At 71.1% G+C, this 55,467-nt stretch carries 57 protein-coding genes and 1 pseudogene (2 of these 58 cut by a window edge); 26 read left to right on the top strand and 32 right to left on the bottom strand.

Translation table 11 applies throughout. The features are described 5' to 3' along the window. Positions 1-26, bottom strand: partial view of an Rv3235 family protein gene (locus H4696_RS41030; protein WP_086858435.1) — the start only. 433 nt of this gene lie to the left of the window's left edge; 26 of the gene's 459 nt are visible here — the first part of the coding sequence; its start codon is at positions 24-26; its stop codon lies off the left edge, out of view. 187 nt (positions 27-213) lie between these two features. Between H4696_RS41030 and H4696_RS41035 the strand changes: the two genes are divergently transcribed. Next, complete coding sequence (locus tag H4696_RS41035) at positions 214-588, top strand: HAD-IA family hydrolase (RefSeq protein ID WP_086858436.1); 375 nt, start codon at positions 214-216, stop codon at positions 586-588. Between the two features lie 4 nt (positions 589-592). Here the strand turns inward: H4696_RS41035 and H4696_RS41040 are convergent, their stop codons facing one another. After that, complete coding sequence (locus H4696_RS41040) at positions 593-1,354, bottom strand: TrmH family RNA methyltransferase (protein ID WP_086858437.1); 762 nt, start codon at positions 1,352-1,354, stop codon at positions 593-595. A 34-nt stretch (positions 1,355-1,388) separates the two neighbouring features. On the opposite strand from H4696_RS41040, the gene H4696_RS41045 reads away from it, so the two are divergent. Both H4696_RS41045 and H4696_RS41050 read left to right on the top strand, forming a co-directional pair. Continuing rightward, positions 1,389-2,795 carry a WS/DGAT/MGAT family O-acyltransferase gene (locus tag H4696_RS41045; protein WP_086858438.1) on the top strand — a complete coding sequence of 469 codons (1,407 nt, stop codon included), beginning with the start codon at positions 1,389-1,391 and terminating at the stop codon, positions 2,793-2,795. Next, the gene (locus H4696_RS41050) at positions 2,792-3,283 is read left to right on the top strand and encodes a DUF6912 family protein (protein WP_086858439.1); all 492 of its coding nucleotides are present in this window, start codon (positions 2,792-2,794) and stop codon (positions 3,281-3,283) included. The genes H4696_RS41045 and H4696_RS41050 overlap by 4 nt, the downstream gene beginning before the upstream one ends. 88 nt (positions 3,284-3,371) lie before the next feature. Here H4696_RS41050 and H4696_RS41055 read toward each other — a convergent pair whose 3' ends face one another. The 3 genes from H4696_RS41055 to rsgA all read right to left on the bottom strand — a co-directional run bounded on the left by H4696_RS41055 (position 3,372) and on the right by rsgA (position 6,197). Then, the gene (locus tag H4696_RS41055; RefSeq protein ID WP_086858440.1) at positions 3,372-4,118 is read right to left on the bottom strand and encodes an SCO4651 family lipoprotein; all 747 of its coding nucleotides are present in this window, start codon (positions 4,116-4,118) and stop codon (positions 3,372-3,374) included. Between the two features lie 70 nt (positions 4,119-4,188). Next, complete coding sequence (locus H4696_RS41060; protein WP_086858441.1) at positions 4,189-5,073, bottom strand: SCO4651 family lipoprotein; 885 nt, start codon at positions 5,071-5,073, stop codon at positions 4,189-4,191. A gap of 101 nt (positions 5,074-5,174) precedes the next feature. Next, positions 5,175-6,197 (bottom strand): ribosome small subunit-dependent GTPase A, encoded by a 1,023-nt coding sequence (gene rsgA / locus H4696_RS41065; protein ID WP_086858442.1) that lies wholly within the window; start codon positions 6,195-6,197, stop codon positions 5,175-5,177. 118 nt (positions 6,198-6,315) lie between these two features. Here rsgA and H4696_RS41070 point away from each other — a divergent pair, with 118 nt between their 5' ends. Beyond that, a complete protein-coding gene (locus tag H4696_RS41070; protein WP_086858443.1) occupies positions 6,316-7,062 on the top strand; it encodes an SOS response-associated peptidase in 747 nt (248 codons plus the stop codon). Further along, on the top strand, positions 7,059-7,667 hold the full coding sequence (locus tag H4696_RS41075; protein WP_086858444.1) for an alpha/beta hydrolase family protein: 609 nt from the start codon (positions 7,059-7,061) through the stop codon (positions 7,665-7,667). Before H4696_RS41070 ends, H4696_RS41075 begins: the two co-directional genes overlap by 4 nt. 120 nt (positions 7,668-7,787) lie before the next feature. On the opposite strand, the gene ybaK is transcribed toward H4696_RS41075, so the two are convergent. Further along, positions 7,788-8,264 (bottom strand): Cys-tRNA(Pro) deacylase, encoded by a 477-nt coding sequence (gene ybaK / locus H4696_RS41080; protein ID WP_086858445.1) that lies wholly within the window; start codon positions 8,262-8,264, stop codon positions 7,788-7,790. A 194-nt stretch (positions 8,265-8,458) separates the two neighbouring features. Here ybaK and H4696_RS41085 point away from each other — a divergent pair, with 194 nt between their 5' ends. Continuing rightward, positions 8,459-9,082 (top strand): sigma-70 family RNA polymerase sigma factor, encoded by a 624-nt coding sequence (locus H4696_RS41085; RefSeq protein ID WP_086858446.1) that lies wholly within the window; start codon positions 8,459-8,461, stop codon positions 9,080-9,082. Beyond that, positions 9,079-9,399 carry a mycothiol system anti-sigma-R factor gene (rsrA, locus tag H4696_RS41090; RefSeq protein WP_043777179.1) on the top strand — a complete coding sequence of 107 codons (321 nt, stop codon included), beginning with the start codon at positions 9,079-9,081 and terminating at the stop codon, positions 9,397-9,399. The genes H4696_RS41085 and rsrA overlap by 4 nt, the downstream gene beginning before the upstream one ends. 67 nt (positions 9,400-9,466) lie before the next feature. On the opposite strand, the gene H4696_RS51575 is transcribed toward rsrA, so the two are convergent. After that, on the bottom strand, positions 9,467-9,541 hold the full coding sequence (locus tag H4696_RS51575; protein ID WP_098515123.1) for a 50S ribosomal protein bL37: 75 nt from the start codon (positions 9,539-9,541) through the stop codon (positions 9,467-9,469). 100 nt (positions 9,542-9,641) lie between these two features. Between H4696_RS51575 and H4696_RS41095 the strand changes: the two genes are divergently transcribed. Next, complete coding sequence (locus H4696_RS41095; protein WP_086858447.1) at positions 9,642-9,854, top strand: biotin/lipoyl-binding carrier protein; 213 nt, start codon at positions 9,642-9,644, stop codon at positions 9,852-9,854. A gap of 2 nt (positions 9,855-9,856) precedes the next feature. Next, positions 9,857-11,377: a histidine kinase N-terminal domain-containing protein gene (locus H4696_RS41100; protein WP_192782804.1), complete on the top strand. Its 1,521-nt coding sequence runs from the start codon at positions 9,857-9,859 to the stop codon at positions 11,375-11,377. Positions 11,378-11,679: 302 nt separating this feature from the next. Here H4696_RS41100 and H4696_RS41105 read toward each other — a convergent pair whose 3' ends face one another. Next, positions 11,680-11,934 (bottom strand): WhiB family transcriptional regulator, encoded by a 255-nt coding sequence (locus H4696_RS41105; RefSeq protein WP_043777259.1) that lies wholly within the window; start codon positions 11,932-11,934, stop codon positions 11,680-11,682. Between the two features lie 274 nt (positions 11,935-12,208). After that, on the bottom strand, positions 12,209-13,135 hold the full coding sequence (locus tag H4696_RS41110) for a diacylglycerol kinase family protein (protein WP_192783120.1): 927 nt from the start codon (positions 13,133-13,135) through the stop codon (positions 12,209-12,211). A 311-nt stretch (positions 13,136-13,446) separates the two neighbouring features. On the opposite strand from H4696_RS41110, the gene H4696_RS41115 reads away from it, so the two are divergent. After that, positions 13,447-13,917: a hypothetical protein gene (locus H4696_RS41115; RefSeq protein ID WP_086865066.1), complete on the top strand. Its 471-nt coding sequence runs from the start codon at positions 13,447-13,449 to the stop codon at positions 13,915-13,917. On the opposite strand, the gene H4696_RS41120 is transcribed toward H4696_RS41115, so the two are convergent. Both H4696_RS41120 and H4696_RS41125 read right to left on the bottom strand, forming a co-directional pair. Beyond that, positions 13,914-14,396 (bottom strand): GNAT family N-acetyltransferase, encoded by a 483-nt coding sequence (locus tag H4696_RS41120; RefSeq protein ID WP_086865065.1) that lies wholly within the window; start codon positions 14,394-14,396, stop codon positions 13,914-13,916. The genes H4696_RS41115 and H4696_RS41120 overlap by 4 nt on opposite strands. A 1-nt stretch (position 14,397) precedes the next feature. After that, positions 14,398-14,988 (bottom strand): acid phosphatase, encoded by a 591-nt coding sequence (locus tag H4696_RS41125; RefSeq protein ID WP_086865068.1) that lies wholly within the window; start codon positions 14,986-14,988, stop codon positions 14,398-14,400. A gap of 82 nt (positions 14,989-15,070) precedes the next feature. On the opposite strand from H4696_RS41125, the gene H4696_RS41130 reads away from it, so the two are divergent. Further along, complete coding sequence (locus tag H4696_RS41130; protein ID WP_086865064.1) at positions 15,071-15,544, top strand: hotdog fold domain-containing protein; 474 nt, start codon at positions 15,071-15,073, stop codon at positions 15,542-15,544. On the opposite strand, the gene H4696_RS41135 is transcribed toward H4696_RS41130, so the two are convergent. After that, positions 15,541-16,197 (bottom strand): hypothetical protein, encoded by a 657-nt coding sequence (locus H4696_RS41135; protein WP_086865067.1) that lies wholly within the window; start codon positions 16,195-16,197, stop codon positions 15,541-15,543. The genes H4696_RS41130 and H4696_RS41135 overlap by 4 nt on opposite strands. Before the next feature lie 136 nt (positions 16,198-16,333). Between H4696_RS41135 and H4696_RS41140 the strand changes: the two genes are divergently transcribed. Beyond that, positions 16,334-17,944, top strand: a complete 1,611-nt coding sequence (locus tag H4696_RS41140; protein WP_086865063.1) for a GMC oxidoreductase — start codon at positions 16,334-16,336, stop codon at positions 17,942-17,944. On the opposite strand, the gene H4696_RS41145 is transcribed toward H4696_RS41140, so the two are convergent. From H4696_RS41145 to H4696_RS41155, 3 genes are all read right to left on the bottom strand, one after another. Beyond that, on the bottom strand, positions 17,934-18,368 hold the full coding sequence (locus H4696_RS41145) for a MarR family winged helix-turn-helix transcriptional regulator (RefSeq protein ID WP_086865062.1): 435 nt from the start codon (positions 18,366-18,368) through the stop codon (positions 17,934-17,936). The genes H4696_RS41140 and H4696_RS41145 overlap by 11 nt on opposite strands. After that, positions 18,365-18,778, bottom strand: coding sequence for an SRPBCC family protein (locus tag H4696_RS41150; protein WP_086865061.1), 414 nt, complete (start codon positions 18,776-18,778; stop codon positions 18,365-18,367). The genes H4696_RS41145 and H4696_RS41150 overlap by 4 nt, the downstream gene beginning before the upstream one ends. Positions 18,779-18,843: 65 nt before the next feature. Further along, positions 18,844-19,449 carry a dTDP-4-dehydrorhamnose 3,5-epimerase family protein gene (locus H4696_RS41155; RefSeq protein WP_086865060.1) on the bottom strand — a complete coding sequence of 202 codons (606 nt, stop codon included), beginning with the start codon at positions 19,447-19,449 and terminating at the stop codon, positions 18,844-18,846. A gap of 357 nt (positions 19,450-19,806) precedes the next feature. Here H4696_RS41155 and H4696_RS41160 point away from each other — a divergent pair, with 357 nt between their 5' ends. After that, complete coding sequence (locus tag H4696_RS41160; RefSeq protein WP_192782805.1) at positions 19,807-20,988, top strand: NAD(P)-dependent malic enzyme; 1,182 nt, start codon at positions 19,807-19,809, stop codon at positions 20,986-20,988. A 51-nt stretch (positions 20,989-21,039) separates the two neighbouring features. Here H4696_RS41160 and H4696_RS41165 read toward each other — a convergent pair whose 3' ends face one another. Beyond that, positions 21,040-22,446: a bis-aminopropyl spermidine synthase family protein gene (locus H4696_RS41165; protein WP_086862726.1), complete on the bottom strand. Its 1,407-nt coding sequence runs from the start codon at positions 22,444-22,446 to the stop codon at positions 21,040-21,042. Positions 22,447-22,538: 92 nt separating this feature from the next. Between H4696_RS41165 and H4696_RS41170 the strand changes: the two genes are divergently transcribed. The 4 genes from H4696_RS41170 to H4696_RS41185 are packed head-to-tail and all read left to right on the top strand — an operon-like array spanning position 22,539 to position 25,847. Beyond that, on the top strand, positions 22,539-23,624 hold the full coding sequence (locus tag H4696_RS41170) for an ABC transporter ATP-binding protein (protein WP_086862727.1): 1,086 nt from the start codon (positions 22,539-22,541) through the stop codon (positions 23,622-23,624). Beyond that, positions 23,621-24,286, top strand: a complete 666-nt coding sequence (locus H4696_RS41175) for an ABC transporter permease (protein ID WP_086862728.1) — start codon at positions 23,621-23,623, stop codon at positions 24,284-24,286. The genes H4696_RS41170 and H4696_RS41175 overlap by 4 nt, the downstream gene beginning before the upstream one ends. Further along, positions 24,283-24,966 carry an ABC transporter permease gene (locus tag H4696_RS41180; protein ID WP_086862729.1) on the top strand — a complete coding sequence of 228 codons (684 nt, stop codon included), beginning with the start codon at positions 24,283-24,285 and terminating at the stop codon, positions 24,964-24,966. The genes H4696_RS41175 and H4696_RS41180 overlap by 4 nt, the downstream gene beginning before the upstream one ends. Positions 24,967-24,980: 14 nt before the next feature. After that, a complete protein-coding gene (locus H4696_RS41185; protein ID WP_192783121.1) occupies positions 24,981-25,847 on the top strand; it encodes an ABC transporter substrate-binding protein in 867 nt (288 codons plus the stop codon). Here the strand turns inward: H4696_RS41185 and H4696_RS51580 are convergent. The 4 genes and pseudogenes from H4696_RS51580 to H4696_RS41205 all read right to left on the bottom strand — a co-directional run. Beyond that, positions 25,846-27,343, bottom strand: a pseudogene (locus H4696_RS51580) (GTP-binding protein); the annotation flags it as partial. The gene H4696_RS41185 and the pseudogene H4696_RS51580 sit on opposite strands and share 2 nt — an antisense overlap. Before the next feature lie 127 nt (positions 27,344-27,470). Then, on the bottom strand, positions 27,471-28,088 hold the full coding sequence (locus tag H4696_RS41195) for a LysE family translocator (RefSeq protein WP_086862731.1): 618 nt from the start codon (positions 28,086-28,088) through the stop codon (positions 27,471-27,473). Between the two features lie 321 nt (positions 28,089-28,409). Beyond that, complete coding sequence (locus tag H4696_RS41200; protein ID WP_086862732.1) at positions 28,410-29,369, bottom strand: LLM class flavin-dependent oxidoreductase; 960 nt, start codon at positions 29,367-29,369, stop codon at positions 28,410-28,412. A 14-nt stretch (positions 29,370-29,383) separates the two neighbouring features. Continuing rightward, positions 29,384-29,902, bottom strand: coding sequence for a GNAT family N-acetyltransferase (locus tag H4696_RS41205; protein WP_086862733.1), 519 nt, complete (start codon positions 29,900-29,902; stop codon positions 29,384-29,386). Between the two features lie 231 nt (positions 29,903-30,133). On the opposite strand from H4696_RS41205, the gene H4696_RS41210 reads away from it, so the two are divergent. Both H4696_RS41210 and H4696_RS41215 read left to right on the top strand, forming a co-directional pair. Further along, positions 30,134-31,675: a S8 family peptidase gene (locus H4696_RS41210; RefSeq protein ID WP_192782806.1), complete on the top strand. Its 1,542-nt coding sequence runs from the start codon at positions 30,134-30,136 to the stop codon at positions 31,673-31,675. A gap of 71 nt (positions 31,676-31,746) precedes the next feature. Continuing rightward, positions 31,747-32,451: a hypothetical protein gene (locus tag H4696_RS41215; protein WP_086856906.1), complete on the top strand. Its 705-nt coding sequence runs from the start codon at positions 31,747-31,749 to the stop codon at positions 32,449-32,451. Positions 32,452-32,505: 54 nt separating this feature from the next. On the opposite strand, the gene H4696_RS41220 is transcribed toward H4696_RS41215, so the two are convergent. Beyond that, positions 32,506-36,207, bottom strand: a complete 3,702-nt coding sequence (locus H4696_RS41220) for a multifunctional oxoglutarate decarboxylase/oxoglutarate dehydrogenase thiamine pyrophosphate-binding subunit/dihydrolipoyllysine-residue succinyltransferase subunit (protein WP_192782807.1) — start codon at positions 36,205-36,207, stop codon at positions 32,506-32,508. Positions 36,208-36,465: 258 nt separating this feature from the next. On the opposite strand from H4696_RS41220, the gene H4696_RS41225 reads away from it, so the two are divergent. After that, positions 36,466-36,738 (top strand): hypothetical protein, encoded by a 273-nt coding sequence (locus H4696_RS41225; RefSeq protein ID WP_086856909.1) that lies wholly within the window; start codon positions 36,466-36,468, stop codon positions 36,736-36,738. Here the strand turns inward: H4696_RS41225 and H4696_RS41230 are convergent. The 4 genes from H4696_RS41230 to H4696_RS41245 all read right to left on the bottom strand — a co-directional run bounded on the left by H4696_RS41230 (position 36,735) and on the right by H4696_RS41245 (position 43,087). Next, complete coding sequence (locus H4696_RS41230) at positions 36,735-37,274, bottom strand: DUF4291 family protein (protein WP_086856910.1); 540 nt, start codon at positions 37,272-37,274, stop codon at positions 36,735-36,737. The two genes, H4696_RS41225 and H4696_RS41230, sit on opposite strands and share 4 nt — an antisense overlap. A 50-nt stretch (positions 37,275-37,324) precedes the next feature. Next, positions 37,325-41,074: an ABC transporter transmembrane domain-containing protein gene (locus H4696_RS41235; RefSeq protein ID WP_086856911.1), complete on the bottom strand. Its 3,750-nt coding sequence runs from the start codon at positions 41,072-41,074 to the stop codon at positions 37,325-37,327. 97 nt (positions 41,075-41,171) lie between these two features. Continuing rightward, positions 41,172-42,053: an ABC transporter permease subunit gene (locus H4696_RS41240; protein ID WP_086856912.1), complete on the bottom strand. Its 882-nt coding sequence runs from the start codon at positions 42,051-42,053 to the stop codon at positions 41,172-41,174. Continuing rightward, positions 42,053-43,087 carry an ABC transporter ATP-binding protein gene (locus H4696_RS41245; protein ID WP_086856913.1) on the bottom strand — a complete coding sequence of 345 codons (1,035 nt, stop codon included), beginning with the start codon at positions 43,085-43,087 and terminating at the stop codon, positions 42,053-42,055. Before H4696_RS41245 ends, H4696_RS41240 begins: the two co-directional genes overlap by 1 nt. A 308-nt stretch (positions 43,088-43,395) precedes the next feature. On the opposite strand from H4696_RS41245, the gene H4696_RS41250 reads away from it, so the two are divergent. Genes H4696_RS41250 through H4696_RS41260 form a run of 3 tightly spaced genes read left to right on the top strand, consistent with a single transcriptional unit; the run spans position 43,396 to position 46,564 of the window. Continuing rightward, positions 43,396-44,061, top strand: coding sequence for a response regulator transcription factor (locus H4696_RS41250; RefSeq protein WP_086856914.1), 666 nt, complete (start codon positions 43,396-43,398; stop codon positions 44,059-44,061). Next, a complete protein-coding gene (locus tag H4696_RS41255) occupies positions 44,054-45,406 on the top strand; it encodes a sensor histidine kinase (protein WP_086856915.1) in 1,353 nt (450 codons plus the stop codon). Before H4696_RS41250 ends, H4696_RS41255 begins: the two co-directional genes overlap by 8 nt. Positions 45,407-45,451: 45 nt before the next feature. Further along, positions 45,452-46,564 (top strand): acyltransferase family protein, encoded by a 1,113-nt coding sequence (locus H4696_RS41260; protein WP_086856916.1) that lies wholly within the window; start codon positions 45,452-45,454, stop codon positions 46,562-46,564. Position 46,565: 1 nt separating this feature from the next. Here H4696_RS41260 and ald read toward each other — a convergent pair whose 3' ends face one another. Further along, positions 46,566-47,681, bottom strand: a complete 1,116-nt coding sequence (gene ald, locus H4696_RS41265; protein WP_086856917.1) for an alanine dehydrogenase — start codon at positions 47,679-47,681, stop codon at positions 46,566-46,568. 171 nt (positions 47,682-47,852) lie between these two features. Here ald and H4696_RS41270 point away from each other — a divergent pair, with 171 nt between their 5' ends. Continuing rightward, complete coding sequence (locus H4696_RS41270; RefSeq protein WP_086856918.1) at positions 47,853-48,788, top strand: zinc-binding dehydrogenase; 936 nt, start codon at positions 47,853-47,855, stop codon at positions 48,786-48,788. A gap of 304 nt (positions 48,789-49,092) precedes the next feature. Here H4696_RS41270 and H4696_RS41275 read toward each other — a convergent pair whose 3' ends face one another. Further along, complete coding sequence (locus tag H4696_RS41275) at positions 49,093-50,007, bottom strand: zinc metalloprotease (protein WP_086856919.1); 915 nt, start codon at positions 50,005-50,007, stop codon at positions 49,093-49,095. A gap of 162 nt (positions 50,008-50,169) precedes the next feature. Further along, the gene (locus H4696_RS41280) at positions 50,170-51,726 is read right to left on the bottom strand and encodes a helix-turn-helix domain-containing protein (protein WP_086856920.1); all 1,557 of its coding nucleotides are present in this window, start codon (positions 51,724-51,726) and stop codon (positions 50,170-50,172) included. 50 nt (positions 51,727-51,776) lie between these two features. Here H4696_RS41280 and H4696_RS41285 point away from each other — a divergent pair, with 50 nt between their 5' ends. Next, positions 51,777-52,397, top strand: coding sequence for a class I SAM-dependent methyltransferase (locus tag H4696_RS41285; protein WP_086856921.1), 621 nt, complete (start codon positions 51,777-51,779; stop codon positions 52,395-52,397). A gap of 59 nt (positions 52,398-52,456) precedes the next feature. Here H4696_RS41285 and H4696_RS41290 read toward each other — a convergent pair whose 3' ends face one another. From H4696_RS41290 to H4696_RS41300, 3 genes are read right to left on the bottom strand one after another with little or no spacing between them, the layout of a single operon-like run. Beyond that, on the bottom strand, positions 52,457-52,879 hold the full coding sequence (locus H4696_RS41290) for a hypothetical protein (protein ID WP_086856922.1): 423 nt from the start codon (positions 52,877-52,879) through the stop codon (positions 52,457-52,459). Positions 52,880-52,909: 30 nt separating this feature from the next. Beyond that, complete coding sequence (locus tag H4696_RS41295) at positions 52,910-53,281, bottom strand: roadblock/LC7 domain-containing protein (RefSeq protein WP_086856923.1); 372 nt, start codon at positions 53,279-53,281, stop codon at positions 52,910-52,912. Further along, a complete protein-coding gene (locus tag H4696_RS41300) occupies positions 53,271-54,206 on the bottom strand; it encodes a hypothetical protein (protein ID WP_086856924.1) in 936 nt (311 codons plus the stop codon). Before H4696_RS41300 ends, H4696_RS41295 begins: the two co-directional genes overlap by 11 nt. Positions 54,207-54,508: 302 nt before the next feature. On the opposite strand from H4696_RS41300, the gene H4696_RS41305 reads away from it, so the two are divergent. Then, positions 54,509-54,910, top strand: a complete 402-nt coding sequence (locus tag H4696_RS41305; RefSeq protein WP_249026864.1) for a hypothetical protein — start codon at positions 54,509-54,511, stop codon at positions 54,908-54,910. Between the two features lie 7 nt (positions 54,911-54,917). Here the strand turns inward: H4696_RS41305 and rdmE are convergent, their stop codons facing one another. Continuing rightward, positions 54,918-55,467, bottom strand: the 3' portion of a protein-coding gene (gene rdmE / locus H4696_RS41310; RefSeq protein WP_086856926.1) for an aklavinone 12-hydroxylase RdmE. It continues 983 nt past the right edge of the window; only the last 550 of its 1,533 coding nucleotides appear in the window; its start codon lies off the right edge, out of view; its stop codon occupies positions 54,918-54,920.

The raw sequence follows: 55,467 nt of genomic DNA on the forward strand, positions 1-55,467 counted from the left end.
GTTCGCAGCCGGTGTTCCTCGATCATTTCGTCCCCTCCTGGACTCGGCATTTCCCCACCTCCGCCGCTTAGAGGCAGGAACGGGCCGGAAAGGCGACGGGAATCGCACAATCCGGGCGAGATCCGCCGAAGCGTGGGAATCTTCGGCAGTGTTGCGCTATGCGAGACAGCGCGTTGCCGCCCGGCTATGGTGTGCCGGGTGCTGAAAGGGCTATTGGTCGATTTCGCCGGAGTTCTCACCGACCCCGACGCCGGCCGGTTCTACGACTACCTGGCGGCCGCGCGCGAGCGCGGCGTCCGCACCGCGCTCCTCTCGAACGCCCCCGGGGCGTCGGCCGAGGTCAAGAACACGATGTTCGACTATTTCGACGCTCTGGTGTTTTCCGGTGAGGTCGGCGTGGCCAAGCCGGATCCGGCGGTCTACCTGATCGCGGCGGACCGTCTCGGGCTGCCCGCCGTGCGGTGCGCGTTCGTCGACGACTCCGCGACGAACATCCGCGGCGCCGTCCAGGCGGGCATGGTCGGCGTGCACCACCGGTCGGTCGAAGAGACTCTCGCGGAACTGAACGTGTTGTTCCCGGACGGCTGAGTAGTCAGCGGGCGCGGCGCACCAATTCGAACGACAAGACCGCCGCGGCGGCCGAGACGTTCAGCGACTCGACGTCACCGGGCATGGGAATCGACACCCATTCCGTGACGAGCTCGCCGACTTCTTCGCCGACGCCGGCCGTCTCGCCGCCGAGGACGAACGCCGCGCGCTGCGGCAGGTCGACGTCGAACACCGTGGTGCGCGCCGAAGCGCCCAGCGCGTAGAGCGCGTAGCCCGCTTCGGTGAGCATCTCCGCCGCTTCGCGCGCCGAGCCGCAGCGCAGCACCGGGGCGCGGAAGGCGACCCCGGCCGAAGCCTTGACCACCAGCGGGTCCAGCGCCGCGACGCCGCGGCGCGGCACGATCACGCCCTCGAGCCCGGCGGCGGTCGCCGTCCGCAGGATCATGCCGACGTTCGCGGGGGTGGTGATGCCGTCCAGCAGCAGCACCCGTGACGGCGGCCGCCGGTCGGCCAGCGCCGCGGAAAGCGCGCGCATCCGCGGCGCGACGACGTCGGCGAGCACGCCCTGGTCCTGCTTGCCGTTGCCGGCGAGCACCTTGACCCGGTGTGCGCTGGCGCGCTGCACCGCCACGCCGGCCTCCTTGGCCGCGCGCTGGATCTCCGCCGCGCCGGGGCCGCGAGCGGTGTCGGCGAGGATCACCTTGTCCACGCGCAGGCCGTCGTCCGCGAGCGCCTCGAGCACCGGCTTGCGGCCGTACACGGTCAGGAAGCGGTCTTTCGGCGAGACAGTCGACTCATCACCCACACCCGGCAGTCTCGCACTGTGCGACGATCGGCTCATGCCCGACCGCCTTTCCGCGCTGGACGCCTCGTTCCTCTACGTCGAGGACCACGCGACGCCGATGCACGTCGGCGGGGTGGCGATCTTCGAGCGGCCCCGGTCCGGCTTCAGCTACGCGCAGCTGCTGGACCTCGTCGGCGCTCGGCTGGCGTACCTGCCGCGGTACCGGCAGCGGGTGGCGGAGGTGCCCGGCCACCTCGCCCGTCCGGTGTGGGTGGACGACGTCGACTTCGACCTGAACTACCACGTCCGGCGCTCGGCGCTGCCCCAGCCGGGCAGCGACGAGCAGCTGTTCGACCTGGTCGCCCGCCTGATGTCGCGGCGGCTGGCGCCGGAGCGGCCGCTCTGGGAGGCGTACTTCATCGAGGGACTGGCCGGGGACCGCGTCGCGCTGGTGACGAAGACCCACCAGTCCGTTGTGGACGGTGTCGGCACGATCGAGCTCGGCCAGCTCATCCTGGACCCGACGCCGGCCGAGCCGGAACCGTTCGAGGACATCTGGACGCCGCGGCGCGAGCCGAGCCGGACGCAACTGGTGCTGGACGCGGTCAGCGAGGGCGTCCAGCGGCCGGGTGAGGTCGTCGAGAACGTCCGCTCGGCGGCGAACGACGCGTTCGCGGCGGCGGGCAAGTTCGCCGAGACTGTCGGCGGGGTGGCGTCGACGCTGCGCACGCTGGTGCGGCCGGCGCCGACCGGCCCGCTGAACGTCCGCGTGTCCGGCGGCCGCGTGTTCTCCGTGGTCCGGACGCGGCTGGAGGACTTCCGCAAGATCCGCGCGGCGCACGGCGGCACGGTCAACGACGTCGTCCTCGCGGCCGTCACCGGCGCGTTGCGCGAATGGCTGCTTTCGCGCGAGGAGCCGCTGACCCCGGACACGACGGTCCGCGCGCTGGTGCCGCTGGCGGTCCGCGACAAGGAGACGGCGGAGTTCTCGACGCCGGCGCTGGTCGGCAACCAGGTGGCCGCGTACCTGGTGGACCTGCCGGTCGGCGAGCCGAACCCGGTGCTGCGCCTGCAGCACATCGGCCACGCGATGGCCGAGCACCTGGATTCGGGCCGGTCGGTGGCGGCGCGCGGCCTGCTCAAGGTCGGCGGCTTCGCCCCGGCTACGCTCCATTCGCTCGGCGCGCGAGCGGCGGGGTCGCTGTCGGGGCGCATCTTCAACGTCATGGTGACCAATTCGCCGGGCCCGCAGGTGCCGATGTACGCGGGAGAGGCCAGACTGGTCGAGATGTTCCCGGTGATGCCGCTGATGCGCACCCAGGCGCTGGCGATCGGGGTGACGTCCTACCACGGCGGCGTCTACTTCGGACTGAACGGCGACCGCAAGGCCGCCTTCGACGTCGACCTGCTGGCCGGGATGATCGAAGAATCCTTGGAAGAGCTGAAGGGTGCGCACTGGTGAGGGTTTATCTGCCTGCGACCATCGCGATGCTTCGCGACCTCGAGTCCTCGGGGGAGTTCCGCGCCCGCAGCGGAACGGCGTTCGCGCTGACGCCGGCCTTGCGCGAGGCGTACGTGAGCGGGTCCGACGAGGAACTGGAGTACGCGGCCCTGCTGGACGCGGCCCGCGCCTCGCTGCGGCTGATCGCGGCGGAGGAGAAGGGCGAACCGCGGCGCGTGGTGGTGTCGGCCGACGTCGAGGGCGTGACGCTGCGGCCGGACCTGGACGCCCCGGTCGTCCGCATCGGCGGCCCCATCCCGATGAAGTTGGTGGCGGCGATCCACGTGGACGCGCCCGAGGCGGCCGAAGCGGTCTCGGCGGCCGCGGCGGTGATCGACGCGGCGGATCTGGGGGATCCGGACGCCGAGTTCACTTTGGGCGATGCCGAGGACCACGAACTGGCTTGGTACGCGCCGCAGGAACTGCCGTTCCTGCTGGAGCTGCTCTGAGTTGTCCACAGGTGGGTTCACCTGTGGACTACCCGGGGATCAGTCCTCGGTGAACCAGTCCGGACCCCGGCAGCGGGCGCGAACGTGACTAGCCCACCTCACCCGGGGGCGGCGGCTGGACGTCGACCGGGCCGCCCCAGTCCGAATAACGCGTGGTGATGCGTGCTTCGGAGCCCTGCAGGATCGGGGTCAGGTCCAGCACGATCCGCAGCGGCCGGTGCGCGTCGTCGAGCCACAGCTCCACCGGGAACTTGCCGAGCCGCCCCGCGGACTCCGGGGGCAGGCCCGCGGGGAGGTCCGTGCCCAGGCGGGCGAGGTCCAGCTCGACGCGGTAGTGCTCCGCCGCCACGCCGTCCAGCTGCGCGCGCTCGGACGAGACGATCGTGCCCGCCGTCCGGATCTCGCCCAGCGTGTGCGCCGGGTCGTTCTGCGCCGCCAGCTGCGTCAGGCTGCCGCCGAGCACCTGGGAGAACGGGTCGCCGCCGTCCGCGGTGACCAGTACCCACGGCTTGCCCGTGCCGACCTCGTCGCGCGAACCCTCCGGCACCTTCGCGTACAGCTTGCCCGCCACCAGGCGCAGCTCCATCGGCTCGCCGATGAAGTCGGTCGTCATCACCTGGGACGTCCCGCCGGCGCCGAAGCGCGCCTGGCCGTTGCCCTTCGACCGGACCTCGCCCACCGCGACGTCCGTGGCGAACTTCGCCGAGCCGCTGCCAGTGGCGGCCGCCGTCGCGGCGTCGGCCAGCGCCCGCGCGTCGGTGAAGGCGGGCGGGGACGGCGGGCCGGAGCAGCCGGTGAGCAGGACGAACAGCAGCACGACGGCGGCTTTGCGCATGGCGCCAACAAAAACACAGCGGCTCCCCCGAACCCGTTCGGGGGAGCCGCCGCTACTCAGAGTTTTCCGGTCAGCGACCGGCCTTCTTCATCAGCTCGCCGAGGTCGACGACCTGCTCGGCCGGCGGGGCCGTCACGTCGACCTGGGTGCCCCAGTCGCTGTACTTCATCGTGAACTTCGCGTCGCCGGCCGGCGCGCCCATCGCCTGCATCATCGGGCCCTGGTCCATGGTGACCTGCACCGGCAGGTTGTCCTTGTTCAGCCACAGCTCGGCCGGGATCTTGAGGTCCTTGCCCTTGAGCTTCTCGTTGATCTGGTCGCGCGCGGCGGCCGGGACCTGGCCGGTGAACTGGTCGATGGCCTTGGCCACGTCGAGCTCGACCTTGTAGTGGTTGACCTGCTCGCCGTTCAGCTCGGTCTGGTCGGACGAGATGATCCGGCCGGCCTTGGAGACCTGCTCCAGGATCTTGCTCGGGTCGCTCTGCTCCGCCGACTGCGACAGCGCGCTCCCCATCGCCTGCGAGATCGGGTCGGTGCCGTCGGCCGAGATCTTGGCCCACGACTTGTCGGTGCCCATCTGCTTCTGCTGGTCGGCGGGCAGCTTGATGTACATGACCTTGTCGACCATGCGCATCTCGGTGGTCTGGCCGGCCGCGGTGCTGGTCATCGAGAACTTCGTGTCCGCGCCGTCGAAGGCCATCGCGCCGGTGGCGCTGATGGTCTGACCGGCGGCGGAGCCCTCCATGGTGAACTTCGCCGACTTGGACTTCTCGGTGCCCTGCTTCGACGCCGACGCCAGCTGGAACGCGTCGGTGAACGGCGAAGCGAGGCCGCTGCTGCTGCCGCCGGCCTGCTGGCCGGCCGGGGCGGCGGTGCCCGTGGTGGAGTTGCCGCTGCACGCCGTCAGCGTCAGAACCAGCGCGGCGCCTGCCGCGACCAGGGTGGTCTTGCGCATCGAATTCCCCTCAGAATCGGATCTTCCACTGGGCATATCGCCCGAACGGGCGAATGGTTACCGATGTGACGGTGACGATCCGCGGTCGGTTCCCGGTTGCCTCAGGACTCTGTGGGCCGGGTCACGTCGTGGCCGCCGCGGGAAGCCAGCAGGCGCCGCAGCGACGCGAGCCGTTCGGGGCTCGCCGTGCCTTCGGCGACGACGTCGTCGAGCGCGCAGTCCGGGTCCTCGGGCGGGCCGAGGTGCCCGCAGCCCGACGGGCACTCCTCGGCGGCCGCGGCGAACTCCTCGAAGGCGTCGACGATGTGGTCCGCGGTGACGTGGGCCAGCCCGAACGAGCGCACGCCGGGCGTGTCGATCACCCAGCCGCCGTCCGGGAGCGGCAGCGCCACCGCCGCCACGGACGTGTGCCGCCCCTTGCCGACCGCGCTCACCACGCCGACGGCCAGCTCGGCGGCCGGGACCAGCCGGTTGACCAATGTCGACTTGCCGACACCGGAGTGCCCGACGAGCGCCGTCACGCGGTCTTTCAGCAGCTCGTCGAGGCCTTCGGGCTGTTCGTCGAACCGGCTGACGATCACCGGGATGTCGAGGCCCGCGTACCCGGCCAGCAGCTCGTCCGGGCTGGCCAGGTCGGCCTTGGTCAGGCACAGCACAGGCTGGACGCCGCCCGCGTAGCAGGCGACCAGGCAGCGGTCGATGAAGCCGGTGCGCGGCGGCGGGTCGGCCAGCGCGGTGACGATCAGCAGGCGCTCGGCGTTGGCGACGACCAGCCGCTCGTACGGGTCGGTGTCGTCGGCCGTGCGCAGCAGGGAGCTGGTGCGCTCGTCGACGCGGATGATGCGCGCGAGCGTGTCCGGCTTGCCGGAGACGTCGCCGACGATCCCCACCCGGTCGCCGACGACCACCGGCGTCCGGCCCATTTCCCGGGCCCGCATCGCGGTGATCACCCGTTCGGGGTCGGCATCGATCGCGCAGGTCCAGCGCCCGCGGTCCTTGCCGATGACCATGGCGGTGACGGCGTCGGCGTGCTCGGGACGGCGCTTGCTGCGGGGCCGGGTGCCCTTGCCCGGACGCACGCGGACGTCGGACTCGTCCAGCTTGCTCCAGTCGTTGCGCGCCAAACCCGCCGTCCTCTCCTGCACCGGTGCCCACCCGAATGATCCCACGCCGCTCGCCACGGCCCTGGCCTGCGTGTAACGATGGCGTCCCCGGACGTTTCCGGCACGAGGAGGTTGGCGCATGTGCGGCCGTTACGCCGCCACGAAGGACCCGGCGAAGCTGATCGAGGAGTTCGAGGCGGTCGATCTCACCGAGGGGCACGCGCGCGCCGATCACAACGTCGCGCCGACGAAGAACGTCGTCACGGTCGTGCAGCGGCACCCGCGTGACGAAGACGGCCAGGTCCTCGAGGACGAGCCCGCCGAGCGCTCGCTGCGGATCATGAAGTGGGGCCTGGTGCCGTTCTGGGCCAAGGACCCCTCGGTCGGCTCGCGGATGATCAACACCCGCGCCGAGACGGCCGCCGAGAAGCCCGCCTTCCGCCGCGCGCTGGTGTCCCGCCGCTGCCTGGTGCCCGCCGACGGCTGGTTCGAGTGGCGCCGCACCGGCAAGGAAAAAGAGCCGTTCTACATGACGGAGCCGGACGGCTCGTCGCTCGCGTTCGGCGGGATCTGGGAGAGCTGGCACCCGAAGGACGACAAGGACGCGCCGCCGCTGATCACGTTCTCGATCATCACGACCGACGCCGCCGGGCAGCTGACCGACATCCACCACCGGATGCCGCTGATCGTGCCGAAGTCGCATTGGGACGGCTGGCTGGACCCGGACCGCGAGGACGTCAAGGACCTGCTGGTCCCGACGCCGGACGACATCGTCGCGTCGCTGGAGCTGCGGCCGATCTCGACCCTGGTCAACAACGTCCGCAACAACGGGCCCGAGCTGCTGGAGCGCGTCGAACCGGCGCACGAGGGCACCCTCTTCTCATGACCGCGCTCGAGATCGACACCGCCTACGGCCCCGCGCGGGCCTACCTGCACTGCGCCGAGGAGGGCGCGGCGGTGCTGATGCTCGGCCACGGCGCGGGCGGCGGCCTCGACGCGAAGGACCTGGTGGCGGTCACGCGCGCGGCCCAGGCGGCCGGCGTGCACGTCGCGCTGGTCGAGCAGCCGTACCGGGTGGCGGGCCGTCGCGCCCCGGCCCCGGCGAACCAGCTGGACACGGCGTGGCTGACGATCGTGGACGACCTGTCGGCGCGCTTCGACGACCTGCCGTTCGTGTTCGGCGGCCGGTCCTCGGGCGCCCGGGTGGCCTGCCGGACGGCCGCGCAGGGCCAGGCGGTCGCGGTGCTGTGCCTGGCGTTCCCGGAGCACCCGCCGGGCAAGCCGGAGAAGACGCGCCAGCCGGAACTCGACGCGGTCGAGGTGCCGGTGCTGGTGGTGCAGGGGGAGAACGACCCGTTCGGGCGACCGAAGGCGGGCCCGCACCACGAGATCGTGGTGGTCGAGGGCGACCACAGCCTGTCGAAGGACCTCGAGGGCGTTTCGCGGGCCGCTACGGAGTGGCTCTCGCGCGTACTGCGCCCGCTCGCCTGACCCTGGTCCCAAGCACCCCAATGTGGCGTTGGTTGCGTCAGACGCACCGAACGCCACATTGGGTGCGCTGGACGCACCGAACGCCACATTGGGGCGCTGGCGACCGGTCAACACGCTCGGTCAGGCCGCGATCGGCGCCACCACCGCGCCGGTCAGCCGGATCAGCTCGGCCGGGGCCAGCTCCACCTCGAGACCCCGGCGGCCCGCCGAACAGAAGACCGTTTCGAACGTCGAAGCCGACGCGTCGATCACCACCGGCAGCCGGCTCCGGTGGCCCAGCGGTGAGATCCCGCCCAGCACGTACCCCGTCGCCCGCTGGGCCGCCGCCGGGTCGGCCATCTTCGCCTTCTTGCCGCCCGCCGCCGCGGCCAAGGCCTTGAGGTCCAGCTGGCCCGTGACCGGGACCACGCCGACCGTCAACTTGCCGTCGACCTCGGCGACCAGCGTCTTGAAGACCCGCGCGCGGTCCAGGCCGAGGGCCTCCACCGCCTCCAGCCCGTACGACTCCGCGCGGGGGTCGTGGTCGTACGCGTGCAGCGTGTGCGCCACCTTCTGCTTGCCCAACAACGCCGTCGCCGGGGTGCCCTTGCCAGCCATGGGCCGGAAGTCTAGGGAATGCCCGCTTGCCCCGATCGGTTGTACGGGACGTGACACCAACGCTCGCCACCACACGCTCTCGCAGCCGTCGTCGTCCCGATGCACCGGCGAACCGCGGCGTGCCCGGCCCCCGCGTAAACTCGGGTCTGCCGTATGCGCGCACGCGCATCGACGCCGAGCGGGAAGGGAACGGTTTGCCGAGCACGCAGAACTCAGCGCCGGAGGAAGCGACCGAGGCCGAGCGCGCCGAGCGCTTCGAGCGGGACGCCATGCCGCTGCTCGACCAGCTGTACTCGGCCGCGATGCGGATGACGCGCAACCCCGCTGACGCCGAAGACCTGGTCCAGGAGACCTACCTGAAGGCGTACGCCGCCTTCGCGTCCTTCAAGGCGGGCACGAACCTCAAGGCCTGGATGTACCGCATCCTGACCAACACCTACATCAACGGCTACCGCAAGCGGCAGCGGCAGCCGGTGCAGCAGCCCACCGAGGAGATCACCGACTGGCAGATCGCCAAGGCGGAGAGCCACACCTCCAGCGGGCTGCGTTCGGCCGAGGTCGAGGCGATGGACAACCTGCCCGACACCGACGTCAAGGCCGCACTGCAGAAGCTGCCCGAGGAGTTCCGGCTGGCCGTCTACCTGGCCGACGTCGAGGGCTTCGCGTACAAGGAGATCGCCGAGATCATGGACACCCCCATCGGCACCGTGATGTCCCGCCTCCACCGCGGTCGCGCCCAGCTGCGCGACCTGCTCGCCGACGTCGCGAGGGAACGCGGCTTCATCCGGGGTGCCCAGGAGGAGGTGGCCGGGCGATGAACGACATGTGCGAAGGCGCGTCCGACAAGGTCCGCTGCGAAGAAGCGCTCGCCGACATCTACCTGCTCCTCGACCGCGAGTGCAGCCCCGAGCGGGACGCCGCACTGCGCGCCCACATCGACGACTGCCCGCCGTGCCTCGAGGAATACGGCATCGACGAGCACATCAAGCAGCTCCTGGCCCGCAAGTGCGGGGGCGACCACGCCCCCGCCGAGCTGAAGAGCCGGTTGCGCGCGTCGATCCGCCAGACCGTCGCCTCCCGCGGCGGGGTGACGGTCGAACGCACCGAGATCACCCTCGAGCAGCGTTCCGAATAACGCGCCTGAGCACGACGAAGGCCCCTACGCAGCTGCGTGGGGGCCTTCGTCATGCCGACGCCGGGAATCAGGCGTTGGGCTTCTTGCCGTGGTTCGCGCCGTTCTTCTTCCGGTCGCGACGCTTGCGGGCGCGCTTCGACATGTTCACTCCTCGTCGTCAAAGCTGGTCAACCTCTCAAGTGTGTCATGACGTCCCGTTCTGGTTGGATGGGGTGGTCGGGCGAGCACGAGGAGGGGTGGCGATGGCCGAGATCCGGGCGGAGATGGTCGGCACCGTGCTCGAGGTCGTCGCGGCGCCCGGCGCCGCGCTGAACGCCGGCGACACCGTGCTGATCCTGGAGTCGATGAAGATGGAGCTGCCCGCCGTGAGCGAAAAGGCAGGCACCCTGACCAGCCTCACCGTGGCGAAGGGCGACCGCGTCCAGCAGGGTGACGTGCTCGGGACGGTCGAGTAACCGTGTCGACGCTCGCCGAACTGCTCGCCGACAACACCGGCCTCCCCGGGGAGGCGGCGGACCACCTCCAGACCGTCGTCGCCGAGTGGCAGCTGCTGGCCGACCTGTCCTTCGCCGACTTCCTGCTCTGGGTCCCGGTGACCGAGGAGCTGCAGCCGGACGGCGGCGACTTCGTCTGCGTCGCGCACGCGCGGCCGACGACGGCGCCCACCGCGCACCCCGAGGACGTCGTCGGCACCCGGTTCACGGTGGAGGAGCACCCGCAGCTGGCGAAGGCCATGCGCGAGGTGCGGATCTGCCGCGAGGAAGACCCGCACTGGTACCGCGACCTGCCGATGCGGCGCGAGGCCATCCCGGTGCGCTTCCACGACGAGGTCATCGCCGTGATGAGCCGCGAGACCAACCTGGCCGCGCCGCGCGTGCCGTCGCCGCTGGAGATCGCCTACCTCGGCAGCGCCGGCGACCTGTGCCAGATGATCGTCGACGGCACGTTCCCGCCGAACGGCACCAACGCGACCGACACGCACACCTCGCCGCGGGTCGGGGACGGGCTGATCCGGCTCGATTCGAGCGGCACGGTCGTCTTCGCCAGCCCGAACGGCCTGTCCGCCTACCACCGGATGGGGCACGAATCCGACCTGGTCGGCACCCGCCTGGCGCCGCTGACGCGCTCGCTGATCCGCGACCCGTTCGACGCGACCGAGGTGTCCCACCGGATCATCGAAGCGCTCGACGGGAAGCCGTCGAGCCGCACGGAAGCCGATTCGCGGCGCGGCGCCGTGGTGCTGTTCCGCGCGCTGCCGCTGCGGCCGGCCGGGCAGGCGGCGGGCGCGCTGGTCCTGGTCCGCGACGTCACCGAGGTGAAGCGGCGCGACCGCGCGCTGCTGTCGAAGGACGCGACGATCCGCGAGATCCACCACCGGGTGAAGAACAACCTGCAGACGGTGGCCGCGCTGCTGCGCCTGCAGTCCCGCCGGACGTCGTCGGAGGAGGCGCGGCTCGCGCTGGCCGAGTCGGTGCGCCGGGTGACGTCGATCGCGCTGGTGCACGAAGCGCTGTCGATCTCGGTGGACGAGCGCGTCGACCTCGACAAGCTGCTCGACAACGTGCTGCCGATGGTCGGCGAGGTCGCCACGGCGGAGTCGCAGGTCGGGCTGAAGCGCACGGGCTCGTTCGGCGTGGTCGTCGCGGAGATCGCGACGCCGCTGGTGATGGTGCTGGCCGAGCTGGTGCAGAACGCCATCGAGCACGCGTTCCCGGCGGGCCGCTCCGGCAAGGTCGAGCTGATCGTGGAGCGCTCGGCGCGCTGGCTGGACGTCGTGATCCGCGACAACGGGCGCGGCCTGCCGGCGGGGTTCTCGCTGGAGCGGTCGGACGGCCTCGGCCTGCAGATCGTGCGGACGCTGGTGGAGTCCGAGCTGCGCGGCTCCCTTTCCCTGCGGAAGGTGCGCGCCGAGGCGTCGTCGACCCGGGTGACCGGAACCGAAGCGGCGCTGCGCATCCCGCTTTCGCGTCGGCTTTAGACAGTCGCGTTTGGACTCGATCACCGCCGGGCATTCCCCGCTGCGGCGACGTGATCGGGTGCGGATCGCGGGAGGGAACACGCTGAAGGCCCGGCACCAGGTGCACAGGTGCCGGGCCGTTCAACGTTTTCGCGGGAGGTCTTGAAGTCCCGGTGAGGTTTCAGCGCACCCGTCTCCAGGTGGTTTCGCCTCGGTTGTTAAGCTTGAACTGGGTAGGTATCGCCCCAGACGGCGTGGGCACAAGAAATGCCCGCCGGGTGAAATTCCTACTCGGCTCGGGTGGATCCGTGGATCTCGGTGAATCAGGCGTTGGTACGCGTGCCGATGTGCGTACGGCGGCGCTTGAGCGCGCGTCGCTCGTCCTCGCTCATGCCGCCCCACACGCCGGCGTCCTGGCCGCTGGCCAAAGCCCAGGCCAAGCAGTCGGAAGCGGAGGGGCAGCGGTGGCACACGGCCTTCGCCTGAGCTACCTGCGACAGAGCCGGACCGCTGGTTCCCACCGGGAAGAACAGCTCGGGGTCCTCGTCTCGGCAGGCCGCGTCGTGGCGCCAGTCCATGTTCGTGAGCTCCTTCACATGGCGCGGGAGAGCCGCGCCACAGTCGTCAATGGCGGTCGTGTTCTTGGGTGCTTGTGAATGCTTTCACGAAGCACCGCTTTCGACAAGGGTTTCCGGAAGATCGGTGAGTCAGCTCACCCGGCCGAGCGACGCTTCTGACCTGCGGTTTCTCTCCGAAACAGCCCGCCCGGGGGAAGGCTGATGCGCTGAGTGGAGCTTCTGGGTCGACGAACGGCAGATTGCACTTTGCCGCAGGCGATCAGCGGGCCCGTCGTCACACGATTACGGTGAGTGCATCCGGGACGCTGAAAAACTCCACGTGTTTCCGCTGGCCGACGAGGTCGCCGTCCACCTGGAAGTTTACCGGTTCAGCTGCGTCGATGCGGATCATCGGCAGGTCATCGTGACGCACGAGACGCCGTCCTTTTTGGTTGCTCTTCGTAGCCAAAGCACGCCGTACATGCTTGAACACGGTCGGCAACCCCAGACCGCTCAGCGCGAACAAGCCCAATCCCGTCTCGAACGAGCAACCCGGGTTGAGGTGGATCGGCCGCTCGCCCAGGTAGCTCCACGGATCGGTGTTCGACACGAAAGCGGTCAGCGCTTCGGTGGGTTCGTGACCGGGGACGCGGATCGTGAGCGCCGGCCGGCCCAGCGGCGGCCGGAAGTAGGAGCGGACGGCGGCCCTCAGGTAGAGCGCGGCCGTCGTCTGCTTGCCGCGGCGCTTCGCCACGCGGCCGACGACGTCGGCGTCCCAGCCGAGGCCGGCGTTGAAGGTGAACCAGTGCCGGTCGGCCAGGCCGAGGCCGACCCGGCGCGAGCGGTCGTGTTCCAGCGCGTACAGCAGCTGGTGGGTGGCTTCGACCGGGTCCGAGGAGATGCCGAGGGCGCGCGCGAACACGTTGGCCGAGCCGCCGGGCACGACGCCCAGGGCGGGCACCCGCCCGATCTGCGTGGGGTCGCCGTCCGCGTCGGCCAGCAGGCCGTTGACGACCTCGTTGACCGTGCCGTCCCCGCCGTGCGCCACGACCAGGTCGATCCCGTCCCGCGCGGCCGAGCGCGCGACGGCCATCGCGTGGCCGCGGTAGTCCGTCTCGACCACGTCGAGCTTGACCTGGCTGGCGAGCGCGTGCGCCAGCACGTCCCGGCCACCGGCGGTGGTCGAGGTGGCCTGGGGGTTCACGACGAGGATTGCGCGCACTACCGCAGGGTAGGTGACTTCCGGCGGCCCGAGAACCTTCCGGACCCGCATGGTGACCGGCGCAACCCCGGCGAACAGCACCTTCGCGTCCCTGTGGCGGGCGGCCCTCCTTCACGTGCGGCGTCCGCTCGTCGTGACAAGTGCACCCGGGCCGACCGCCCGCTCATCGACGACTCTTGAATTCTCAGCGCCCGGGCGGTCCCGGGAAAACGGCCGACCGGGTGGCATACGATCGAATCAGCTCACGCACGGTGACCCGCCCTGGTCGAGTCCACTGTGCTCCCGCGAAAAGATCTTCCGGAAGGCCCCCTGTGAAGCTCTCGCCCGCTCCCCGCGAGGTCCGGCTGGCCGGCGCGGTCACCGCGGTGCCGTCGCTCGCCCTACTGGTGTTCGGGGTGGTCGTGCTGGTGAACGGCCTGGGGTCGCCGACCCGGCCGGGGAACAACGTCTTCGTCGAGTCGGGCACGTTCATCGTGGTGGCGCTGGCGTTCCTGGCCGCGTCGGCCGGGCTGGTCCTCGGCCAGACGTGGGCCCGCTCGCCCGGCGTGGTGATCGCGCTGATCGTGATCGGGCTCGGCTGGTACCTGCTCGGCCCGTCCGGCGAGCCGGCGTGGGGCGTGCCGGTCGCGCTGTTCGGCATCGCCGCGCTGGCGCTGCTGTTCCGCCGCCCGGCCCGCGAGTGGGCGCTGGGGCTGCGCGAGGGCGAGACCGAAACGGAAGCCGCCGAGCGCGGCGGGCTGGCCGGGCGGCGTGCCGAGCGCGAAGGCCGCGAAGAGGACTAAGCCTGCGCCGCGAGGGCCCGCAGGGGTTCGTCGGTGAGGCGGTTGACGGTCCACTCGTCCATCGGGACCGCGCCGAGCGCCTTGTAGAACTCCGTGGCCGGGTTCCAGTCCAGGACCGACCACTCGAGCCGCGCGTAGCCGTTCGCGACGCACTCGGCCGCCAGCGCCGCCAGCAGGGCCTTGCCCAGGCCGGAGCCGCGGTGCGCGGGCAGGACGAACAGATCCTCCAGGTAGATGCCGTGCACCCCGCGCCAGGTGGAGAAGTTGAGGAACCACACCGTGAAGCCGACGATCTCGCCGTCCACTTCGGCCACGTGCCCGAACAGCTTCGGCGCTTCACCGAACAACGCGGAATGCAGCTGCGAAGCCGTCAGGTGGCACTCGTCGGGCGCGCGCTCGTAGTCCGCCAGCGCGTACGCGAGGGCGACGGCGGCCTCGACGTCGTCGGGTCTGATCCGGCGGATGCGGTCGTCGGGCACGTCAGTCCTCCAGGGCGGGCAGCAGGTTGAGGTGTTCGATCTGCGGCTCGCCGCGCTCGTCGCCGAGCACCGCGATGCCGGCCGCGTCGAGTCCGAAGTGGACGCCCGCGGTGGCGGGGAGTGCGACCCAGCGGGCCACCAGCACGCGGCTGAAGTGGCCGTGCCCGACCAGGATCACGTCGCCGGTTTCGCTGTCGCGGCGGGCGCGCGCGAGGACGCGGTCCGCGCGTGCGGAGACTTCTTCGGCGCTTTCGCCGCCGGGGATCGGGTGGGTCCACACCGTCCAGCCCGGCACTGTCTCGCGGATCTCCGGTGTGGTGATGCCCTCGTAGTCGCCGTAGTCCCACTCGGCCAGGTCTTCGGTGACTTCGTCGACGCGCAGCCCGGCCAGCGCGGCCGTCCGCAGCGCGCGGGCGCGGGGGCTCGACAGCACCAGCGACGGGCCGCCCACCAGGCTCCGGAGCGTGCCGCCCGCGGCGAGCGCCTGGCCTTCTCCGGCCGGGGTCAGCGGGATGTCGGTGCGGCCGGTGTGCCGTCCGTTCACCGACCATTCGGTCTGGCCGTGCCGGAGGAGGAAGAGACGGTTCGCCACGCGGCCGAACATACCCGGCCGTTTGCGCGCCAGCAGGTCGTCTGCTTTGCTACTGAGCAGTAGCTTAGTGCGAGGAGACCCCATGTCCGAGACGCCGACGTTCGCGCTGTGGCACAAGCTGGCCGCGAAGCCGGGCGGGAAACAGCTGTTCAGCGCCGCGATGTGCGTGCGCGTCCCGTACTTCCGCACGGTGCTGCCCTCGGTGCGCGAGCTGCGGCCCGGCCACTGCGAGGTGACCGCGCCGAAGTGGTGGGGTGTTTACAACCACATCCGCACGTTCCACGCGATCGCCGCCTGCAATCTCGCCGAGATCGCGATGGGCATGCTCGCCGAGGCGACCGTCCCGCCGACGCACCGCTGGCTGCCGAAGGGCATGAACGTCCAGTACGTCGCCAAGGCCGAGACGGGCCTGCGCGCGGTGGCGTCACTGCCCGAGCTGCCGGACTTCGGGGACGAGGGCTTCGAGCTGCCCGTCCCGGTGACCATTTCGGACACGAACGGCAAGGCCGTGGTCACCGGGACGATCACCATCTGGGTGACGCCGAAGAAGCGTTAGAGTTGCTTGTACTGCACGTACGTCGTCTGGTGGAACGTGTTCTCGCCCGACGGCGAGGGCAGGCCGAGCCGCCGGTCGACGAGCTTGCCCAGCGGTCCGCAGCCGGTGGTCGCGGGCACGGCGAGATTCGGGTCCACGACGCCGAAGTGCATGGTCGGCGGGGTTTTCGAGATCACTGTCGGCGGCACGGCCGGGTCGTCGTGGACGACGGTGTGCATGACGCCGATCCGGCAGTCCTCGCGCAGCAACGGGTGCCGCAGCACGGCGTAGACGTCCAGTTCGCCGCGCCGCTCGTCGTTGCCCTGGAAGTCCGAATAGCCGCCGTAGCGCAGCTGGAGCGTCGTGCCGGCGAGGCCGGGAACGCGTACCGGCTCGTGCCGCAGCGCGCCGAACGCCTGCGCGTACTCGCCGTTCACGCGGCCTTCGCTGAACGTCAGGCGCATTTCCCCGAGCGGGATCTCCTGGCCGTCGATGGTCAGTTTTCCTTGCGAGACAAAGGCTTCGCAGCGCCACGTGCCCGGGTCGGCGTTCGCGGGCGGCGCCGGGCAGTCCGAGAAGTCGAACGTCGGCAGTGCGTCCGCGGACGCCGTCCCGGGCGCGACCCCCAGTGCGGCGACGGCGGCCGCGGCCGCCCCCAGTGCGAGAAGTTTCATGCCGGTGAGCTTGCTCGCCCCGCGCGGCCGCGACATCCGGGATCGCCCCCAGGGGAGACCCGAGGATTCCCTCGACTGGGTGAAACGTGTTTCAAATAGTTAACACTGTTCACTCAATTGGGTCATGATCGGGCGCATGTCTGCCTTCTCCCGCCGCCGCTTCCTCGGCCTCGCCGCACTGAACTCCGCCGCCGCACTGGGGCTCACCACGGTGTCGACGCGGCCCGCCGCCGCGGCGACGCTCCCCGAACACGTCCCGGCGGTGGTGATCGGCACCGGCTACGGCGCCGCCGTGACGGCGCTGCGGCTCGGCGAGGCCGGCGTCCCGACGCTGATGCTCGAGATGGGCCGGCTGTGGAACACGCCGGGCGCCGACGGCAAGGTGTTCTGCCCGATGCTCACCCCGGACGAGCGGTCGATGTGGTTCAAGGACCGCACCGAGGCGCCGCTCGCGTCCTTCCTCTGGCTCGACCTCGCCAACCGCGACATCGGGCGCTACGCCGGCGTGCTCGACCGGGTGAACTTCGGCGACATGGCGGTGTACCTCGGCCGGGGCGTCGGCGGCGGCTCGCTGGTCAACGGCGCGATGGCGGTGACGCCGAAGCGCTCCTACTTCGAGGAGATCCTGCCCGGCGTCGACGCGGACGAGATGTACGGCAAGTACTTCCCGCGCGCCCGCGCCCAGCTGGGCGTCAACGTCGTCGACCCGGCGTGGTTCGAGGCCTGCCGCTCCTACAAGTACGCCCGCGTCTCGCGGAAGGCCGCCGAAAAGGCCGGGTTCGAGACGGTGTTCGTGCCGAGCGTCTACGACATGGACTACCTGCGGCGGGAGGAGGCGGGCACGGTCCCGCGTTCAGCCGACGCGTCCGAGGTCATCTACGGCAACAACCACGGGAAGCGCTCGCTCGACAAGTCCTACCTCGCCGCCGCGCTCGGCACCGGCAACGTGACCATCCAGGCGCTGCACGAGGTCCGCGAGATCAGCCACCAGCCGGACGGGACGTACACGCTGGTCGTGCGCGAGATCGACGACCGCGGGACGGTCCTGGCCACCAAGCACGTCACGACGAAGCACCTGTTCCTCGGCGCGGGCAGCCTCGGCTCGACCGAGCTGCTGGTCCGCGCCCGCGAGACCGGCCGGCTGCCCGAGCTGAACGACGCCGTCGGGCGCGGCTGGGGCACCAACGGCAACGTCATGCTCGGCCGCGCCAACCACGTCTGGGACACCACCGGCAGCCTGCAGTCCGGCATGCCCGCGCTCGGCATCGACAACTGGGCCGACCCGGTGCACCCGGCCTTCGCCGAGATCGCGCCGGTGCCCGCCGGTATCGAGACGTGGGTCAGCCTGTACCTGGCCATCACCAAGAACCCCGAACGCGGCCACTTCACCTACGACGCGGCGACCGACTCGGCGAAGCTGCGCTGGACGGCGTCGCAGGGGCAGCCCTCGATCGACGCCGCGAAGGCGCTGTTCGACCAGGTCAACCGGGCGAACAAGACGATCTACCGCTACGACCTCTTCGGGGACACGCGCACGTTCGAGAACCGCTTCACCTACCACCCGCTGGGCGGTCTGGTGCTCGGTGAGGCGACCGACGGCTACGGCCGGGTGAAGGGCTACCGGAACCTGTACGTCACGGACGGCTCGCTGATCCCCGGCAGCACCGGCGTCAACCCGTTCGTGACGATCACGGCGCTGGCCGAGCGCAACATCGAGCGCGTCCTCGCCGAAGACGTCAGGGGCTGAGCCGGGCCAGCGACTCGGTGAAGCCGTCGCCGACGCCCTCGAAGAAGGACGCGTCGGCGGCTTCGACGTCGTTCAGGGCCTTCGCGACCAGTTCGAGGCCGGCCGGGGTGACTTCCAGGCGCTTCGCGCGGGCGTCGGCCGGGTCGTCGGCGCGGGCGAGCAGGCCGCGCTCGGCGAGCTTGCGGACGACCTGGCTGGTCATCATCGTGTCGGTGCCCGCCTGCTCGGCGAGCTGCCGCTGGGTCGGTGGCTCGCCCGAGCGGGTGAGCCACCACGTCGTGGTCAGCAGCACGAACTGGACGTGCGTGAGGTCGTGCGGGGCCAGCGCGGCTCGCATCGCCCGCTGCCAGGCCAGCGTCACGCGCCACAGCAGGAAGCCGGGGCTGCGCTCGGGGCCGGGCAAGCGGGACTCGGGGGCGGTCATACCCGCGAGGATGCCTCAGCCAGGCGCGCAAGCGCTTGCATCGCGTCTGGAGTGTCTTCGGTGACCTGGGGACCGAAGCCTTCGGGACCGTCGATGGTGACGCGGTAGGTGATCTTCGTGCCGCCGTCGACGTCGGTCAGGACGTGCTCGAACCGCAGGAACGCGTCGGGCAGCCGGGTCTCGTCGGTGAAGCTGCGGCCCTCGGTGACCTCGGTCAGCGTGAAGGGGATCGGCGGCATCCCGTCCATGGTCATGGTGCCGTCGGTGCCCACGGCGAAGGGGCCGTCGAGCACCACCGACCGGACGCCGGCGTCCCACTCCGGCCAGCGCGCGGTGTCGGCCCAGAGCGGCCAGATCGCGGCGGCGGGTGCGGTGGACGTCTCGCTGTGTTCGTACTCGTAAAGTGCCATGCGGGCAGACTATATGCGCGCTTACTAACTTGGCAAGCGGCTTCTCGGTCGAGCCGGGGGACGGCTCAGTTCATCGAGCGCAGCTTGTCGTAGTAGGCGACGCAGTCCTCGTACACCGGGAGCAGGCCGCTCTCGCGGGCTTCGGCCAGCGTCGGCGCGGCGAGGTCCTTGGGGGAGAGGACGGGCTCGAGCTCCGCCGGCCAGGGCAGGTTCAGCGCCGGGTCGAGCGGGCTGATCCCGTGCTCGCCCGTCGGCGTGTACGGCTCGGAGCAGAGGTAGGCCATCACCGTGTCGTCTTCGAGCGCGATGAAGCCGTGGCCGAGGCCCTCGGCGACGTAGACGGCGCGGTACTCGCTCGAGTCGAGCCGGACCGAGTCCCACTCGCCGAAGGTCGGCGAGCCGACGCGGAGGTCGACGACGACGTCGAGCAGCGACCCGCGCGGGCAGTAGATGTACTTGCCCTGGCCGGGTGGCGTGTCGGCGAAGTGGATCCCGCGGATGGTGCCGCGCCGGGACACGCTGTGGTTGGACTGGCCGAGGCGCAGCGGGTGGCCGACGGCGGCGCGGAAGGTCTCCTCCTGGAACGGGGCCACGAACAGGCCCCGATCGTCGGGGAACGCCCGGGGGAAGAACTCGAAGGCGTCCGGGACGCTCAGCCGGCGGAATTGCATGGCTTCATCATATCGGGTGCCAAGAAAACCGGACAGACGTCTTGGGAATTGCCGGAATTGGCCTTTGATGTGACATCAACCGCACCGAGGGGTCCACCGCGCGACCGGACCTGTCACAATGGCCGGACCGCCGCGTCCGCGGCCATCGCCAGACCCACGGCACCGATGGCCGACGTGACGCCTCGCCGACAGGCCGGCGCTACCGCGCTGGGCTGCCGTGCCGGGAATCACCACGGTGTCCCCTGCAGCCGTGGTCCCCCGCTCGCAGGCCCAGGAGAAATTCCAGTGACACACGTTCGATCCGCGAGTTCCGTCATTCCCACTGGACGAATGACGGAAACGACGACAGGAAACCCCATGAGCGACCCCACCGGCGCCGTCGCGCCGGTCACCGACGAAGAGATCTTCACCGGGCACGAGGGCGGCAAGCTCTCGGTGGCGGCCACGCGCCCCATCTCCAGCCCGCGTGACCTTTCGATCGCGTACACCCCCGGTGTGGCGAAGGTGAGCCGCGCGATCGCCGAGGACGCGGCCAAGGCCAAGCGGTACACGTGGGCGGACCGGCTGGTCGTCGTGGTCAGCGACGGGACGGCGGTGCTCGGCCTCGGCGACATCGGCGCGAGCGCGTCGCTGCCGGTCATGGAGGGCAAGTCGGTCCTCTTCAAGACGTTCGGCGGGCTCGACTCGATCCCGCTGGTCCTGGACACCACCGACGTCGACGAGATCGTCGAAACGCTGGTGCGGCTGCGGCCGTCCTACGGGGCCGTCAACCTGGAGGACGTCTCCGCGCCGCGGTGCTTCGAGCTGGAGGACAAGCTCAAGGAGGCGCTGGACTGCCCGGTCATGCACGACGACCAGCACGGCACGGCCATCGTCACGCTGGCCGCGCTGCGCGGCGCCAACCTGGTGCTCGACCGCGCGATCGCCGACCAGCGCGTCGTCGTCTCGGGAGCCGGTGCGGCGGGTGTCGCCTGCGCCAAGATCCTGCGGGAGGCCGGCATCGGCGACGTCACCGTCCTCGACTCGCGCGGCATCATCCACGACGGCCGCGATGGCCTGAACCCCGTCAAGCAGCGGCTGGCGGAGACGACGAACAAGGCCGGCCTGCGCGGTGGCCTGGCCGAGGCGCTCGAAGGCGCGGACGTGTTCCTCGGGCTCTCCGGCGCGACGATCGACGAGTCGCTGCTGGGCCGCATGGCCGGCGGCGGCATCGTGTTCGCGCTGTCGAACCCGGACCCGGAGGTCCACCCGGACGTCGCGGCGCGCTACGCGTCGATCGTGGCCACCGGCCGCAGCGACTTCCCGAACCAGATCAACAACGTGCTGGCGTTCCCGGGTGTCTTCCGCGGCGCGCTGGACTCCGGCGCGCGGGCGATCACGGAGAACATGAAGCTGGCGGCCGCCGAGGCGATCGTGTCGGTGGCGACGGACGACCTGGGCCCGGACCGCATCGTCCCCAGCCCGCTCGACCCGCGGGTGGCCCCGGAGGTCGCGGCGGCGGTGGCGAAGGCCGCGGAAGCCGACGGCGTCACGGACTGACGTCCTGCTCCGAAAGCGGCACTTTCACGTGAAAGTGCCGCTTTCGGCGTTTCAGAGGAGGTCGGCGAGGCGGTGGCGGGGGACGTCGACCAGGCGCAGGTCCACGAGGTCTTCGGGGACGTCGAGGGAGACGTTCGCCAGCCGGGCGTGGGCGCGGGTCAGCACCTCGTCCTGGTGCTCGACGGCGTCCGCGACGACCACCGCGTGCCGGTTGTCCGGGGTGCTGCGCAGGTACCGCAGCGTGTACTTCCCCCGGATGAGCTCCGACAGGGACGTCTGCGAGCGCTCGTCCGCGAGGTCCGGGTGCGCGTTCGGGACGAGCAGGGCCAGCCGGCGGGCGTTCGTGCCCAACAGGGTCCGCAGCAGCCACGGGCCCGGGTCGCCGGTGAGGTCCATCGCGACCGCGTCGCCTTCGGAACCGGAGATCGACCAGTCCACCGGCCGCGACTCCAGCGCGAGCCCGCCGGCGGCCGCGATCTCCTTCAGCTTCTCCAGCAACGCCGGTTTCGTGCCCGCCGCTTCGACCGACTGCGGGCCGTGCGTGTAGATCGCCTTGGCCCCGCGCACCTTCTTCGCCTTCGCCGTCGGCTGGCAGACGTACAGGTCCGCCGCGCTGCCGATCGCCTGCGCCCCGAAGTAGCGGTTGAAGCCCGGCAGGATCGCCTCGAACGTCAGCCCGAGCGTGGCCAGCGCGCGTTGCACCTGCGCGCCCAGCGCCGGGTGGCGCGGGCTGTAGCCGTAGGCCAGCAGCAGCCGTCCCTCGCTCGGCTCCCGCAGCGCCTGCACCCCGCGCGTGGCGAACAGCCCCATGCCTTCCGGCGTGTACGGCGGATCGCTGAACACCAGGTCGAACCGGCCGGCGAAGGCCGGGGGCAGGCCGACGCGCAGGTCCGCGTGGGCCGTCGCGATCGCGCGCTCGCCGCGGTCGTCCAGGTAGGCGAGCACGCGCTCGTCGAGGTCGACGACCGTGAGCGACGCCGCCGGGCAGACCGCCCGCACCGCCAGCGACGTCAGGTCGTGGTCGCCGAGGAACAGCACCCGCGCGGACGCGAGGTCGTACTGCGCGTCGAGCCACAGCGCGCGGCGCAGCACGGTGCCCGGCGTGGCCTGCACGTGGTCGAGCGCGGCCAGCGGCGACGGCACCTCCGCCACCCACTCGGCGATCTTCGGCAGCAGTTCGTGGCCCTCGACGGCTTCGTCGAGCGGGTCGCCGTAGCGGGGGACGCTGTACTGCAGGTACGACGCGGCGACGCCGGGGGCGATCCGCAGCCGGTCGCCGCTGCGGTCGAGGTCGTCGCCGAGCGCGGTCAGGACGTCTTCCACGCTGCGCCGCGGCGCCGTGGACAGCCGGACCAGCTCGCCGAGGTCGTGGTCGCCGGTCCGCAGGAGGTCGATGACGCGGTACAGCGGGCGGACGCCGACGCCGTGCGCGGCGAGGACGTCGTCGAGTGCGCTCACGGGTTCTGAGCCTAGTAGTCACCTGTCGGAACAGCGTGCCAACCACCGCGGACTCGGCTACGGTCGGACGGACCGGGACATGGGGAGTGGCAGTGACCATCGAATTCCGCGACGTGACCAAGCAGTACCCGGATGGGACGGTCGCCGTCGACAAGCTGAACCTGACGGTCGAGGACGGCACGATCACCGTGTTCGTCGGCCCGTCGGGCTGCGGCAAGACCACGTCGCTGCGGATGATCAACCGGATGGTCGAGCCGACCGGCGGCCAGGTGCTGCTCGACGGCAAGGACGTCGCCGAGGGCGACCCGGCGCTGCTGCGCCGCGGCATCGGTTACGTCATCCAGCACGCCGGGCTCTTTCCACATCGGACGGTGCTGGACAACATCGCCACCGTGCCCCTGCTGTCCGGCTGGGACAAGGCGAAGGCGCGCAAGCGGGCCGCGGAGCTGCTGGAGATCATCGGCCTGCCCGCGGAACTCGGAAAGCGGTACCCGGCACAGCTTTCGGGCGGCCAGCAGCAGCGCGTCGGCGTCGCCCGCGCGCTCGCCGCGGACTCGCCGGTGCTGCTGATGGACGAACCGTTCTCCGCCGTCGACCCGATCGTGCGCGAGGACCTGCAGAACGAGCTGCTGCGGCTGCAGTCGCAGCTGGGCAAGACCATCGTGTTCGTCACGCACGACATCGACGAGGCCGTCCGGCTCGGCGACAAGGTCGCGGTGATGCGCGTCGGCGGCAAGCTCGCCCAGTACGGCACCCCCGCGGACGTGCTACGGCACCCGGTCGACGACTTCGTGGCGTCCTTCGTCGGCCGCGACCGCGGCTACCGCGGCCTGTCCTTCCTCTCCGCCGAAGGCGTCGAGATCAAGGAGATCGAGCTCGTCGAGCTCGGTTCCCCGGTGCCCGCGAGCGAGGGCTGGCGGCTGGCCGTCAACGCCGAAAAGCAGCCCCGCGGCTGGCTGGCCCCGAACTCCACAGTGGACGGCGCACTGTCCGAAACGGACCTCGTGGCCGGCGGCTCGCTGTGGGTCCACGGCACCCCGATCCGCGGCGCGCTCGACGCGGCCCTGTCGTCCCCGGCCAGCCTCGGCGTGGTCGTCGACGAAGACCACCGCGTGCTCGGCGGCGTCGTCGCCCGGCAGGTCCTGGACGTGATCGAGGCCACGCCGCAGGCGTCATGAGCTTCTTCGACGAGCTCGGGCGGTACCTGAGCAGCGCGAACACGCGCGTCGAAGTTCTGGGTGACCTGGGCGACCACGTGTACCTGGCGCTGCTCCCGCTGGTGCTCGGCATCGTGCTGGCGATCGCGGCGGGCTGGCTCGGCCACCGCTGGCAGCCCGCGCGGCAGGTCCTCATGGTGCTGGCGAACCTGCTCTACACGATCCCGTCGCTCGCGCTGTTCGTCGTCATCCCCGGCCTGATCGGCTCGAAGATCCTGGACAGCGTCAACGTCGTCGTGGCGCTGACGATCTACACCACCGCGCTGCTGGTCCGCCCGGTGCTCGACGCGCTGGACGCGGTGCCGCCGGCGGTGATCGCCGCGGCGACCGCCGTCGGGTACAAGCCGGCGCGCAAGTTCTTCGCCGTCGAGCTGCCGCTGTCGGTGCCGGTGCTCGCGGCCGGCGTGCGGGTGGCGTCGGTGAGCAACATCAGCCTGGTCAGCGTCGGCGCGCTGATCGGCACCGGCGGCCTCGGCGTGCTCTTCACCGACGGCTTCCAGCGCGAGTACTTCTCGCCGATCGTCGTCGGCATCGTGCTGACGCTGCTGCTCGCGCTCGTCGTCGACCTGGTCCTGGTGGGGATCCGGAACCTCCTGACGCCGTGGGAACGGGTGGCCGCATGATCACCGATCTCGTCCACTGGTTCGGCGACCCGGCGCACTGGTCCGGTCCGGACGGTGTGCCGCAGCGGCTGCTGGAGCACTTGGGCTACGTCGCTTTGTCGCTGGTGATCGCGCTGGTCATCGCTGTCCCGTTAGGACTGTTCGTCGGCCACACCGGTCGTGGCGGCGTCGCGCTGGTGAGCGCGGGCAACGCGATCCGCGCGCTCCCGACGCTGGGGCTCGTCACGTTCCTGTTCCTGCTCTTCACCGAAAGCGTCACCTCGACGATCATCGGGCTCGTCGTGCTGGCCGTGCCGCCCGTCCTGGCCGGGACGTACGCCGGGCTGCAGGCGACCGACCACGGCGTGGTCGACGCGGCCGAGGGTGTCGGGATGACCGGCTGGCAGCGGCTCTGGAAGGTCGAGGTGCCGATCTCGCTGCCGCTCGTGCTGGGCGGTATCCGCAACGCCGTGCTCCAGCTCGTCGCGACCGCCGCGGTGGCCGCGTACGTCGGGCTCGGTGGCCTTGGCCGGTTCCTGCTCGACGGACTGGCCATTTTGGACTATTCCGAGGTGATCGCGGGCGCGTTGCTGACGACGCTGCTGGCGATCGTGCTCGACCTCCTGTTCGCGCTGCTGAACCGCGCGCTCGTACCGCGCGGTGTCCGGCTCGCGGCGGCCGTGAAGAAGGTGACGGCGTGAAGCGCTTCCTGGCGATGGCCGTCCTGCTCTTGGCCGCGGGCTGCGGCAACCCGCTCGCCGGCGGCGGCGAAGGCGGTGCGACCGGCGACATCATCATCGGCGCGTCCGACGTCGGCGAAAGCCTGCTGCTGGCCCAGATCTACGCCGGGGCGCTGAAGAACGCGGGCGCGTCGAACGTGACCGTGCGGCCGCCGGTCGGCAGCCGCGAGGTCGTCGTCAAGGCGCTGCAGGACAAATCGCTGTCCGTGGTCCCGGACTACAGCGGGAACCTGTTGCGGTACTTCGACAAGAACACGCAGGCGACCACCCCGCAGGACGTCTACGCGCAGCTCCGCCAGAAGGTCCCGGCGGGTTTCGAGGTGCTGGACCAGGCGCCGGCCGAGGACAAGGACCTGCTCGTCGTCGGCCCGCAGCTCGCGTCCACCGGCGTGAAGACGTTCTCGGACCTGGGGCCGCGCTGCCGCGACCTCGTCTTCGGCGGGCCGGGCCAGTGGAGCAGCCGCTGGAAGGACAAGATCAAGTCGCTGTACGGCTGCGAGTTCAAGGAGATCCGCACGACCGACACCGGCGGCCCGGTGACAGTGGCGGCCCTGAAGTCCGGCGACGTCCAGGTGGCGGACCTGTTCAGCACGTCGTCGACGATCGCCGCGAACGGCTTCGTGCCGCTGACCGACGACAAGAACATGTTCCCGGCGCAGAACATCGTCCCGCTGGTGGCCCGCGGGACGTTGGCGCCGGGCGAGGTCGCCGCGTTGAACCGCGTTTCGGCGGCGCTGACCACCGAGCAGCTCACGCGGCTCAACGTCGAGTTCACCGAGGAGAAGCGCAACCCGCTCGACATCGCGGAAGACTTCCTCGCCCGCAACAACCTCAAGTCCTAGGCTCGTAGCGGTCGAACGCCGTTTCGAGCACGCCCTCTCCCCGGGTGAGCCCGGGCAGCCGGCGGCGCAGCTCGTGCACCGCGGCGGCCGGGAGATCGCCCTCGACACGGGCTTCCGCACCGTCCGAAGTGGTCTGGAGCGGGGTGCCGCGCAGGCGCGCCACGGCTTGCGTGACGGCGCTGATCGCGTCGGCGGGGACGTCGAGCCGGAACCGGTGCACCGGCTCGCACTCGACGGTCCCGGCCCGGTTCAGTGCCTCCCGGAGCACGATCGGCGTGAGGTCGCGGAAGTCGCCGGCGGTGCTCGACATGCTCCTGTCGAACGTGCCGTGGGAATGGCTTTGCCGCGCGTAGTAGCCGGAGCGCGTCATGGTGACGGCGCAGGCCGGGATCGACCAGCGGGCCAAGGTCGCCCGCACGGTCTCCTCGACGGCGCGGAAGAACGCGGCGGGCATCGACCCGGGCTCCACTTCGAGCCCGAAGGTCACGCCGTCCTCGGCCGGTGCGACGCGGAGGCCGACGGTGGCGAGGAACTCGTTCGGTGCTTCGCCGATGAGCCGTGCGGATTCGCCGGTGCCGGTGAGCCGCCGGACGTGGATCGTGGTCGTCTCGCCGAACTCGGCTTCGATGCCGTACTCGTCGGCGAGGGTCGCCTGGATGACCTCGTTCTGGACCTCGCCGTACAGGGAAAGGAAAAGCTCGGACCCGTCGACGCGCAGGCCGATGAACGGGCCGCCCGGTGGACGTCCGCGCCGCCCCGATCGCGTCGCCGACCCGGGCGTCGAGCCCGGTGACCTTCGCGATCCGGCCGGCGGTGACCCGGTCGCGCCGGACGGCTTCGCCGCGCTCGAAGACGTGGATCGCGGTGACCTTGCCGGCCGGGAGCCGCTGCCGGACGTGCACGACGTTGCGGCGATCCACTTTGAACACGGTGCCGGACAACGGGCCGCCGGAGTCCTCTTCGGACTTCGGGAGCAGTTCGACGAGGCCGCGCCGGAGCTCGTCGATGCCGTCGCCGGTGAGCGCCGACCCCTCGAAGACCGGCGCCGGCGGTAGTTTCGCGGCGATTTCCCGCCGCACGCGACCGGGATCGGCGCCGCGGCGATCGGTCTTGTTGACGAAGTGCAGCACCGGGATGCCGAGCCGGTGCAGTGCGCGGGCAAGCAGCCGGGTCTGCGCCTGGACCCCTTCGACGGCGGAAACGACGAGCACGGCGCCGTCGAGGACTTCCAGGACCCGTTCGACCTCGGCGATGAAGTCCGGGTGGCCGGGGGTGTCGATGAGGTTGACGGTGGTTTCGCCGATTTCGAAGGAGACCACGGCGGATTTGATGGTGATGCCCCGCGCGCGTTCGAGCGCGAGGGTGTCGGTCCGCGTGGTGCCGTCGTCGACGCGGCCCAGCCGCTCGATCACCCCGGCGGCGAGCAGCAGCCGTTCGGTGAGGCTGGTTTTACCGGCGTCGACGTGCGCGAGAATTCCCAAGTTGAGTGCGGGCAATGAGCTTCATGTCCTCGGTGCGGGCGAATTCGGCCAACGGGAAGAACACGGAAGCTCCGCGCATGATCAGCTCCTGGGGGTCGGTTCGGGCCAGTGCAGCAGAACCGCGCCGGGCGCGGCAACCGATTTAGCGGTCGACGGCCAGCCGCACCCCGAGGCCGATGAAGATGCCCCCGGTGGCGACCTCGATGCGCCGCTGCGCTTTCCGCCGTCGCCGCAACCACCCGCCGATGCGGCCGGCGAGCACCCCGACGGCGCCGTCCACGAGGAACTCGAAGACGATCAGGATCGCGCCGAGGATCGCGAACTGCAGCCAGAGGTTGCCGCGGGCGGGGTCGATGAACTGCGGCAGGAAGGCGATGGTGAAGGTGACCATCTTGGGGTTGAGCAGGTTGGTGAGCAGGCCGCTCAGGTAGGCCCGGTTCACGGTGCCCGCGGGATCGGTGGGGATGGTGCCGCGGTGGCGGATGGCCTGCACCCCGAGGTAGACGAGGTAAGCCGCACCGGTCACGCGAACGACGGCGAAGGCCACGGGCACGGCGGCGAACAAGGCGGCGAGCCCGGCCGCGGCGACGGCGACGTGGATCGCCTCACTGGTGGCGACCCCGGCGGTGGCGAGCAGCCCGGCTTTCGGCCCGCCGCGCATGCCGCAGCCGAGGATGAAGAGCATGTCCGGGCCGGGCGTCACCATGGCGACGATCGTGGTGGCGAGGAAGGCCAGGAGGAGGTGCGGATCGACCGGCATGGGCCGATCCTGACACGCTCCGCGCGGGCGCCGAACTCCTTTTCCGCTCGGCCGCGGTCTTGCGGCGTCGGTGATGTCTTGAATGAGTCATTCAGGTCTTCGGAGGTCTTGAATGACTCATTCAAGACCTTTGCCAAGCCGCTCGTCCCGGCCGCGACGCTTCGCGGAGGCCGGGCCAGCCGGACCGGAAGCCCGGGCGGCCCCCGCCCTCCCTGGGGGGCGTGCCCTTGGCCAGTCTATCGGGGCCGCCCGACGAAAAGCCGGGAACAGCGGCGATCGCGCTCGCTTGTCCACAACCCGGCCGGGCTGTGGACAACGCGCTCAGCCGCGCAGGGCCGTCGCCACCCGGCCCGCGTCCTCGATGCCCCGCTCCGGCGGTTCCTCCGGTAGGGGCAGCAGCACCACGGACCCGCTCCCGGCCTCGTGCAGCGCGCGCACCGAAGCCACGCACTCGTCCAGCGCACCGCAGATGGCCAGCTTGCCCAGCCACTCCGGGCGCAGGCCCGCCGCCAGCTCGTCCACTGTGGACGCCGCATCGACCAGCGCCAGCAGCTCCGCGGCGAACGGCAAGCCCTCCACCTGGACCCGCGCGCCCGGCGTCAACGACTCCGCCACCGTCCGGCGGGCCCGGTCGCGGTCGCCCAGTGCCAGCCAGTTGTACGTCACCAGTGCGTGCGGGCCGGCAGCCGCGATGTCCGCCAACGCCGTGCGGACGAACTCCGGTGGGGACGGCTCGGCGAGGATCGTGCCGTCCGCCGCGGCGCCCGCGAGCGCCAGGGACTTCGGGCGGCGGACCCCGGCCAGCAGTGGAGGCACGGAAGAAGGCGGGAACACCAGCTCGACCTCGTCCAGGGAGACGTGCCGCCCGGTCATCGAGACCCGCTCGCCCGCGAGCAGCCGGCGGACCGCCACCAGCGTTTCCTCCAGGGCCGCCAGCTGCGAAGCCGGGAACGCGCCGATCTGGCGCATCCACGACGCGACCCCGTGGCCGAACCCGCCGATCAGGCGGCCCGGGTGCAGCTCGGCCAGCGCCGCGAGCTCCATCGCCGCGATCGCCGGGTTGCGCGCGACCGCCGGGAGCACGCCGATGCCCACCTTGATCGTCGACGTCGCCGCCAACGCGGTCGCGACCGTGGCGATGCCGGCCGCCCAGAAGCAGTCCTCGACGAGCCAGACTTCGTCGAGGCCGGCGGCTTCGGCCTGCCGGGCCAGCTCGACCAGCTTGGCCGGCGGCTGCTCGCGGTTGATCCGGACCCCTACGGACGTGGTCGGTGCGTACATCGGGCGACTCCTGTTCAGATCCGCGAGAAAGCCGGCGCGTACTCGAACGCGCCGGCCTGAGTGGACTTGTACCCCGTCAGCGTCCGGGCCTGGAAGTACTTGCCCCAGGCCGGATCCGGGGCGGTGATCGAGAGCGTCGACGCGGCGACGAAGCCGAACCGCGCGTAGTAGTCCGGGTTGCCGAGCAGGACGACCAGGCCGTGCCCGAGCGCGTCCGCCGCGCCGAGGACGGTGTGCATGAGCGCCGAGCCCACGCGGCGGGCCTGGTGCGCGGGCAGCACGCCGAGCGGGCCGAGGCCGACCGCGGCCGTCGTGTCGTCGCCGATCCGGGCGCGGCTGCAGCACACGTGCCCGACGACCTCGCCGTCGTGGAGTGCCACCAGGGACAGCGCGTCGATCAAGTCGCCTTCGGCTCTCAGGTCGTCGACGAGCGGCGCCTCGATCGGCGTCACGCCCGCCTCGCGCCGGAACGCTTCGCTGTGGACGCGGTGGATGGCGGCCTGGTCGGCCGGGGTCTCGCGGCGGATCAGCATGGCCGTCACCTTGCCGCGAACCGGGGCCGAGCGGAAATCGTTTTCGCGGGCAGACTTTGGTAGGGGACCGTTCGAGTGGTGTTGAACTGCCCAAACCGGACGATCTACCGATCTGGGTGGAGGGCGACCTACAGTTCGTCCACGTTCCGAGTGAACGCGCTTCACGTCTCACCCCTGGCGACCCGGTGGCCGTGCGCCGCCCGGTCGACCCTGCCCAGAAAGGGACGAACCATGCGCCTGGTGACCAAGATCGGGGTCGTCGCCGCCGTTTCGGCGTTGACCGCGTTGAGCGGCAACGCCGTCGCGACGGCGAGCGAAGGAACGATCGTCGGGGCCGGCGGCGCCGACGCCGTCAAGGACAGCTACATCGTCGTGTTCAAGGACGGCACGGCGGCCGAGAGCAAGGCGAAGGAAGTCACGAGCCGCCACGGCGGCACGGTCGCGAGGACGTTCTCCGCGGCCCTGCGCGGCTTCACCGGCACGATGTCCGAGACCCAGGCGAAGCGCATCGCCGCCGACCCCGCGGTGTCCACTGTGGAACAGAACAAGGTCGTGCGGGCGAGCGCCGACCAGCTGAACCCGCCGTCGTGGGGGCTGGACCGGGTCGACCAGCGGAACCTGCCGCTCGACCAGAAGTACAGCTACGGCACGACGGCGTCGAACGTGCACGCGTACGTGATCGACACCGGCATCAACCTCACGCACAGCACCTTCGGCGGCCGCGCGACGTCGGGCTACGACTTCGTCGACAACGACAGCGACGCCACCGACTGCCAGGGCCACGGCACGCACGTCGCCGGCACGATCGGCGGCTCGCAGTACGGCCTGGCCAAGGAGGTCAAGCTGGTCGCCGTGCGCGTGCTCAACTGCAGCGGCTCCGGCACGACCGCCGGCGTCATCTCCGGCGTCGACTGGGTGACGGCGAACGCGGTCAAGCCGGCCGTCGCGAACATGAGCCTCGGCGGCGGCGCCTCGAGCACGCTCGACGCCGCGGTGCAGCGCTCGATCTCCGCGGGCATCACCTACGGCCTCGCGGCGGGCAACGACAACGGCGCCAACGCGTGCAACGGCTCCCCGGGCCGCGTCGCGGCGGGCATCACCGTCGGCGCGACGACGTCGACGGACGCCCGCGCGAGCTACTCCAACATCGGCTCCTGCCTCGACATCTTCGCGCCGGGCAGCGGCATCACGTCGTCGTGGATCGGCAGCAGCACCGCCACCAACACGATCAGCGGCACGTCGATGGCGACCCCGCACGTCGTCGGCGCGGCGGCGCTGTACCTGGCCACGAACACCGGTGCGACGCCGCAGCAGGTCCGCGACGCCCTCGTCGCGAACGGCACCACCGGCAAGGTGACCAACGCCGGCACCGGTTCGCCGAACGTCCTGCTCTACACCGGCACCGGTACGACCCCGCCGCCGCCGACCTGCGGCACCGTCACCAACGGCACCGATGTCGCCATCCCCGACAACGGCGCCGCCGTGACCAGCACCGTGAGCGTGTCGGGCTGCAACCGCAACGCGTCCGCGACGACGGCCGTGGAGGTCCACATCGTCCACACCTACGTCGGCGACCTGGTGATCGACCTGGTCGCGCCGGACGGGTCGGCGTACCGGCTGAAGAACTCCAGCAGTGACTCCTCGGACAACATCAACACGACCTACAGCGCGAACGTCTCGGGTGAAGCCGCGAACGGCACCTGGTCCCTGCGGGTCCAGGACGTCGCCGCGATCGACACCGGGCGCATCGACACCTGGTCGCTGACCGTCTGAGTGGTTGCCCTCCTGGGTGGTTTGCCCTGAAACGCCCGCCCCGGTCGCACGAATGGCCTAGTGTCCGGTTCGTGCAGCAAGGACCCCAGTACCCGTACCCGCAGCAGCCCTACCCCCAGCAGCAGTACCCCGGCTACCCGCCGCCGAAGTCCGGCGGGAAGACGGCGCTGGTGGTCGTGCTGGTCGTGGCCGGCGTACTCGTCCTGGCCGGGGCGGGCGTCGGCGCGTTCTTCCTCCTCACCGCGGACGACAAGCGATCCGCGGCCGTGCCGCCCACGACGTCCGCGAGCGGAGAGCCGGACAAGTACACGTCGTTGCCGCTCTGCAGCGAGGTCGGCAGCCGGATGAACAACCTGCCGCCCCTGTCGAGCGACGCCCCCGCGGAGCCGGCCACCACCTCCGACGACAAGATCCAGCTGTCCCAGCTGAGCTGCTCGTGGTCGAAGCCGGGTTCGTCGTCCGGCACGGTGTCGATGATGCTGGCGAAGTCGAACCAGCCGGGCTCGGGCAACGGCCCCGGGTACGCGAAGGCCGGCTACGACATCGAGGTGGAGCGCGGCGCGAAGCCGATCACCGAGACGATCGGGAAGGCGACGAAGGCCGCCGACGTCGACTACGACAGCAGCGGCACCATGCAGTGCGGCGTGCGGTTTTACCAGGGCAACGTCGACGCGACCGTGATCGTGACGGCCGCGGACACCTCGGACAAGAACATCGAGCGCTGCCGCCGCAACGCCCACAGCCTGGCGAAGGCCGCTTCCGAGTCGCTCAGCTGAACGGCGAAGGCCCCCGCACTTCCGGTGCGGGGGCCTTCGCCGTGGCTCAAGCGATCAGTCGAACGCCTTCGAGATCAGCGCCTTCTGCTCGACCTCGTGCACCTTCGACGAACCCGCCGACGGGGCCGCCATCGGGCGGCGCGAGACGACCTGCAGGCCCGAGAGCAGCTCCGGGAACTTCCGGGGCAGGTTCAGGCCGAAGAACGGCCACGCGCCCTGGTTTTCCGGCTCTTCCTGGACCCACGCGACCTGCTGCGCGTTCGAGTACCGCTCCAGCGCCGCCACCAGCTTCTTCTTCGGCAGCGGGTAGTACTGCTCGATCCGCACGATCGCGACGTCGTGCGCCTCGCGCTTCGCCCGCTCCGCGACCAGTTCCCAGTACAGCTTCCCGGAGGTCAGCAGCACCTTGCGGATCTGCGCCGGGTCCGGCGTCGTGTCGTCGATGACCGACATGAACCGGCTCTCGCCGGTGAAGTCGTCGACCGAAGACGTCGCGGCCTTGTTGCGCAGCATCGACTTCGGCGTGAAGACGACCAGCGGGCGCTGGATGCCGTCGAGGGCGTGCCGGCGCAGCAGGTGGAAGTAGTTCGCCGGGGTCGAGGGCACCGCCACCGTCATCGAGCCCTCCGCGCACAGCGAGAGGAAGCGCTCGATGCGGCCGGAGGTGTGGTCCGGGCCCTGGCCCTCGTGGCCGTGCGGCAGCAGCAGCACGACGTCCGAGCGCTGGCCCCACTTGGCCTCGCCCGAGGAGATGTACTCGTCGATGACGGTCTGCGCGCCGTTGACGAAGTCACCGAACTGCGCTTCCCACATCACGAGCGACTCGGGGTTGGCGACCGAGTAGCCGTACTCGAAGCCGACCGCCGCGTACTCCGACAGCGCCGAGTCGTAGATCATCACGCGGCCCTGGCCGTCGGCCAGGTTCTGCAGCGGCGCGTACTCCTGGCCGGTCTTGCGGTCGATGAACACCGAGTGCCGCTGGGTGAACGTGCCGCGGCGGGAGTCCTGACCGGACAGCCGCACCAGGCGGCCCTCCATCGCCAGCGACCCGAACGCGAGCAGCTCGCCGAACGCCCAGTCGATGTCGCCCTCGCGGGACATCTTGTGGCGGCGCTCCATGACCGGCTTGACGCGCGGGTGCGGCGTGAAGCCCTCCGGCACGTTCACGAACGCGTCGCCGATGTGCTCCAGCGTCTTCGTGGTGATGGCCGTCGCGACCTTGGCCGGCACCTGCTGCTCCTCCTCGACCGAGGGGCTCGCCTTCGCCGGGTGCTTCTCCAGCTCCCGGACCTCGTTGAAGACGTGCTCCAGCTGGCTCGAGAAGTCGCGCAGCGCGGCCTCGGCCTCCTCGACGGAGATGTCACCGCGGCCGATCAGCGACTCGGTGTAGGTCTTCCGCACCGAGCGCTTGGTGTCGATGATGTCGTACATCGCCGGCTGCGTCATCGAGGGGTCGTCGCCCTCGTTGTGGCCGCGGCGGCGGTAGCAGATCAGGTCGATGACGACGTCCTTGTGGAACGCCTGCCGGTACTCGACGGCCAGCTTGGCCACCCAGTGCGCGGCCTCGGGGTCGTCGCCGTTCACGTGGAAGATCGGCGAGCCGATCATCTTCGCGACGTCGGTGGCGTACTGCGACGAGCGCGAGTGCTCCGGCGCGGTGGTGAAGCCGACCTGGTTGTTGACGATCACGTGCACGGTGCCGCCGGTGCGGTACCCGCGCAGCAGCGACAGGTTCAGCGTCTCGGCGACGACGCCCTGGCCCGCGAAGGCCGCGTCGCCGTGCATCAGGACCGGCAGCACGGTGTAGCCCTCGCCGCCCTTGTCCAGGAGGTCCTGCTTCGCGCGGACGATGCCCTCGAGCACCGGGTCCACGGTCTCCAGGTGCGACGGGTTCGCGGTCAGGGAGACCTTCGTCTCGCCGTCGCCGAACATGCGGAAGTACTTGCCCTCGGCGCCGAGGTGGTACTTCACGTCACCGGAACCGTGCGCCTGGCCCGGGTCGAGGTTGCCCTCGAACTCCTGGAAGATCTGGCTGATCGGCTTGCCGACGATGTTGGCCAGGACGTTCAGCCGGCCGCGGTGCGGCATGCCGATGACGACCTCGTCGAGCTCGTGCTCGGCGGCCTTGTCCAGCAGCGTGTCGAGCAGCGGGATCGCCGTCTCGCCGCCCTCCAGCGAGAAGCGCTTCTGGCCGACGTACTTGGTCTGCAGGAACGTCTCGAACGCCTCGGCGGCGTTCAGCTTCGAGAGCACGTACTTCTGGACCGCGGGGTCCGGCTTCTCGTGCGGGATCTCGACGCGCTCCTGGATCCAGCGGCGCTCCTCGGGGTCGAGGATGTGCGTGTACTCGATGCCGACCGTGCGGCAGTACGAGTTGCGCAGCACGCCCAGGATGTCGCGCAGCTTCATCCGCTCCTGGCCGGCGAAGCCGCCGACCGGGAACTCGCGGTCGAGGTCCCAGAGCGTCAGGCCGTGGGACAGGACGTCCAGGTCGGCGTGGCTGCGCTGGCGGTAGTTCAGCGGGTCGGTGTCGGCCATCAGGTGGCCGCGCATCCGGAACGCGTCGATCAGCTCGATCACGCGGGCGGTCTTGTCGACCGGGCCGTCCGGGATGTCGGCGACCCAGCGGATCGGCTCGTACGGCAGGCGCAGGCTGGTGAAGACGTCGTCGTAGAAGCCGTCTTCGCCGAGCAGCAGCTGGTGGATGCGCTTGAGGAACTCGCCGGACTCCGCGCCCTGGATGATGCGGTGGTCGTAGGTCGAGGTCAGCGTCATGATCTTGCTGATGCCGAGGTCGACCAGCGTCTTCTCGCTGGTGCCCTCGAACGCCGCCGGGTACTGCATGGCGCCGACGCCGATGATGGCGCCCTGGCCGGCCTGCAGGCGCGGCACCGAGTGGTTGGTGCCGATGCCGCCGGGGTTGGTCAGCGAGATCGTGGTGCCCGCGAAGTCGTCCGCGGTGAGCTTGTTGTTGCGCGCCTTCTTGACGATGTCCTCGTAGGCCTGCCAGAACTGCAGGAACGTCATGTCCTCGACGCTCTTGACCGAGGCCACGACGAGGTTGCGGGACCCGTCCTTGCCCTTCATGTCGATGGCGAGCCCGAAGTTGACGTGCTCCGGCGTGACCGCGAACGGCTTGCCGTCGATCTGCTGGTAGTGCCGGTTGAGGTTCGGGAAGTCCTTCAGCGCCCGCACCATGGCGTAGCCGATGAGGTGCGTGAAGGAGATCTTGCCGCCGCGCGTGCGCTTGAGGTGGTTGTTGATGACGATGCGGTTGTCCGCCATCAGCTTGGCCGGGACCGCGCGCACGCTGGTCGCGGTCGGGACGCTCAGCGAGGCGTCCATGTTCTTCGCGATGGCGGCCGCGGCACCGCGCAGCTGCTTCGACTCCGGCTCTTCCTTCTTCGCGTCGGCCTTCGGCTCGGCCTTCGCGGCGGCGGCGGGCTTGGGAGCCGCCTTCGGCGCCGGCTTCGCGGGGGCCGCCTTCGCGGGGGCGGCCTGCTTGGCCGCCGACTCCGCGTTCTGCACGGCCTTGGCCGAGGGCTGCGCGGCCTGGCCGTTGGTCGACGGCTTGGCTTCGGCCTGCTGCCGGGCGTTGTCCGCCTTGGCCTGCGCGTTCTGCGTCGGCTTGAAGTCCGCGAAGAAGTCGTGCCATGCGGCATCGACTGAAGAAGGGTCGGCGAGGAACTGGTCGTACATCTCTTCGACCAGCCACTCGTTGGGGCCGAACTGTGACGCAGGGCTGCTGCTGGACACGGCTGGGGCTCGCCTCTATCCGTCTCGATCTCGATCTTGAATCCGCTGATGCGCCTACCAGGCTAACCCCCTCGGTGACCGCGATGTGATGGAACCGGCCTGTGTGAGGCGTGGCGCACTAGGGGATCGGTCACTGACTCGATCAAGATGTGCTAAGGGAACCTTAAGCGCTGGACCCGGTACAGGGTTCGCGGCGTCTTGTCGCCCGGTTCGCCCGGCTGCCGCCGGACGTTCACCGCCACGGGTTCCACTGGAGGGATGTGGCTGGTCGAATGTCCTTCGTTCTGGGACCAGGGCCTGGTGCGGCCGCTGGTCACCGAGTCCGGGACGGTCGTGCTCCGGTGCGATTCGTGCCAGGCGGTCTGGCCCACGCTGGCCGACTTCGAGGAGATGGAGTGGGTCGAGCCCGACGAGCCGGACTGGCTGGTCGGAGCCGGGGTCCACGTCCGCCCGGGGACGGTCCGGTGGGCCTCCCGGCCGGACGTCGAGGCGGCCGGGCTGGGCTCGCTGAAGTGGCGGGCGCTGCCCTAAGCGGACGCGCCTATCGCCTTCGCGAGGTCTCCGGGGAGTTCGTACGGCGGCTCGTGGGGGACGAGGCGGACCGCCTTGTGGAGCTGGTCGGTCGCCAGCAGGCCGGAGATGTCGCGGATCACCGGTGTGATGTCGGTGATGGCGGTGACCCACTCGTCGGTGTAGCGGGCGAGGGCTTCGCCGGTCAGGCCCAGGCGGAGCGCTTCGAAATTCAGTGCGGTGTGGTCGAGGTCTCGCTCGGCTTCCCACTGGATGAGCACCGGGCCCGGGTGGGCGAGGGCCCACTCGAAGCCGTCGCGGGTGAGGTCGACCGCCAGGACGCGCTCGTGGCCGGGTTTGCTTCCGTTGCCGCTGTCGTAGGCCGCCCAGCGGAACGAGGGGTCGAGCCAGATCGTGCTGTGGTCCGGTTCGGTGAAGGTCTGTTTCTCGAGCGCGGCGTCGGCGACGGCGGGTGAGCACGCCTGGTAGACGCGGACGGTCGTCTCGGTCTGTGCTGCTCGGACCTGCCGGTCGGGGACGCGCTTCTCTTCGAACATGCCTGCCATGCTCCCAGCGCCTCGAGCGTCCGGCCACGCACTTTCGGTGTTCAGCCCAGGGCCCACAGCCTCGCGTAGTGGCCCTTCGCCGCCAGGAGCTCTTCGTGGGTTCCCGTCTCGACGATGCGGCCGTGGTCCAGCACCACGATGCGGTCCGCGCGGGCCGCGGTTGCCAGGCGGTGGGCCACCACGAACGTCGTGCGGCGGCGGGCCACCGTCTCCGTCGCGCGCAGGACCGCTGCCTCCGTCGAGGGGTCCAGGGCCGCCGTTGCCTCGTCCAGCAGCAGGACGTCCGGGTCCACCAGCTCCGCCCGGGCCAGTGCCACCAGCTGGCGCTGGCCCGCCGACAGCGAGCGGCCGCGTTCGCCCACCGGCTGCAGGAACCCCGCCGGCAGCGCCGCGACGCCGTCGAACGCGCCCACCGCGCGGACGGCCGCCTCGACCTCCGCGTCCGAGGCCGTCGGGCGGCCGTAGCGGACGTTGTCGGCCACCGTGCCCGAGAACAGGTGGGCCTCCTGCGGGACCACGCCCATCCGGCGGCGCAGGCTGGGCAGGTCGTACTCGCGGACGTCCGTGCCGTCGATCCGGACCTCGCCGCCGGTGACGTCGTAGTAGCGCGCGACCAGCTTCACGACCGTCGACTTCCCGGCGCCGGTCGCGCCGACCAGCGCGATCGTCTCACCGGCGCCGACGTCCAGCGAGAACTGCTCCAGCGCCTTCGCCTCGACGCCGGTGTAGGAGAAGTCGACGTCCTTGAACGCCACCTCGCCGCGCAGCCGGTCCGGGACCGCGACGGAACGCTCGGCCGCCGCGACCGACGTCGGCGTGCGCAGCAGGTCGCCGATGCGGCCGAGGCCCACCCGGGCCTGCTGGTAGCCGTCGAACACCGACGACAGCTGCTGGATCGGGGAGAAGAACTGCTGCAGGTACAGCAGGAACGCCAGCAGCACGCCGGCCGACAGCGTGCCCGCCGCGACGCGGTTCGCGCCCACCACCAGCACCGTCGTGGTCGCCAGGTCGGACAGCAGCGCCACCAGCGGGAAGTACGTCGCGACGTACTGCTGGGCCCGCAGCCGCGAGCGCCGGTACGAGTCGCTCAGCGAGGCGAACGCCTCCGCGGAACGGTCTTCGCGCGAGTACGCCTGCGTGACGCGCAGCCCGCTGACGTTCTCCTGCATGTCCGCGTTGACGACGCTGACCCGCTCGCGTGCCTCGTTGTACGCCTTCGACGCCGCCCGCCGGAAGATCACCGTGGCCACCGCCAGCACCGGCATCATGGCCAGCGCGAACAGCGCCAGCCCGGCGTCGGTGACCAGCAGCGCGACCGCGATCCCGGCCAGGGTCAGCGCGCTGACCACCGCCGTGGCGAGGCCGGTCTGCAGGAACGTCGAGAGCGCGTCGACGTCCGTGGTCATCCGGGTCATGATCTTCCCGGACAGCTCCCGCTCGTAGTAGTCGAGCCCGAGCCGCTGCAGGTGCGCGTAGCTGCGGACGCGCAGCGAGTACAGCACCGTCTCGCCGACCCGCGAGGTCAGCCGGGTCTGCGCGAACACGACCAGCCAGTCGGCCGCGATCACCAGCGCGCCGATGCCCGCCGCCAGCCAGACGAGCCATTCGACGCCCGTGCGGACGCCGTGGTCGACCCCGAACTGGTACAGCGCCGGCAGCGCGATCGACGCCAGCGCGTCCGCCGCCACCAGCCCGATCACCACCGCCAGCGGCCAGCGGACCGGCCGCAGCAGCCGGGCCAGCCGGAAGCCGGGGTCGGGGGCCGTGACGTCCACATCGGACAGCCGCGGCTCGTCGACGGCCGGGGGGAGCCGCCGGACGCCCTCGATCAGTTCCGGGGTCGGCGGCATGTCGAGGCCGGCGCCGCCGCGGCCGACGAAGCCGCTGCTGTTCGGGTCGCCGCTGCGCAGGCGCGCCGCGTCGGCCAGCTCGTCGACTTCGTCGCGGTCTTCGTCGCGCGGCCACAGCGCCGGCGTGACCCCCTCCGGGTCGCGATCCAGGCCCTCGCACCGGTGCTTCTCCTCGACGCCGTCGCCCGGGCCCGCGATCAGCTCGCGGAACAGCGGGCAGCGCGCCATCAGCTCGGCTTCGGTGCCGACGTCGACGACGTGGCCGTCGTCCAGCACCGCGATCCGGTCGGCCAGCGCGAGTGTCGAGCGGCGGTGCGCGATCAGCAGCGTCGTCCGGCTCGCTGTGACCGCGCGCAAGGTGTCGTAGATCGCGGCTTCCGTCACGGTGTCGATCGCGGAGGTGGCGTCGTCGAGGATCAGGATCCGCGGGTCGGTGATCAGTGCCCTGGCCAGCCCGAGCCGCTGCCGCTGGCCGCCCGAGAGCGTCAGCCCGCGTTCGCCGACCAGCGTTTCGTAGCCCTCCGGCAGCGCGCGGATGAACTCGTCCGCCTCCGCCGCGCGCGCGGCGGCGAAGACCTCCTCGTCGCTCGCGTCCGGCCTGCCGTACGCGATGTTGTCCCGGATCGACGTGGAGAACAGGAACGCCTCTTCGAACACCACGCCGATCGCCTGGCGCAGCTGCCGCATGGGCACATCCCGGACGTCGAGGCCGCCGACGCGCACCGCGCCCGCGTGCACGTCGTAGAACCGCGGCAGCAGCAGCGAGATCGTGGACTTCCCCGAGCCCGCGGTGCCGACCAGCGCGAGGGTCTCGCCCGGGTGCGCGGTGACCGAAAGCCCGTTCAGCACCGGATCGCTGCGCGTGTACCCGAAGCGCACGGCGTCGAGCTCCACGCCCAGCGGGCCATCCGGCAGCGGTCGCGCGTCCGGCGCGTCGACGACCTCCGGTTGCGCGTCGATCAGCTCGTACACGCGCTCGGCGCCGGCCCGGGTCAGCTGGGCCTGCACGACCAGGCTGGACAGCATCCGCGCCGGCCCGACCAGCGTCGCGAGGTAGGTCGCGAAGGCGAGGAACGTGCCGAGGGTGATGGCACCGTTCATGGCGAGGACGCCGCCGATGCCGAGCACCGCGACCTGGCCGGCGGCGGGCAGGGACGCGGTCGTCGCCGTCGGTACCGCCGACAGCCTCGCCGCGCGAAGCCGCTCCGCGAACAACTTGCGCGCGGTCGCTTGCAGCCGCCCGACTTCCCGCGCCTCCTGGCCGAAACCCTTGACCACGCGGACGCCGGTGACGGTCTCCTCGACCTGCTGCGCGACGTCGCCCGCGCGCTGCTGCGCCGACCACGTCGCCGGGAAGAGCCGTTTGCGGCCGCGCGCCACGATGATGCCGACCGCGGGCGTGACGACCAGCGCGATCAGCGTCAGCACCGGGGACAGCCACAGCATCGCCGCGAACGAAAGCAGTGCGAAGAGCACCGAACCGAAGGACACCGGGATCTGCATCAGGATCCCGGTGACCAGCTGCAGGTCGGAGATCGCGCGCGAGACGATCTGGCCGGTCCGCATCGCGTCCTGCTTGCCGCCGTCCAGCCGCGAAACCGCGTTGAAGACCCGCTGCCGCAGGTCGTGCTGGACGCCGAGGGCGAGCTTCCCGCCGACGTACCGGCGCACGAACGCGGTGCCGAACGCCACCAGCTGCAACGAAATCAGGAAGACCGCGACCGCGGGCAGCCCGCCGGTCCGCCCCGCCACCGCGTCGTCCACCGCCGTGCGCACCAGCAGCGGGCTCACGGCCTGCACGCCGACGCTGAAGACGGCGGCGGTCAGCGAGAGCACGACGAGCGCGCGGTGCTCCCACACCGCGGCGGACAGCCGGCGGACCCAGCCGACGGTCTCGGCTGGTGGGAGCTCTTGACGGGAGCGGGGCGGAGCGGTGGTCACGTCAGGACAGTAAGCGCCGCCACCGACAATTTATTTCCGCGAACGCCGTGAAGGCCACCCCGAGCAACTCGGGATGGCCTTCACGAACGAGTGAAAATCAGGTGATGTCGCGCTTCTGGTTGCCCAGCCAGCCGAGGCCGAAGAACAGCATCGTCCAGGCGAAGAAGATCAGCGCCGACGCCCACCACGAGATCACGCCCGGCGCGCCCGCCGCGAGCTGCAGGCCCAGCTGCGACCAGTGGTCGACCCCGCCCGGCAGGTTGAGCGTGTTGATCCCGAACGCGTCCGCCGCGATGCCGCCCACGATCCCGTTGGCCGTGCCGTTCGGCAGGATCCCGCCCAGGATGTCGACCGGGCCCCAGAGCGCGATGACCAGCACGTTCTCCACGATCAGGAACCACACCAGGAACAGCACCACGGCGAGCGGCACGCTGCGCAGCACCGCGCCGAACCCGATGCCGAACAACGTCACCAGCACCGAGGCCAGGATCGTCCCGCCGAGCGCGGCCAGCCACTGGCCCGCGCTGGGCCACCGGCCGGAGTCGACCGAAGCCATCACCGCGACCGCCGAGACGCCGAAGCTCACCAGGCCGTAGATCGCGCCCCACGCCACGTAGGTGAGCATCTTCGCGGTCAGCGCCGCGATCCGGTTCGGCGCGGTCAGGAACGTCGTCGTGATCGTCTTGCTGCGGTACTCGCCCGCCAGCGCGAAAACCCCGAACAAGCCGGGGATGAGCTGCGCGATGTTCACGCCGTGCGCGAACGCCAGCAGCCCGACCGGCAGCTTGCTCGCGTCCAGGCCGACCGCGCCCGCGACCTCACGGGCGTCGCTCGAGCCGATGAAGTCCGCGAAGTCGTTGGTGATCTTGCCCCAGACGAACGTCAGCCAGAACGCCACCAGCGCCAGCGGGATCAGCAGCACCCACCAGGTGTTCAGCGACAGCGTCTTGCGGAACTCCGCTTTGATCAGGTTGCCCATCACTGCTGCGGTCCTCCCCAGTACTGCTGCTGTTGCTGCTGCGGGCCCGAAGGCGGGTACTGCTGCGGCGGGTAACCCGGCGGCGGGCCCTGGTACTGCGGCTGCGGCGGGTAACCCGGCGCACCGGCGTACTGGCCCTGCGTCAGCTGGAAGAACATCCGCTCCAGGTCGGCGTGGTCCTCCTGCATCCCGTAGACCGCGATCCCGGCCTTCGCCGCGATGTCACCGATCTGCTGGACACTCGACCCGGCGACCGCGACCCGGCCGTCCGGCGTCGGCGAAACCCCGGTGATGCCGTTCTCCTGCAACGCCTTCACGAGCGCCGACGGATCCGCCGGCTGCACCAGCACCCGCGACTGCTGGCTCTTGCGCAGCTGCTCCAGCGGGCCGAAGTAGCGCGTGACGCCCTGGCTGATGATCACGACCTGGTCGATCAGCTGCTCGACCTCGTTCAGCAGGTGACTCGACACCAGCACGGTCCGCCGCTGCTCCCGCGCGTAGGACCGCAGGAAGTTCCGCAGCCACAGGATGCCCTCGGGGTCGAGCCCGTTCGTCGGCTCGTCCAGCACCAGCACCTGCGGGTCACCGAGCAGCGCGGTGGCGAGCGCCAGCCGCTGCCGCATGCCGAGCGAGAACCCGCCCGCCTTCCGGTCTGCGGCGCTGCCCAGGCCCACCAGGCCGAGCACCTCGTCCGCGCGCCGGTCCGGCACGCCGATCGCCGCCGCGTAGACGCGGAGGTGGTTGCGGGCCGTCCGGCCCGGGTGGAAACCTTCGTTTTCCAGAACCGAGCCGACCACCCGCGCCGGATTCCCCAGCTGCGAGTGCGGCCGCCCGTTGATCGTCGCCGTCCCGGACGTGGGCGTCACCAACCCGAGCAGCATGCGCAACGTCGTCGTCTTCCCGGCGCCGTTCGGGCCGAGGAAGCCCGTCACCGACCCGGGTTCGACCGTGAAGCTGAGGTTCTGCACCGCGTTCACCGCGCCGAACTGCTTGCTCAGGTTCTGCACCACAATCCGGCCACTGCCGTCGTGCATACCGTCCCCTAACGTTCCCCGCTGATGCGGCGTCATCCTGCCCTACCGGTGGCGGTCGCGCGCACGGAACTCCCGAACCCGGCCGGAGCGACCTTCGTCACGTTCCGCAACCGATGAGTGTCGTGACCTGAGGGTTTCCGGGACAGGACAGATCAACTTGGTAAAGAATTCGTTCGACTTGGCGACCCGGTGCAGCGAAGTCGTGCAAAGACCTCTAAGCTGGGTATCGGCGACCCGCTCCCAGTGACCCCCAGGCTGGTTGAGCGGGTCGCCCCTTTGTGCCCCGGTCGCTGTGGCATCGTTGCGCGATGCGGATCTTGCTCGTCGAGGATGAGCGGCGGCTCGCCGAGGCGCTGCGGGCCGGGTTGGGCGCCGAGGGGTATGCCGTCGATGTCGCGCACAACGGGCGGGACGCGCTTTGGCTGGCTGGGGAACATCCTTACTCGGCGATCGTCCTCGACATCATGCTGCCCGGGCTGAACGGGTACCGCGTCTGCCGGCGGTTGCGGGAGCAGGGGAACAGCACGCCGATCCTCATGCTCACCGCCAAGGACGGCGAAGACGACGAGATCGAGGCGCTCGATACCGGGGCCGATGATTTTCTGCCCAAGCCCTTCTCCTACGGCGTTTTGCTCTCGCGGCTGCGGGCGCTCATCCGGCGGGGTGGTGCCACCCGGCCGGGGGTGCTCAGGCTTGGGGAACTCGAGCTGGATCAGGCCGGGCGGACCTGCCGGCTTCGTGGGGCCGACATCGCGCTCACCAGCAAGGAGTTCGCCTTGCTCGCCTACCTCATGCAGCGGCCGGGGCAGGTTGTCACCAAGGCCGAGCTGCTCGACAATCTCTGGGACTTCGCCGCTTCCGCTACCGCCAACCTCGTCGAGGTGCACGTCAGCGCGTTGCGGCGCAAGCTCGGCGCCGAAACCATCCGGACGGTCCGCGGGGCCGGGTACCACGTGGTGAGCGCGAGTGCCTAAGTTCTTCCGCTCGACCCGCTTTCGCGTCGCGGTCACGGCCTTCGTCGCCTCGGCCGTGGCGCTCGGGGCGGTTGCCGTGTGGTTCGTGCTCCAGGCGGAAAGCCGCCTCCGGGACACCGCCGCGCAGCTCGCCGATGCTCACGCCGTCGCGATCGTGCAGCTGCTCAACACCGGTGCCGCGCCCGGTGACCTGACGCTGCTCGTGCGGGATTCGATCTACGAGGTCGTCGACCGCACGGGCGCTTCCGTCGCGTCCTGTCCCGTGCTGCGCGGGGCCGGCCTTACAGTGTACGACAGCGACATCACCTTGCGGCCGTACGAGTTCGACCGCGCCGACCGGCGGTCGGTGGGGTGCGCTCCCGAACTGCGCGGGCTCGACGACGACCTGGTCCTGCACGTCGTCCACGCCACCAGCGGCGACAGCAAGTACCAGGTCTACGCCGGTGCGCAGGTCGATCCCGAAGGCCAGGCGGCCGTCGACTCCGTCCGGACCGTCCTCACGTTCGGTGTCCCCGCGGTCGCGCTGCTCATCGGCGTCATCGCGTGGCTCGCTGTCCGCCGGGCGCTGCGGCCGGTCGAGGCCATCCGCGGCGAGGTCGCCGAGATCGGCGCGCACGACCTGGGCCGCCGGGTGCCGTCCCCGCGCAGCGGTGACGAGATCGCGCGGCTGGCCGGGACGATGAACGGCATGCTCGCCCGGCTCGACGAGGCCGTCACCCGGCAGAGCCGCTTCACCTCCGACGCGTCGCACGAGCTGCGCACGCCGCTCGCGTCGCTGCGGACCCAGCTCGAGGTCCTGCTCGCGCACCCGGACCGGCTCGACTGGCGGCACGCCTGCGAGAACGCGCTGCTCGACGTCACCCGGCTGCAGGACCTCGTCGCCGACCTCGTGCTGCTCGGCAAGCTCGACCACGCCGGCCCCGACCGGCTCGAACCCGTGGCACTGTCCGAAGTGGTCGAAGCCGTCGCGGCCGGGCACGCCGAGATCGAGGTCACCGGGGCGCCCGTGGTCAGCGGGCAGCGGTCGCGGCTGGAACGGCTGGTCCGCAACCTCGTCGACAACGCGCGGCGGCACGCCGTGTCCCGGGTCGTCGTCGAGGTGTCCGCTGTGGACGGATGGGTGGTGCTGTCGGTCACCGACGACGGCCCCGGCGTCCCCGAAGCGGACCGCCGGCGCGTGTTCGACCGATTCGTCCGCCTCGACGACGCCCGGGCCCGCGACGACGGTGGGTCGGGCCTGGGCCTGGCGATCGTCGCGGACATCGCGCGCGCCCACGGCGGCACGGCGGAGGTCGAGGCGGGGAGCCGGTTCGTCGTCCGCCTCCCGGAGCTGAAGAGGTCTTAAGCCAGCTTCAGGTCCCGTTCAGCGTCCGCGGCCGACGCTGCGGGCATGATCATCTCTTGGCGGCCCCTCGACCACGACGCGTACCGGTCGTCGTCGTGGTTCCCCGGTTTGACCGGCCTGCGCGCGCTCGCCGCGCTGGCCGTCGTGTTCTTCCACTACGGCGGCCCGGCCCTCGACCGGCTGCAGGGCTGGATCGCCGTCCAGCTGTTCTTCGTGCTGTCCGGCTTCCTGATCACGACGCTGGCGTTGCGCGAAGAGGACCGCACCGGCCGGATTTCGTTGCGCGGCTTCTATATCCGAAGAGTTTTCCGCATCCTGCCGGTGTACTTCCTCCTGCTCGGCCTGACGGCGCTGGCGGTGACGCTCGCCGGGACGTATGGGAGCAGCCGGCTCGCCGACGCGATGCCGTACTACCTGACCTTCCTCAACGAGGTCGTCGACTTCAACACGCCGTACCCGACGTCGTGGTCGCTGAGCGTGGAGGAGAAGTTCTACCTCGGCTGGCCCGTGCTGCTCGTGCTGACGTCGTTCGCGAAGACGGGCAAGACCGCGCTGCGCCTGCTGATCGGCGCGGGTGCGGTGGGGTTCGTGCTCGGGGTGCTGCCGCTGGCGCCGTCGCACCAGTGGGCGAGCCTGTCGGTGCACTACGGCTCGCTGGTCGTCGGCTGCCTGCTCGCACTGGTGTTGCACCACCCGCGCGGGTTCGCGGTGCTGCGGCCACTGACCAGCCCGGCCGCGGCGGTGCTGGTGGCGCTCGGGTTCGGTGCCCTCCAGCTTTCGGTGAAGCCGCTGGGGAGGACGTTCGGCGGGCACTGGCAGTTCGTCGTCCCGGTCTACGCGGTGGGCGCGGCCCTGCTGCTCGCCGCGGTGGTCTCGGCGGGCCCGGTCCGGCGGGTGCTCTCGAGCCGGGTGCTGACGTTCATCGGAGACCGGTCCTACGCGCTCTACCTGGCCCAGACGGGCGCGGCGGGCGTGACCGGCCTACTGTTCCCGACCGGCTTGGGCAAGGCGGTCGCGACCTCCGCCGTCGCGCTGCTCTTCGCGTGCGGCCTGCGGAAGTGGGTCGAGCAGCCGTCCATCGCGTACGGGCGGCGGCTGCTGGCAAAAGGGGAGCGGGCCCCTGCCGCGGAACGACAGGGACCCGCTCGGGTGGGATAGGTCAGGCGAGGACGGTGGCCAGCGGCGTGTGCGCCAGGTCGTGGGCCACCGCGACCGGGCCGTTGGTCAGGGCGCCGGCGTGCGTGTTGAGGCCCTTCGCCAGCGCCGCGTCCGCCTGCAGCGCGGCCTTCCAGCCGTGCTCGGCGAGCTGTACAGCGTAAGGCAGCGTGACGTTGGTGAGGCCGTACGTCGACGTCCGGGGCACCGCGCCCGGCATGTTCGCGACGCAGTAGAAGACGGACTCGTGCACGGTGTAAGTCGGGTCGTCGTGCGTGGTCGGGCGCGAGTCGGCGAAGCAGCCGCCCTGGTCGATCGCGATGTCGACGAGCACGCTGCCGGCCTTCATCCGGGACACGAGTTCGTTCGAGACCAGCTTCGGCGCCTTCGCGCCCGGCACCAGCACCGCGCCGATGACCAGGTCGGCCTGCAGCACGGACTCCTCGACCGACAGGCGGTTCGACGTCACCGTGCGGATGCGGCCGCCGAAGTCGTTGTCGATCTGGCGGAGGCGGTCGACGTTGGTGTCGAGGATCTCGACGTCCGAGCCGAGGCCCAGCGCGACGCGGGCGGCGTTGAGGCCGGCCACGCCGCCGCCGATGACGACGACGCGCGCCGGGTGCACGCCCGGGATGCCGCCGGGCAGGACACCGCGCCCGCCGCTCGGCTTCATCAGGGAGAACGCACCGACCTGCGGGGCCAGCCGGCCCGCGACCTCGGACATCGGGGCGAGCAGCGGGAGGGCGCCGGTGGCGGTCTGCACCGTCTCGTACGCGATCGCGGTGGTGCCGGCGGCCAGCAGCGCGTCGGTCAGCGGCCGGTCGGCGGCGATGTGCAGGTAGGTGAAGAGGACCTGGTCGCGCCGGAGACGTCCGTACTCCTCGGCGATGGGTTCCTTGACCTTGAGGACGAGCTCGCCCTCGGCCCAGGTCTCGTCGGCGGTGGCGAGGATCTTCGCGCCGGCGGCGACGTACTCCTCGTCGGCGATGGACGAACCGGTGCCCGCGCCGGTCTCGACGAAGACGTCGTGCCCGCGCCCGACCAGCTCGTGCACGCCGGCCGGGGTCAGCGCGACCCGGTACTCGTGCTTCTTGATCTCACGGGGAACGGCGATACGCACGGTCGGCCTCCTGGGTCGGTCTGCGTCGAAAACGGTGCGGTGTTGCCACTCACGGTGAGCCACCCGGACGGCGGTGTCATCGTGCTGCGCGGACATTTCTTCGCGGCTTTCGTGGTGCTCCGCGGACAACACTGTTGACCTCGACTTCACTTGAAGTTGCAGCGTGGGGGCATGAGAGCTGTTTGGTTGCGGGAGTTCGGCGGGCCGGAGGTGCTGGTCCCGGGGGACGCACCGGATCCGGTCGCCGGGCCCGGTCAGGTGCTGGTCGAAGTGGCCTTCGCGAACACCACGTTCGTCGAGACGCAGTTCCGGGCGGGCGCGCCCGGGCCGTTCCGGGCGGCGCCGCCGCTGATCCCGGGCAACGGCGTCGGCGGGGTGATCAGCGCGGTCGGCGAAGGGGTGGACCCGGGACTGGCCGGCCAGCGGGTGGTGACGTCGACCGGCGGCTCCGGCGGCTACGCCCAGCGCGTCGCGGTGGACGCGGCGGCGGTGTTCGCGGTGCCGCCGTCCCTGGAGCTCGACGCGGCGGTGGCGGTGCTCGCGGACGGCCGCACCGCGACCGGCTTGGTGCATGCGACCAGGGTGCGCCCGGGCGATCGAGTCCTGGTCGAGGCGGCGGCGGGCGGCGTCGGCGGCCTGCTGGTCCAGCTGGCGAAGGCGGCGGGCGCGTTCGTGATCGGCGCGGCGGGTGGCCCGGCGAAGGTGGCCCGGGTCCAGGCGGCGGACGCCGTCGTCGACTACCTGTTGCCGGACTGGGCGTCTTCGCTGGGGGAGATCGACGTGGTCTTCGACGGCGTGGGCGGCTCGATCGGCGCGGCCGCTTTCGGCCGGCTGCGCCGAGGTGGTCGGATGGCGGCCTACGGCCTGGCGAGCGGCGCGTGGGCGGAAGTGTCCGAAGAGGACGCTGCTTCGCGCGGGATCACGGTGGTGCGCTCGATCGGCGGGGCGGAGGAGATGCGGGCGTTCACGGAGTCGGCACTGGCGGAGGCGGCGGCCGGCCGGCTAGTGCCGGTGATCGGCCAGCGCTTCCCGCTGGAGAAGGCCGCCGATGCCCACGCGGCGATCGAATCCCGCACCACGGTGGGAAAGACGCTGCTGGTGGCATGAGCGGAGGCCTTGATTTTCCGGCCACCGGAGAGGGAACACCGCGCCCCACCCTTCCCTGGGGGACGAGCCCCGCTCAGTCTATCGGCGAGCACTGACGGTCTGGCCGTTTTGCGGGCTGCGAGGCCGAACTGTCCACAGGGGGCGGGGGTTGTGGACAGTTCGGCCGACCCGGGCCTGAATGGCCTTGCCCAGCGGTGAAAACGGTGGAAGCCGTGGTGCACCCGGCCGTGCTGGACTTACCGAGTGCCATGAGGGGCACCTTCATGGCACTCAAAGCCAAGAAGGTGCCCCTCATGAACAACCGTCAGCCGCGGTAAGCGGACCAAGAGCTGTTCATCCGCGTGCCCTGGCCCGCGGTGAACTCGTACATGCAGCCGTCATAGCTGTAGTCCATGAAGTTGTGCACCGGGTCCTGGCCCGTCGACGTGCAGGTGTCCTTGTTCGTCGGGCACCCGGACGTCGCCGTCGCCTCGGCCGGGGTGTCGGACACGTAGTCGCCCGAACCGGAGCAGCCGCCCTGGAACGTGTGGTACAGCCCCATCCAGTGGCCGACTTCGTGGGTGGCCGTGTCGCCCTCGTTGTAGTTCGTCGCCGAGCGGCCCGGGAGGGACTCGTCGAGGATGACCACGCCGTCCATCTTGGGCTTGGAGTTGTAGTTCCAGGGGAACGTCGCCCAGCCGAGGAGGTCGTCGCCGAGGTTGGCGGTGTAGATGTTCAGCGCGTTCTTGCCGCCCTTGCGCAGCGCATTCTTCATGTTGCGCTCGGCCGACGTGCCGTCGGTGATGCCGTTGTACCAGGTGGAGTTGTTCGTGTAGTCCGTGCTGACCAGCGTGAAGCTGAAGCCGCTGGAGGCGTACGCGCTGTTCAGCACCGAGATCTGCTTGGTGATCGTCGACGACGGCAGGTTGCCGGTCGAGCCGCTCGTGATCACGTGGAAGTACACCGGGATCGAGACGGCCGCCGCGGCCTTGAACGTCGTTCGCTTGCCGGCCAGCTTGCTCTGCATGTCCGCCTCGACGCGGGCTGCTTCCGCCGGGGACAGGCTGTCGGCGTGGCCGTCCTTGCTCCGGTCCGCCGCGTGGGTGGGCGTGAAGCAGTCGGCGGACGGCGCCGCGACCGCGCTGCCGGTGGTGGTGCCCGGGACGACCAGGGCGACCAGGGAGAGCGCGGACACCGCGCCCAGCTTGACGGCCCTGCGCAACCGCTCCGAACTGCTCATGGACACTCCTCTGCGACGACCCGGCGACCCCGGGTGGTCAGAGAAAAATGCGGCAGGCGATCACCGGAATCCACCACCTTTCGGCTGGAAAGCACAATCCGGACGATCGGCGCGATCCATGCGGAGCAACGCATGCGTCGCGCACTGGGCCGAACGGCGCAATCAGCTCCAGCGCAGCGCCACCAGCTGGGTGAGCAGCGCCAGCCGGACGTCCGGGTCGTCGAGGTCCAGCGGGACCAGCTCCAGCAGCTTCCGCATCCGGTACCGCAGGGTGTTCGGGTGGATCCGCAGCTCCCGCGCCGCCGCGCGCGGGTCGCCGGGGTGGCGCAGCCACTCGTACAGCGTCTCGACGTAGCCGGCCTTGCCCGTCTCGTCGTGCGCGCGCAGGGCGCCCAGCGGGCCGAGCTCGACGACCTTCGCCCCGGCTGCCGCCGTCGCGCCGCGGTGCAGGGTCAGCGCCGTCCAGGCTTCGTCGAAGGTGATCACGCGCTCGTCGAGCAGTTCCGCGCGCAGCAGGCCGAGGGCTTCGTCCGCCTGGAGGCGCGACGCCGAGAGGTCGCCGATCTCGCCGGGTGCGCCCGCCGCGGCGCGCGGAGCACCGCTGCGACGAGACGGTCCCGTCGCGACGAGAGCCTCGCGCAGTTCCGGCCAGCCGCCGGGGCCCGTCCGGTCCGGGACCACGGCGTAGAGCAGCCCGCCCAGCTCGGTCGCGACCGGGCGGCTGCCGATGCCCTGGGAGATCCGTTCGAGCAGGGCGAGCCGCAGGCCTTCGGCGTCGCGCCCGTCGCCGCCGGTGACCTCGATGACGACCACGCGGTGCGGCTCGTCGGACAGGTCCAGCTCCGCCATCGCCTTGCGCGGGTTCGCCCGGCCTTCGAGCACCCCGCGCAGCAGCTCGGCCGACGCGCGGCGCTGCGCGTCGGTGTGCGCGCGGCGCCGCAGCAGGTGCAGTGCGACGACCGGGGCGGCGTCGGCGAACGCGGCCGCGCGCTCGTCGGACACCGGCCCCGCGACGACCGCCCACATCGACCCGAGCAGCTCGCCGCCCATCCGGATCGGCACGATCAGCCGCGGCAGCGTGCCGTCGCGCTGCGCCGGGACGAAGATCGTCTGCCGCCCGCGCGACAGCTCGCGGAACACCCCGCGCGACCGGAACCGCGCGAGGACGTCGTCGGGGATGCGGCGGCCCATGATCGTGGCGACGCGCGCCGGGTCGGTCAGGTCTTGGCGCGCGGAGTAGGCGAGCACACGCGAGTTGGTGTCCTCGATGGTCACCGGGGCGTCCACGACGGACGCGACGGCGTCGGCGAGCCGGAAGAGGTCGCCGGAGCCGGGGTCGAGGTCTTCGGACTCGTCGGCGAGGGCGTCGAGGACCGTCCGCAGCAGCCAGACGAGCTGCGCCCACGACGTCGCCGCGTGCACCTGCACCAGCGCGATCCCGCTCGCCTTCGCGGCCCGTTTCACCGCCTGCTTCGCGGCGAGCGGCGGCTTGAGCAGCACGGCGGCGGCGCCCTGCGCGGCGCTCTGGCGCACCAGTTCGGCGGCGTCTTCGGGACCGGTCGTGGCGACGCCGAGCACGAGGTCCCCGGCCGACAGGGTGACCGCGCCGCCGGGCTCGGCGATGACGACGTCGGCGACCGCGGGGGAGTCGTCGGGCACCTGGAGCGCGTGGAGCAGCGTCGGCCCCACCCGGTCGACCACGCTGCGCACCGAGACCACGGGATCATTCTGGCCGAGAAAGCGGTGGACGGCTCGGTAGGGTCGGAGAGGTGAGCGAGGCCCGGCGGATCGTCGAATCCGGCTATGACAGCTCGGCGGGGCGGTACCTCGAGTGGAGCGCCCGCATCGAGGACGACCCGCGGCTGCGCTTCCTGAGCGAGCTGACCGGCCGGCTCCCCGCCGGTTCCCGCGTCCTCGACCTCGGGTGCGGGGCGGGTGTCCCGTGCACGGCGGTGCTCGCCGAGCACCACGACGTCGTAGGTGTCGACCTCTCCGCGACGCAACTGGAGCTGGCGCGGCGCAACGTCCCCGGTGCGCGGTTCGAGAAGGCCGACATGACCGCGGTGTCCTTTCCGGACGGCGGCTTCGACGCGGTCACGGCGTTCTACTCCGTGCTGCACGTGCCCCGCGAGGAACAGGGCGCGCTCTTCGTGCGGATCGCCCGCTGGCTGCGCCCCGGCGGCTGGTTCCTGGCCGCGCTCGGCTGCAGCGAAGCGAACGGCGTCGAAGCCGACTGGCTGGGCACGCCGATGTTCTTCAGCAGTCACGCGCCGGCGGTTAACCGCCGTTCACTCGAAGCGGCGGGCTTCACGCTCGAAGTGGACGAACCCGTGACGATCCAGGAACCCGAAGGGCCGGCGCGCTTCCACTGGGTGCTCGCCCGGCGCTGAACCAGGGCCTGCCGGGGCGGTGGCGGGCGGACGCACCGCCCCGGCAGGCGTTCAGGGGGTCAGAGCTCCACGCTCTTGACCACGCGGCGCGCACCGGCGATGAGCATCCCGATGTTCGCCGAGCGCGGGCAGACGACGACGGCGACCACGTCGGCGTTGCGGTTGTCCCGCAGGAACAGGTGCGTCAGGTTGGCGCTGTTGACGAGGACTTCCTGGAAGTAGTGCTCGTTGCCGGCGATGCCGCGGCGTTCCTTGAAGATGTCTTCGATCATCACGACCGTGCGGCCCTGGAACAGGTCGAGGGTCGCCCCGGCCAGCAGGTCCAGCACTTCCGGCGGGTGGGCGTCAGTGGTCTCGACCGAGAGCAGCATGCCGGTGGCCAGGTCGACGACGCCGGAAGCCAGGCAGTCGGGCACCTCCTGCCGCATCCGCTTGACCAAGACGGTCATCTGGTCCGACATGGTCTGGCCGTTGCCCAGCATGTCCGTTCTCCTTCTTCCGGTTTTTCGGGTTCAGCAGGCGGTGAGGATCGAGCCGATGCGCTCGATCGTGGGCAGCGATGCGTGGTGCAGGCGGCCGATGTCGAGGCCTTCGTCGCCGAGCACGACCATCAGCGCGAGCCGGTCGACGGAGTAGACGGCCAGGTAGCCGCCGCTGCTGCGGACGACGGCCTGGCGGAACGCGCCCTGGCCGATCGTGGCGGCGGTCGTGTGCGCCAGCCCGAGGTGGGCGGCGGCGAGCGCGGAGACGCTGTCGGGGTCGATCCGGTCTTCGGTGTCGGCCACGATGAGCAGGCCGTCCACCCCGGCCACGAGGGTGTCGGTGACCCCGTTCACCCGCCGCCGGAGCGCGTTGAGCTCGGCGGCCAGCGCGTCACGGTCCACGTGCGGTTCCTTTCCGGTCCTCGGGTTCGTCGGTGGTGCGGTCGGGCGCCGGGTCCGGCGGCCCGGCGCGGATGCGGTTCAGCAGCCGGGGCAGCACCTGCCAGCCGGACGGACGGCGGTCGTCCCCGGCGCCGCTGGCCCCGGGATCGCGCCGCGGCAGGGCGGGTTCCGGTTCTCGGGTGGCGAGCGCTGGGCCCGGTGCCCGCGGCCGCAGCGGGCGCCGCGGACCGGCGGTGCCCGGTGGTGCGCCGTCGGCGATGGCCAGCAGCCCGTCGCCGACCAGCCGTGACACCTCGACTGTCACCGGGAAGACGTTGCGCCCCAACAGGAACGCGATGTCCCTGGCGCAGCGGCGGCCGTTGGCGCAGGCGACGATGTCACGCCGGGTGCGGCCCGGCGCGGCCGCGGCGGGTACCGGGACCAGGCGTTCCCGGTACGGGGAGATCGGCGTGGGCAGCGCGGCCAGCGCGTCGATCCGCCGCCGGGTTTCGGCCAGCAGCAGGTCGACGTCGAGGCCCGGGCTGACCGGCACGGGCACGTCGAACGGCCGGGGATCGACGGCGTACTCGTCGATCGTGCCCGCGACGACGGCGAATGCGCCGTCCCGGGCGGCCATGGTGGTGATCAGCCGCAGTTCGGCGGCGCCGATCCCGGTGCCGCCGAGTAGGTCGTCGAACGGGGCGGTGCCGCCGGCGCGCAGCACCGCGGACCAGTCCTCCTCGCGGATCCGGCCCGAGCGCAGCAGCAGCGCGTCCGGCCCCGGCGCACCCGGGCTGTCGACCGCCACCACGGCTCCTTCGCGCAGGTGGAACACGCCGCCGGGGCGGCCCGCGAGGCAGAGCGAGCCGGTGGTGCCCTCGGCCCGGCAGGCGCTCAGCGCCCACGCGAGGAAGTCGAACGAAGGCCGCGCTCGCGTTTCGCTCACCGCACTCCTGGCTGTTTCCGGAAATGGCGGCCCGAAAGATCGTCTTCAGGCTCGAGGAGTGGCCGACTCTATGGCACCGGTGCTCGCGTTCCCAGAGGGTTCCCCCGATTTTCGCAATAACCGAAAATTCTTGCCGTGACCGCCGGGAGGCCGAAAAGAACTGTCCACTCGGCAGTGAATCTCTTTGCGTTGCAAGAACATACCCCGGTGGAAGCGCCGGTCGATCTTGTGGCATTCTCTCGCGCTTGTTCGCAGCGACCGGTTTTCGAAAGTGTGAGGTGATCGGCTTGTACGGACGTGACGTGGCGGAATGGAAAAAGATGATCGCGGCCGGGCGGACGATCCTGATCGCCAGAGCGGTGGCGGACCGGACCACTTCGTACGGCGAATTCGCGGCCGCGCTCGTGCGTGCCACCGGCGTCCCCGGGTTCGACTTCACGACCGGCGCCGGCCGCGCGAGCATGGCGTACCTGCTCGACCGGATCTCCGAGGCGGCGTACGCGGAGTCGGGCGGCCGGCTGCTCGGCGCGCTCGTCCGCAACCTCGGTGCCGACGACGCCGGACCGGGCTTCTACCGGCTCGCGAGCCGGAAGGGGCTGGCGGTGCCGCGCACCCGCGGCGGCCGCCAGCTCTTCTGGGCCCAGCACGTGCGGGAACTGCACGAGCACTTCGCCGGCGTCGCCCACCGGCCGGCCGCGGGGTGAGGCCCGGCTAACGCGAAAGGACCGCCGTCAGCGCGCGCCGCAGTTCGCCCGCCGGGTCGTCGACGGGGTCCGGGGCGCGCCACGCCACGATGCCGTCCGGGCGGACGAGTGAGGCGCCGCCTTCCGACAGGCCGTAGCGCGCGGCGAACACCTCCTCCTCGACGACGTGGCAGTCGATGCCGGCGGCCGCCGCGGCCGGGGCCCACGCCGCGCCGTCACCCGCGCAGAGCAGCACCCACGAATGGCCCAGCAGGTCCAAAGTGGACTCCAGGCCGGGCGCCCGGAACCCGGGGCGCCCGGTCGGCGCGTGCACGTCCTCGACGCGCGCGCCGTCGTCGGGCTCCTCGGACAGGACGGCCGTCGAGCGGTAGCGGAAGCCGAGGAGGATGCCCAGCGGGTCCTCCGCCGGGGTGATCCCGGAGACGTCGAGGCCGGGGTGCATGCGCTGCTTCATGTTGTGCAGCGACGTGTCGATGACCATCCGCGCGATCGGCCGGCGCTCGGCTTCGTAGGTGTCGAGCAGTGCCGGACCCGCTTCGCCGCGCAGCACGGCGGCG

Source organism: Amycolatopsis lexingtonensis, assembly GCF_014873755.1.
GTDB classification, from domain to species: domain Bacteria; phylum Actinomycetota; class Actinomycetes; order Mycobacteriales; family Pseudonocardiaceae; genus Amycolatopsis; species Amycolatopsis lexingtonensis.

Bases quoted from the DNA above. Each gene is read 5' to 3' on its own strand.
- H4696_RS41250 (WP_086856914.1), top strand. From the start codon at position 43,396: ATGCGGATCTTGCTCGTCGAGGATGAGCGGCGGCTCGCCGAGGCGCTG.
- H4696_RS41205 (WP_086862733.1), bottom strand. From the start codon at position 29,902: ATGCTGATCCGCCGCGAGACCCCGGCCGACCAGGCCGCCATCCACCGC.
- H4696_RS41060 (WP_086858441.1), bottom strand. From the start codon at position 5,073: ATGCGCAAGACCACCCTGGTCGCGGCAGGCGCCGCGCTGGTTCTGACG.
- H4696_RS41155 (WP_086865060.1), bottom strand. From the start codon at position 19,449: ATGCAATTCCGCCGGCTGAGCGTCCCGGACGCCTTCGAGTTCTTCCCC.
- rsrA (WP_043777179.1), top strand. From the start codon at position 9,079: ATGAACGACATGTGCGAAGGCGCGTCCGACAAGGTCCGCTGCGAAGAA.
- H4696_RS41105 (WP_043777259.1), bottom strand. From the start codon at position 11,934: ATGGACTGGCGCCACGACGCGGCCTGCCGAGACGAGGACCCCGAGCTG.
- H4696_RS41135 (WP_086865067.1), bottom strand. From the start codon at position 16,197: ATGAAACTTCTCGCACTGGGGGCGGCCGCGGCCGCCGTCGCCGCACTG.
- H4696_RS41275 (WP_086856919.1), bottom strand. From the start codon at position 50,007: ATGAGCAGTTCGGAGCGGTTGCGCAGGGCCGTCAAGCTGGGCGCGGTG.
- H4696_RS41225 (WP_086856909.1), top strand. From the start codon at position 36,466: ATGTGGCTGGTCGAATGTCCTTCGTTCTGGGACCAGGGCCTGGTGCGG.
- H4696_RS41075 (WP_086858444.1), top strand. From the start codon at position 7,059: ATGACCGCGCTCGAGATCGACACCGCCTACGGCCCCGCGCGGGCCTAC.
- H4696_RS41185 (WP_192783121.1), top strand. From the start codon at position 24,981: ATGGCCGTCCTGCTCTTGGCCGCGGGCTGCGGCAACCCGCTCGCCGGC.
- H4696_RS41200 (WP_086862732.1), bottom strand. From the start codon at position 29,369: ATGTACGCACCGACCACGTCCGTAGGGGTCCGGATCAACCGCGAGCAG.
- H4696_RS41055 (WP_086858440.1), bottom strand. From the start codon at position 4,118: ATGCGCAAAGCCGCCGTCGTGCTGCTGTTCGTCCTGCTCACCGGCTGC.
- H4696_RS41245 (WP_086856913.1), bottom strand. From the start codon at position 43,087: ATGCACGACGGCAGTGGCCGGATTGTGGTGCAGAACCTGAGCAAGCAG.
- H4696_RS41145 (WP_086865062.1), bottom strand. From the start codon at position 18,368: ATGACCGCCCCCGAGTCCCGCTTGCCCGGCCCCGAGCGCAGCCCCGGC.
- H4696_RS41130 (WP_086865064.1), top strand. From the start codon at position 15,071: ATGTCCGAGACGCCGACGTTCGCGCTGTGGCACAAGCTGGCCGCGAAG.
- H4696_RS41175 (WP_086862728.1), top strand. From the start codon at position 23,621: ATGAGCTTCTTCGACGAGCTCGGGCGGTACCTGAGCAGCGCGAACACG.
- H4696_RS41180 (WP_086862729.1), top strand. From the start codon at position 24,283: ATGATCACCGATCTCGTCCACTGGTTCGGCGACCCGGCGCACTGGTCC.
- ybaK (WP_086858445.1), bottom strand. From the start codon at position 8,264: ATGGCTGGCAAGGGCACCCCGGCGACGGCGTTGTTGGGCAAGCAGAAG.
- H4696_RS41045 (WP_086858438.1), top strand. From the start codon at position 1,389: ATGCCCGACCGCCTTTCCGCGCTGGACGCCTCGTTCCTCTACGTCGAG.
- H4696_RS41260 (WP_086856916.1), top strand. From the start codon at position 45,452: ATGATCATCTCTTGGCGGCCCCTCGACCACGACGCGTACCGGTCGTCG.
- H4696_RS41270 (WP_086856918.1), top strand. From the start codon at position 47,853: ATGAGAGCTGTTTGGTTGCGGGAGTTCGGCGGGCCGGAGGTGCTGGTC.
- H4696_RS41195 (WP_086862731.1), bottom strand. From the start codon at position 28,088: ATGCCGGTCGATCCGCACCTCCTCCTGGCCTTCCTCGCCACCACGATC.
- H4696_RS41140 (WP_086865063.1), top strand. From the start codon at position 16,334: ATGTCTGCCTTCTCCCGCCGCCGCTTCCTCGGCCTCGCCGCACTGAAC.
- H4696_RS41240 (WP_086856912.1), bottom strand. From the start codon at position 42,053: ATGGGCAACCTGATCAAAGCGGAGTTCCGCAAGACGCTGTCGCTGAAC.
- H4696_RS41290 (WP_086856922.1), bottom strand. From the start codon at position 52,879: ATGCTGGGCAACGGCCAGACCATGTCGGACCAGATGACCGTCTTGGTC.
- H4696_RS41095 (WP_086858447.1), top strand. From the start codon at position 9,642: ATGGCCGAGATCCGGGCGGAGATGGTCGGCACCGTGCTCGAGGTCGTC.
- H4696_RS41230 (WP_086856910.1), bottom strand. From the start codon at position 37,274: ATGTTCGAAGAGAAGCGCGTCCCCGACCGGCAGGTCCGAGCAGCACAG.
- H4696_RS41160 (WP_192782805.1), top strand. From the start codon at position 19,807: ATGAGCGACCCCACCGGCGCCGTCGCGCCGGTCACCGACGAAGAGATC.
- H4696_RS41150 (WP_086865061.1), bottom strand. From the start codon at position 18,778: ATGGCACTTTACGAGTACGAACACAGCGAGACGTCCACCGCACCCGCC.
- H4696_RS41070 (WP_086858443.1), top strand. From the start codon at position 6,316: ATGTGCGGCCGTTACGCCGCCACGAAGGACCCGGCGAAGCTGATCGAG.
- H4696_RS41210 (WP_192782806.1), top strand. From the start codon at position 30,134: ATGCGCCTGGTGACCAAGATCGGGGTCGTCGCCGCCGTTTCGGCGTTG.